This is a genomic window from Streptomyces mashuensis (genome assembly GCF_014654785.1).
GTDB lineage: Bacteria > Actinomycetota > Actinomycetes > Streptomycetales > Streptomycetaceae > Streptomyces > Streptomyces mashuensis.
Window position 1 is genome coordinate 56417 of record NZ_BNBD01000009.1, and the last position, 56777, is coordinate 113193.

Below are 56777 nucleotides of genomic sequence, written 5' to 3' on the forward strand. Positions count from 1 at the left end.
TAAGCCGGTCCTCTACGCCGAGGCGGGAATCCCCTACTACTGGCGGGTGGAGCGTGACTGCGACGACTTGCCCGAGGTGCATGAGTTCTGGCTTCACACCGGTTCGGGGCAGTATGTCTCGGCTCCTGAGCACCCGCGGCACAACGTGAAGCTCGAGACCGACCGTCCTTTTCCGATCAGCCTCGACCTGGATGCCCTTGTCGGTGAGTAGGGTTCCTGCATAAGTAATCCGTACGGATACCGTCCCCGCCCGTCAGGGCCCCGTCAACGCCCCGCGGCCGGCCACGGCCGCCCCGGCAGGATGGGCCCGCGGGGACGGCCGCTCCGGCCGGTTCCGCGGTGGCGCGTGAAGGGCCCGGTCGCATGGACACGGACGCGGTGCCGCGGAACGGGCCGGTCCTTCCCGGGCGGGCCGTCCCCGTTCCTCTCCCTCCATCCCCGCCCGTCCCCGTCCAAGATCCGCGAATGCCCGTGGTGAACAATGGCTTCGTGACCCGAGCCTCCCTGGACAAGCAGCCGCACGAAGTCGCCGCGATGTTCGACGACGTGGCGGAGAAGTACGACCTCACCAACGACGTCCTCTCGCTCGGCCAGGCCCGTGCGTGGCGCAAGGCCGTGGCCCGGGCCGTGGCGGCCCGGCCCGGGGAGAAGGTGCTGGACCTCGCGGCCGGTACGGGCACGTCCTCGCTGCCCTTCGCCGCCGACGGCGCGTACGTCGTCCCCTGCGACTTCTCCACCGGCATGCTGCGCGAGGGCAAGCGCCGCAACCCGTGGCTGCCGCTGACCGCCGGTGACGCCACCCGGCTGCCGTTCGCCGACGGCGTCTTCGACGCCGTCACCATCTCCTTCGGCCTGCGCAACGTCGTGCGCACCGAGGCCGCGCTGCGCGAGATGCTGCGCGTGACCCGGCCCGGCGGGCGCGTCGTGATCTGCGAGTTCAGCCGGCCGACGTGGGCGCCGTTCCGCACCGTCTACACCGAGTACCTGATGCGCGCCCTGCCGCCGGTCGCCCGCGCGGTCAGCAGCAACCCCGACGCGTACGTCTACCTCGCCGAGTCCATCCGCGCCTGGCCCGGCCAGCCCGAGCTCGCCGCGCTGCTCCAGGAGGCCGGCTGGTCGAAGGTGGCCTGGCGCAATCTGACCGGCGGTGTCGTCGCCCTGCACCGGGGGACCAAGCCCGCGGGGGAGTGACCACGGCGGAGTGAGTACGCGTACTCACGTTCGTACGTATTTCTGCTCGTGCGCTGAGCCGATTGTCATGGGCAGGCTGGTGGGCCTCGGTACGATCTTGATCCGGCCGAGACCCGTCCAGTACCGGAGCGCCCTATGCAGTCCCCCTGTCCCTCCTGCGGCGCAGCGTTCGTGCCGGGGGCACGCCTGTGCATGCAATGCGGCAGACAGCGACCGGAGACGGAAGGGGCACCGGGCGCCGCGCCGGGCGCGATACCCGCGGCGGGCCCCGCGCCCGCCCCGTTCGCGCCCCCGGCGGCTCCCCCCGCCGCGCCCCCCATGCCGGCCCCTGCTCCGGCCCCCATGCCGGCCACGCAGGCCATGCCGGTCGCCCCTCCGCTGCCGCCCGCCGCGCCCGCCACCGCCCCCGGCCTCCCGGCCATGCCCCCGCCGCCGGGCGCGCCGCCCGCGCCGGGATACGCCCCGGGGTACGCACCGCCCGGGTACGCGCCCGGCGCGCCGGTGCCCACCCCCGCCTCGCTCTTCTTCCGCCGTGTCGTCGCCGGCGACTGGCAGGGCGCGGCCAAGGCCGCGCTGTGGCCCCTCGGCCTCTTCCTCGTCCTCGCCCTGCTGCTGTCCCTGCCGTGGTCCGACGACTACGACGAGATCGGCCTCGGCGACTGGTCCGACCGCTTCCCCGTCGCCGTCGCCCTCCTGCTCCAGGGCCTCGGCGCCGGCCTCGACTTCGAGACGACCCGCGAGGGCGGCGGCCTGATCACCCTCCTTTTCAGCGGCCGCGGTTCGCTGTCGGTGCTGCCGCTGACCATCACCCTGCTGTGGGCCGGCGCGCTCGCCGTCGGCGCCCGCCGGCTGCGCCGGCAGCCGGGCCCGGTCACCGGCGGTACGGGTGCCGACGCCGTCGTCCGCATCGCGCTGCTCTGCGGCGCCGGCACGCTGCTGCTCGGCTTCCTCGGCGACCTCGACCTCCAGGTGGTCAAGGTCTCCCTCTCCCCCTTCCTCGCCGCGCTCTGCGCGGCCCTGCTCGCCGCCGCCGTCAGCGGTGCGGTGCTCTACCGCGAGGCGCTGTGCGCCCGCTGGGGCGCCGGCGCGCTGATGCTGACGAGGGCGTGGGGCACGGCCCTGCGCGCCCTCGGCATGATGACGGCGCTCTGCGCGCTCGTGGTGCTCATCGTCTTCGCCTGCTCGGACGACGCGGACGGCTCGTCCTTCCTCACCCTGCTCCCCCTCCTGGTCAACGCCGGCCTGGTCGCCCTCGGCGTGTCCTGGGGCGCGTCCTCCGAGGTGTCCACGACGAGCGGCGAGGGCCGCAGCACGTACGACAGCTTCGGCCTCGCCCGCCTCGGCGAGGAGGCCGGCGGCTGGGCCCAGGCCGGCGCGGTCGTCCTCGGCGTCGTCTGCGCGGTGCTGCTCGCGGTCACCATCGCCCGCCGCTCCGCCGACCGGCGCGAACAGGTGCTGTCCGGCCTTTTCTTCCTCGTCGTGCTCTGCCTGCTGGCCCTCGTGTCCGGCGTGGAATGGGAGATGACGGCCGGGACGTCGTTCTCCTACCGCACCCGCACCGTGACGACCTCGGCCGGCACGAACGCCGGCGAACTGCTCCTGTTCGGACTGCTGTGGACGGCCGGGGCGGTGGGCCTGGCGGTGCTGCTGGGACGTACGGGCCTCATGGGTGGCGGCCCCGGCGGGGGTGGCGCGGGCGGCGGCCACGTGCCCCCCATGCCGGGCTTCGCGCCGGGCGCAGCGCCCGGCACGACGGCTTCCGTGACGACGGCTTCCGGCGCGCTGCTGGGCGCCCCCGCGATGCCGCCGGCGCCCCCGGGTACGGCGGCCACGCGCACCCGTAAGCCCGCGGCCGCGCCCCTCGGCGGCCGGCGCCCCATGGCGTGGCTCGGCCTCGGCGCGGCGGTGCTGCTGGTCGGCGGTGCGGCGGTGGGCGGCGTGGTGCTGACCCACGGCGACAAGCACGACGAGTCGAAGGGCGACAAGGTCGTCACCGACCCCACCCCCGACGACATGCCGCCTCCCGGCCTCCCCACCCCGTCCACGTCCCCCTCGGCCACCCCCGAGCCGACCGCCCCGCCGACGACGGCGACGCCGGAGGCGTCCCCGAGCGCGGAGGACCCGGCGGTGCCGTTCGGCGACGAGGTCCCGGGCGACCCGGGCGCGGACGGCGACGGCACGACGGGCAGCCCCGAGCCGTCCGCGAGCGCCTCGCCGGAACGTACGCGCACGCCGGAGCCCAAGCCGTCGGGGACGGCGGACAAGCCGGAGAAGCTGCCGGCGGGGTACGAGATGAAGAGCGACCCGAAGGGGTTCAGGATCGCGGTGCCGGAGGGGTGGAAGCGTTCCCCCGGGGAGACGCAGGTCGACTACAAGCCGGCGAAGGGCAACGGGCTGCTGCGGATCGGTGTCCTGCCGAAGGCGAAGGACCGCTCGTACGACAACTTCCTCAAGCTGGAGGGTGGGAAGGACGGAGTGGCCAAGCGGAACGGCTACAAGCGCATCTCCCTGGAGAGGGCCACCATCCACGGCCGTCCCGGCGCCCGCTGGGAGTACACGTGGAAGGACGCCAGCGGCCGCACCCTCCACGCCATCGACGAGGCGTACGTCACCGAGTCCGGGACCGAGTACGCCGTGTACTTCCGCAGTACCGACGCCGACTGGAAGAAGGACCGCAAGACCTTCGACACCGCCGTCGCCCACGCGGAGTTCCGCTGACCGCCGGGGGCTCCCCCGAGGCACCGCCATAGACTGCGGGTGTCCGTACCTGCGAGCCTGGGAGCCCCCGCCGTGACCGAGTCCTCTGCCGAACACAGCGCCGAGCACAGCGCCGATGTGATCGTCGTCGGGGCGGGCCCGGCCGGGTCGACGGCCGCCTACCACCTGGCCAAGGCGGGGCTCGACGTCCTCCTGCTGGAGAAGACCGCCTTCCCGCGCGAGAAGGTGTGCGGCGACGGCCTGACGCCGCGTGCCGTGAAGCAGCTCGTGGCGATGGGCATCGACATCTCCGAGGAGGCCGGCTGGCTGCGCAACAAGGGTCTGCGCATCATCGGCGGCGGGGTGCGGCTCCAGCTGGACTGGCCCGACCTGGCCTCGTTCCCCGACTACGGTCTCGTGCGCAAGCGTGACGACTTCGACGAGCAGCTGGCGCGGCAGGCCGTGAAGGCCGGGGCCCGGCTGTACGAGCGCTGCAACGTGGGCGCGCCGGTCGTCGACGGCCGCACCGGGCACATCGTGGGCGTGGAGGCGCGGCTCGGCGAGGAGAAGCGGCCGGTGAGGTTCTCGGCGCCGCTCGTGGTGGCCGCCGACGGCAACTCGTCCCGGCTGTCGCTGGCCATGGGGCTGCACCGGCGCGAGGACCGGCCGATGGGCGTGGCGGTGCGCACGTACTTCACGTCGCCGCGGCACGACGACGACTACCTGGAGTCGTGGCTGGAGCTGTGGGACCGGCGCGGTCCGCAGGACCGGCTGCTGCCGGGCTACGGCTGGATCTTCGGCATGGGCGACGGCACGAGCAACGTCGGCCTGGGCGTGCTCAACACGTCCGACTCCTTCAAGGAGCTGGACTGGCGCGAGGTGCTCAAGGCGTGGTGCGCGTCGATGCCGGAGGACTGGGGCTACACGCCGGAGAACATGACGGGCCCGATCCGGGGTGCGGCGCTGCCGATGGCGTTCAACCGGCAGCCGCACTACACGCGCGGTCTGCTGCTGGTCGGTGACGCGGGCGGGCTGGTGAACCCGTTCAACGGCGAGGGCATCGCGTACGCGATGGAGTCGGGCCAGATCGCGGCCGAGGTGATCGTGCAGGCGCATGCCCGCGCCACGTACGCGCAGCGGGAGCTGGCGCTCCAGCGCTACCCGAAGATCCTCAAGGACACGTACGGCGGCTACTACACGCTGGGCCGGGCGTTCGTGAAGCTCATCGGCAATCCGAAGGTGATGCGGATCGCGACCGAGCGGGGTCTGACGCATCCGCTGCTGATGCGTTTCACGCTGAAGATGCTGGCGAACCTGACCGACCCGACCGGTGGGGACGCGATGGACCGCATCATCAACGGGCTGAGCCGGGTCGCGCCGCGCTCGTAAGGCGTCGGCGGGCGCAGGCAGCGCAGTCGTCAGCGGACGTCAGCGTTTGGGGCGAATTCACCCTTCCGTGTAGCTTTCCCGCCGTTTCGGTGTGTCGGCTGCACGGAAGTAACGAGGAGAGTCCGGTTCCGCTTGGGGCCGGAAGGGCTCCCTCGTGAAGGGATTGCGCTCTCATGGATCACACGAAGAGACGTTCCGTCCGTACGACAGCCCGGCGGGCGACGCGGCTGGCCACCGTGGCCGCGCTCGCCCTCCTCCCCTCCGTCGCGCTCGGCGCGACGCCGGCGCACGCCGTGACGTCCTGCCTGGTCAACGGCGTTGCGGTGACCGGCAATGTCAACGGCACGCCGTTCAACGACACGATCCGCTGCTCGGGGGTGGACCGTGACACGTTCGTGGACGGCCACGGCGGCGACGACGTGATCATCCTCGACGGGGTCGTCGAGGGCCGCGTGTTCGGCGGGGACGGCGCGGACCACATCATGGTCCGCAGCCCCGGCTACGTCGAGGGCAAGGTCAACGGCGGCCACGGGCCGGACCGTATCGACATCACCACCGTCCAGCCGCACGGCCGCGTCCAGGGCGCCGACGGCAACGACACCATCGACGTCCACTACAACCGGGGCATCGTCGACGCCGGCGACGGCTTCGACTTCTGCCTCGTCGAGCGCGGCCACCCGGCGCTCAACTGCCCCTGACCGGCCACCCGGTGGGAAGCGCCGCCCGCCGTGCGCATGCCCCCGCACGGCGGGCGGTCCGGGCCCTGCGCGAGCCGGTGTCAGAGGATGGAGTACACGGTGTGGATCACGCTGGAGGCGAGGGCGCTGAGGAAGACCACGGCGGAGCCCAGAAGCGAGCCGATGATGGGGAGCAGCATCCTGTATTCCTGTCGTACGAGCCGCTCATATGGCGGCCGGGTGCATGGTCAACGACCGTCCGCCTCCACCGGACACGCGGAAATCCCTTGTGCGGAGGTGACGTTGCGCGCTTACCGTGACGCGGTGACAACTCAGGTGATCGTGCTCAACGGCGGTTCCAGCGCGGGGAAGACGAGTCTTGCCCGCTGCCTGCAGGAGGAGGTGCTGCCCGGCCCGTGGCTCGTCCTGGGCGTGGACACGCTGATCGAGACGATGCCGGCGTGGATGGCGTCGGCGGACCCCGAACAGCAGCCCGGTGGTGGCCTCGTCCTGGGCAGCGACGGCGAGGTGACCGTCGGTCCCGCCTTCCGTGCGCTGGAGACGGCGTGGTACGAGGGCGTCGCCGCCATGGCGCGGGCCGGGGCGCGCATCGTCCTCGACGAGGTGCTCCTCGACGGCGGCGACGGCCAGGAACGGCTGCTCAAGGCCCTCGGCGGACTCGACGTGCTGTGGGTCGGCGTCCGCTGCGACGGCGAGGTGGCCGCGGCCCGGGAGGCCGCGCGCGGCGACCGGGTGCCGGGCATGGCGCTCCGGCAGGCCGGGGCCGTCCACCGGGGCATGCGATACGACGTCGAGGTCGACACGACGTACGCCGAGCCGCTCGCGTGCGCCCGTGCCGTCGCGGCGAGCATCGGATGAGGACTGGATCTGGATGAGAGCCCGGTGAGCCGATGACCCCCTACTCCCTGGCGTTCTTCCTGGACGTCGTCACGACCGGCACGGTGCTCGGCGCGGGCCCGGCGGACGGGCCCGGCCGCGTGAGCGACGCGCTGGGCGCGGACTTCGCCGAGAACTGCTTCGGCCGCACCGCCATGACGCGCGATTACGGCCTGCCGGAGTTCTACTGGACGCGCGAGTCGCCCGACGCCCCGTGGGAGGGGCACCACTTCACGGTGCAGGTGCACCGCCTCGCGTACGGCCGCCGCGGCGCGGCCGGCGCGGTGCTGCACGAGCGGTACGGGCGGTTCCCGCGCCGGCTGCCGTTCGAGAAGCTGGCGCGGATGCTGGAGCGGCGCGGCACGCCGCTGGTGGAGGTGGCCGAGGACCCGGCCAACGCGCCGTACTACCGCAGGTTCTGGCAGCCGCGGGCCGAGGTGGCGATCAGCGTGATCGGCCTACGGGAGACCGGCATCACGCCGTCGCACCTGCGGTCCGGCGACGTCTACAGCATCAGCGCGGGCGTCGGAGCCGCAGGCGTCAGCCTGCCGACCGGCTGATGCAGAACGGCTGGCCCGCCGGGTCGAGCAGCACCGTCCAGTGCTCGCCGCCCGGCTGGAAGTCGGGCTTGGTGGCGCCCAGTTCGAGCAGGTACGCCTCCGCGGCGGCCGGGTCGTCGAACGACAGGTCCAGGTGGAACGGCAGCTCCTCCGCCGGCCAGTCCGGGGCGCGGAACGTCTTCGCGGTGCAGAAGAAGTACGTCGTGTCGCCGACCGGCACGGGGAAGGCCACCTCGACGCCGCTCTCGTCGGCGTAGCCCTGACCCACCTCGGCGCCCACGGCCGCGGCGTAGAACTCGGCGAGCTTCCGGCCGTCCGGCGCCCAGAGGGCGGGCCCGCCGATCCTGCCGCGCGGGGTGGTGGTGCGAGGGGTGTTGTCGGCCATGAGGGTCCTCTCCCAGTGCGGTTCGGGGTGCGGGAGCGACCGTAACCGGCCTCTAGGCCAGAGGGTGTCCTATATGGAGGGCGTTCCTACGGCAGCAAGGGGGTCTGGCGGATGAACGACATCCCGTACCGGTTGCCGTTCCAGATGTCGGCGCCGGTGACGTACATGGCGTTCCACGAGTGCCAGTACAGGTAGTCGATGGCCTTGGGCTCCGCGCTCTGCGGGTACGGCGCCATGCGGACGCCGGCGAGCGGGTTGCGCTGCTGGTCCGTGCTCCACTGGTTGAAGTCGACGTCCCAGAAGGTGGCCGCCCAGCTCACGGAGCGGTCCAGGTCCTCCAGGGTGAACTGCACCTGCGGCCGGCCGTTCGCGAGGTACCGGAACACCTTCAGGTGCGCGTTCCGGCCGTCGATGTTGCCGGCGTACTCGGCCTTGTCGTACGGCTGGCCGAGCCAGTCGGTCCACCCGCGGAACCCCCGGCCGGCGGCGTACGGCGGCGCGGAGGAGGAGCGGTAGAACGAGAAGGGCCAGCCGGAGCCGCCCCAACTGCTCGTGCCCGAGAGGACGTCGGTGTTCCAGGTGTGGAGGAGCAGGCTGGGCCAGCTGAGGGTGGAGGGCCCGGTGAGGGTGATGCCGCGCACCTCGTGCGCGTCCTGCGGCACGTACTGGACGGTGCCGCTGTACGTCTCGCCGCGGTCCACCTCGGTGAAGGTGAGGAAGAGGGTGTAGTAGCTGCTGGGCGGCTGCTGCTGGACGACGATCCGCAGCGTGGCCCGGCGGCCGTCGTACGCCCCGCTCCACGTCCCCTGGAACGCGCGGACGTCCTGCAAGGAGGGGGCGGCCATGGCGGTGGGGGCGCCCAGGCCGAGCGTCGTACCGGCGGCGAGGGCGACGCCCGCGGCTCTCTTGAGGGCGGTGCGGCGCGAAAGGGGGCGTGGGGTCATGGGCTGCGCCATGGGAGTGCACCTCCGGTGCGGTCGTGGGGCGCGGCGGGGTGTGCAGGGGCGGCTTCCATCCTGGGCGGCGCGACGGCGGAGGCGTGCGCCGGAACAGGCCAAAAGCGTTGGCCGCGCCCACGGCCGAACCGTCATAATCCCGGAGGTTCGGGGACAGGGGGAGGAAAAAAGTTGGCCGATGTGTTCGAGTGCGTGCGGTGTGGTGGCGCGCTGACCGTGCCCCTGTCGCAGGTCGTGCTGCCGCTGTACGCCCGCCACTCGTACGGGAACGGTCCGGCCCTCCCCGTCCTCATGGAGCCGGGGACGTACGCCGTCGACCCCGAACCGTTCGGCCCGCCGTGGCGGCCCTGGAGCGAGGTCGGGCCGGAGGAGGCCGAGGCCCGGGGCGTGTACGCCCCGGTGAGCCGCCTCTCGTACGGGCCGGCCGGGGCGGTGGTCATCGCGCCGGGCGACGCCCGCGGCACCGTCCTCATCCCCGGGCGCAACGGGGGGTTCTGCTGCGGACTGACGGGGATGGACGGGCCGAACATGGCCTGCGAGCAGTGCGACCAGGAGGTGGCGACCCGCGTGGACGACTGCGCGCTGTGGCAGGCGGTGTGGTTCGAGCAGCACGCCGTGCGCCGGCGGCCGGCCGGCGGGGCCGCCTCGCCGGTGGCCGACTGGGAGACCCTCGCGGAGGAGCGGCGGAGCCTGCCGCCCGTCGAACCGGGGAAGTGGGGGGACTCCTGGGGGGACTCCTGGGACATACGGTGGGAGTGCGCGGCCGGTGCCGCGCTGGCCCACCTGCTGGTGGCCTCCGGCGGCGGCCCCGTGAGTCTGCCCGGCGGTCTCCTCACGACCATGTTCGGCCGCGCGCTCGACATGCTCCTCCCGCCCTCGCCCCGGGACGCGCCGGTGAAGGAGGCCGCGTTGGCCGGGCCTGGCCTGCCCGCGCCGGGACCGGCCGTCGGCATCGCGGTGGTGCCGCGGCATCCGCAGACGGGCGCGGCCTGGCAGCCGCCCGGCCGCGCCCTGCCGCTGGTGCCGTTGCCTGCCGAGGTGTGGATGCACCTGGCCTTCCGCAACGAACGGCGGCTGGTACCCGCGACGGGCCGCCTGCCGGAAGGGGTGCTCCGCGACGAGCAGCCGCTGCCGCCGCAGCCGACGGGGCTTTTCTGCCCGGACGGCAACGTATTCCGGCACACCCTGGCCCGGCTGCCCGCCGTACGCGAACCGTGGCTGCGCGCGATCCACGACCGCGTGCAGGAGCGGCCGTACGGGCCGCCCTTCTGACGGCTGACCGGTGAGCTGCTGACCCTGGCCTGCGAGTGAGGCCGGGGAGCACGGTTACGAACAGCTGCGGGTGTTCCCGAGGGCGTGAATCGCCCGCCAGGGGCCCACCGACAGCCGCATGCCCGTGATGCCGGGCCCCGCCGCCGGGGGGCCGGGCGGGGCCCAGGACGTGGTGAGGCAGGGACCCGAGGGCGTGGGGAGTTCGTCGGCCGGCTCCCAGTCGGCGTCGCCGCCCAGCGCGCCGGCCGCCGCGGTCAGCACGGCGTGCCGCTGCTGCGGGTCGTCCGCGTCCCTCCCCGTGCATTCGAGGACGAACGCGCAGAGGAGGGGCGCACCGTCGCGGCCCGAGGCCGGGTCGAGGGAGAACTCCGTGTCGACCGGCCGCACGGCGCCCGGCACGCGGACCGCCTCCTCGATCCGCGCGGCCCGCTCCCGTACGGCCTCCCGGGCTGCGCCGGGGGCGAGCCCCGTCACGTCGGCGTTGAGCACCACGTGCAGGTTCTCCATCGACTCCAAGCGGCGCATCAGGCGCAGTACGTCGTCGGGCTGGAAAGTCACGGTGGTTCTCGCAGGGGACGCAGGGGACGCAGGGGACGCGGTCGAGGGGTCGATTCTGCCGTGTCGTCCGTCCGGCCGCCTGCGTATTTCCGGCAGGAAGGTCGTCCTTCCTGCCCGATCCCGGGCAGGAATCTCGAAATTCGAGGCGTTCCCGGCCTAGTGTGATCGCCGGACGCCGTGCCATCGCCGGCCGGCGGGCGACAAGGGGGACACACGTATGCGTTCGCTTCCCGTCACCACCGAGGCCGTGGTCTTCGACTGCGACGGTCTGCTGGTCAACACCGAGGACTGCTGGTCCGTGGTGGAGGCCGCGATCTTCGCGGAGCACGGCCATCCGTTCGGGCCCGACCAGAAAGCCCTGGTCATCGGCCGTACCGTCGAGGACGCGGGGCAGGCCATGGCCGACCACTTCGGTCGGCCCGGAGCCGGTGCGGAGCTCGCCGCCGAACTCCTCGCGCGCGTCCGCAAGGAGCTGGCCCGGGGAGCCGCCGCGCTCCCCGGGGCGGTGGAGCTGGTGCGTGCCTGCCGGGCGCGCGTCCCCGTGGCCGTGGCCAGCAACAGCCCGCGCGAACTCCTCGACGCGGCACTGGAGGCGGGCGGCCTCACCGACCTCGTCACGTACTCGTTCGCGGCCGACGAGGTCCGTTCGCCGAAGCCCGCACCGGACCTCTACCTCACGGCCTGCGCGGCGCTGGGCGCCGCCCCGGAACGGTCCGTGGCCTTCGAGGACTCGGCGACGGGCGTCGCCGCGGCGCGGGCGGCCGGTCTCCGCGTGGCCGTCGTGCCGTCCCTGCCGGGGACGGACCTCGACCACGACTGGCTGGGCACGAGCCTGGCCGACCCGGAGCTGGCGGCCTGGGCCGCAGCGCTGAACCCGTAGCAGTGAGCTCGCGGCTCCGACCCCTGCGCTACGGCAGGATCTCCAGCTCCACGGAGCTCTGCGTGCTCCGGAGGCCGGAACCCAGGCACTCCGGGGGCAGTTGCCGGAAGTACGAGGTCACGGTCCGCCGTACGAAGTGACCCGCGCCGCGCCCCTCGGTGACCCGGCCCGACTGCACGACCGTCAGGCCGGTCGCGGCGCGGGCGGTGGTGCCGTCGATGACGATCACCGACCGGCCGCCGTCGGCGTAGCGCACGACCTCCGTGCCGGTCGCGTCGGACAGCGAGACGCAGGACGCCGACGGAGCGACGGCATCGAAGGAGCTCGTCGCGGGGGCGTTGCGGCCGGGGCCGTCGGTGCAGGAGTACCGCACGTCCGCGTGGATGCGGCTGTCCTGGGACCGGAGGGTGAGCGGGGGATCGTAGCTGCCGTGGGCGGTGCCGGAACAGGTGAGGGACCCGTCCCCGCCCGGGTGTGCCTGGCCGGCCGGCGCCCACAGCACCGACGACACCACCAGCGCCAGAGAACCCAGCGTCACTGCCGTACCGCGCCTGCTCACCACGTGTCCCTCCAGGACATCACACACGCACCACCATTGCGGTGCGTGCCTACCCCGGGGACGAACCGGCTGATCAGGCGCCCGAGGTGCGCCACCCGGGCACACCCGCCCCGGTGCGCCGTCGCGTACGCCCCTCCTCCCGGCGGGTTGCTTGGCGGCCGGGAGGAGCGGGGTAGGAACGCCGGACGAGCCTCGACCGAGCAGGAGGAGACCCGAGTGAACCGTGGGACTGCCGAAGCCGCCACCGTCGCCCGAGAGCGCGTGTTCGCGATGATGGACAGGGACGGGGACCACGTCGTCACGCGGCACGACTACCTCTCCCGCATCGACCGCACCGTCCTGGCCACGGGCCGCACGGAGGACGACCCGCTCGTCATCGCGGCCCGCACGGAAGGCGTCAGGGCCTGGTCCGCGATGGACGCGAACGGGGACGGGAAGCTGACGTTCGACGAGTACAACGCGTGGGTGGGCGCCGACAAGTTCGACCACGTCTGCCAGTTCGCACTCGGCGCCCTCTTCGACCTCGCCGACGCGGACGGCGACGGCGCCGTCGACAAAACGGAGTTCACGACCCTGCGCACGGCGCTGAACAACGCCCCCGACAACGCCGCGGCCGCGTTCGACGCGCTGGACACCGCGGGTAAGGGCCTGGTCGGCCGCGAGACGTACCTGGCGTCGATCCGCGCCTACATCGTCGGCGAGAGCTCGCCGATGGGGGAGGTCCTGTACTAGGCGGGTGCGGCCGGTGGTCGGGCGTAAAGTCGCGAGGAGATCGCCGCGCGAGGAGCCGTGCTCGTCCACGGCCCGGCCCCCATGACGGACCGCATGCGCGTCGCCCACGTCATGGACCCGGCGGGAAACCTCGTCGAACTCCAGCAGTGGCTGGCCCTGCGCGGCTGACCCACCGACGCCATGACGCCTGACCGCGAAGCACTCCGGGCCGGCTGGGCCCGCACCCGCGTCCACCTGGACGCCGCCCTCGTCCACCTGGCGAGCCTGCCGGACGCCGACCTTTCAGCGACGCGCGAGTTCCTGGCCCACAACGAGCTGGGGCTCGCCCTCGACTGCCTCGTCGACCTCGGCGACGACCTCGACCTGCCGCCCGCGTTCTGGCAGCACCTCGACCGCGCGGCGCACGAGATGGGGCTTCCCGTCAGCCGCGGAGAGCCGAGGCCGCGGGGCGCTGTTCGAGAGTGATGTCCACGCCGCGGGCGCGGTGGCGGTAGGCCGGGGTGAAGCCGGAGCGGCCGAGGGCCTCCTCCTGCGCCGCGGCCGTACGGGCTGCGGCCTCGCGCGCCCCGCCCGAGAGGTGGGTGCACGTGATGTGCCAGACGCGGTGCGCGTGGGTCAGGCGCCGTTCCAGCACGGCCGGGCCGGCGGGCAGGTTGTCGAGGGCGCCCAGCCCGGCGGCCGTCCGGGCCCTGCCCAGGTCGGGCCGGTGCATGAACGCCTCCTTGAAGGCGGTGGCCATCAGACCGCACCGGGCGCCGCTGAAGATGACCGCGTCACCGGGCGCATCGTGGATGCGCAGGGTCCTGATCACGTCGCGGGTGTCCCACGGGCGGCTGTCCTCCTGCCGGATCGCGACGTGGGACGCGGCGAGGGGCACGGCCACCAGGAGCGCCGGCAGCAGCCGTAGGCGCGGCGGGACGGTGGCGGCGGCCGCCGCGAGCAGCAGGGCGAGGGCCGGCAGGCAGAACAGCAGGTAGCGGTAGGCAAGGAGCGGGTGGCCGAGGGAGACGGCCATCAGCAGCAGCGGCGGCACGGCCAGCCAGGGCACGCCCACCGCGAGCGCCAGCGGCGGCGCCGTGCGCCGGCGGGCCACGAGGAGGACCAGGGCGGCGAGGGAAGTGAGGGTGAGCAGGAGTTTCAGCGCGGTGGGGAGGGTGTCCTGGCCGGGGGTGAGGAGCCAGGTGAAGTAGTTGAACGGGGTCCCGGCGGTGACCGGTGCGGCTTCCCCCACGGCGGAGCTCTGCGCCGAACCGACGACCAGCAGCGGAACGACGGCGACGACGCCTGCCGCCTGCGCCAGAAGCAGGCGTACGACGACGTGGCGCCCCGGGCGCCGGACGGCCACGGTGACCGCGTGGGCGGCCACGAGCAGGAGCCCCAACAGGTTGAACCAGCCCAGCAGGGCGAGCAGCACGGCATAGCAGGCCAGCCACCGCTTGCGGGCGCCGCCGGCCAGAACCTTCACGAAGGCGCCCGTGGCGAGCACCGCCACCGCCATGACGAAGGCGAACGAACGGGCTTCCTGCGCGTAGCGCGACGCGGTCGGCAGAACGGCGAGCAGCACCCCGGCACACACCCCGAGACGCGGCCCGCCGAGCATGCGCCCCAGCCACGTGAGGCCGCCGGCGGCGACCGCCACGGCCATCGCGGAGGGCACGCGGGTCGTGAACTCGTTGAGCCCGCCGCCGTTCAGTTGCCCGACCAGGTGCATGAGGACGTAGTGCAGACCGTGCACGGCATCGACCCGCCCCAGCAGGTCCATCATCTCCGGCCAGGACCGCCGCGCCACGTCGATGGTGACGACTTCGTCGGTCCAGGCGGAGGGGCGGGTGTTCCCCCACACCCCGAGGACGGACGCGAGGAGCGGCGGCAGCCATGCGGCCACGCGCATCCAGCGGATGCGGGGGCCGGTGGACGCGCCGGGCGTGGCAATGGGAGGGGAGGCAGCTGTCACAGTGATGCTTTCGTCGCTACGGGCCCCCGTCTTTGCCGCATTATGGGAAATGCGGGTGGTAATGCGCAAAGGGTGCGGCCCGCCGAGCGGCTATGGCGTCCGCCCGGGCGAAGTCCGCGGCCTGGGCGTCAGCGGACGTTCAGCAGGTTCGGCGGCCGGTTGAAGAGGTCGTAGGCGGCACCTGGCACTCCGTCCGTGTCCGGAACGGTCCTCGCACCGACCGCCTCGACGAAGGCGCGGACCACAGGGTCGGGGACCTCTGACGGCCAGGCGAGCACGACTCGGCTCGGCGGGTAGCCGGTCAGCGGGACGAAGGCGATGCCCTCGGTTCGGTGGCGGTGGGTCGCACCGGCGGGGAGGATGCCGACGGCACCCTGCCACACGATGGCATGCAGGCACTCCGGCACCGTGCGGACCACCGGCCCCGAGCCGGTGCCCGCGGACCGTTCCGCCGCCTCGCCGCTGTCGGCCTCGCCGAGCCAGTACCGCCGCCAGGCGGCATCGGCGTCCTCGGGCAGGCGGATCCACGGTCGGCCCAGCAGGTCGCCGACCCGCAGACGGGGCCGCCGCGCCACGGGGTCGTCCGCCGGAACTGCTGCGACCAGCGGCTCGGTCTCCAGCAGCCGGACCGTGAGGCCCGCGGTGTCGAACGGGAGCCGAGTCAGAGCGACGTCGACCCGACCGGACCGCAGCCCCGCCGTCGGGTCGCTGATATCCGCCTCGCGCAGCCGTACTTGCGCGTCGGGATGGGTACGCCGGAAGGCCGCGGCCGCGCGGGGGCCGAAGTCGAGACCGGCTCCGGCAACGGTGCCCACCACGACGGTGCGCCGCCGGCCCGTCTCCCGTACCCGTTCCCGCGCCCGCTCCGCCGCGTCGAGTACCGCCCTTGCCTCGCCCAGCAGCACCGAACCGGCCTCAGTGAGCCGTACGCCCTGCGCGGACCGCTGGAACAACGGACAGCCGAGCTCGTTCTCGAGCTCACGTATGCGCTGACTGAGCGGGGGCTGCGACATGTGCAGCCGCGCAGCCGCGCGACCGAAGTGCAACTCCTCGGCCACGGCGACGAAATACCGCAGGCGGCGAAGATCCATACCGTGGACCATATCGAGACGGTCCGAGGACCACCGAAACAGTCTTGGACGGCCTTGCGGGTGCGCTGGTGAGCTGGTCCCGGCGCGATCGAACGGTTCTCGCCCGACCCCTGCTCATCAACGGAGGCACTCGCATGCACCAGCACAGCCACGGCTACGCCGAGCCGTCCGACCTGCAACGCGCCCGGCAGGTCGGCCGCCTCGCTCCCGAGGAGTTCGCCGCCTGGCAGTCCTTCCAGGAGGTCGTCGACCGCGGAAACGGCTCCGTGCCACGCAAGTACCGTGAACTCGTCGCGATCGCCGTGGCACTGACCACCCAGTGCTCGTACTGCCTCGACGTGCACACCGCCCAGGCGCGCCGCCACGGCGTCACCGCCGAGGAACTCGCAGAGGTCGTCTTCGTTGCCGGAGCGGTGCGTGCCGGCGGGGCGCTGGCTCATGGCCTGCAGGCGATGAAGCTCTACGACGGACACTCGGCCACGTCGTCACGCTCGTAGGCCGCCATGCCACGCACCGCCGCCTCTGGCCGGCGGGATCGGTGGCCGCGACCCGTCGGCGGAGGTCCAGGCGTGTGCCCGGCGTCAGCCCGCCGCCGCGCGGGCGAAGCGCGTGGCCGTGCGGGCGAAGCGCGCGGCCTGGAGGTGACGCGTCAGCGCGCGGAGGGCGGCGGGGCGGGTGGTGATGACGACGGTGGGGTCGTCGCTCTCGCGTAGCGCGGCGGATGGCCCGGTGGCCGCCACCTCAAGGCGGTTCGCCGCATCGGCTCCGGGGCGGCTGGACTTTTGCCACCGTGTCACGGCGCCTCCTTTGGCCGTGGGGCTGGGCCCCGGCGTCAACCCTTCGCCGCGCGGATGAAGACCTCGCCCTGGATGCGGCGCGTCAGTGCGCGGAGGGCGGCGGGGCGCGTGGTTATGACCGTGGTGGGGTCGTCGCTTTCGCGGACGGCAATGGCACCGCCCTCGTCCCTCAGCTCGACGCAGCTGTTGTCCTGTCCCCCGCCAGAGAACGATGACTTCTGCCAGTCACTGGACATGGTCGTGGCCACACCCCTCACATTTCTTGCACGGCACGATGGAGGAACTCCCGTGATTCCGTCTCGCTCAGTGCCGATGACACCAAGACGTCGAACATCGACCTGTACATGGACAGCAGAGCGTCGGCCGACACGAATGTGCCTCGGAAGGCGTTGTCCATCTGCACAGTGTCGAGCTCTGGCACAGGCCCCTCCGCATAGAGCATGGACTGCACCGTGCCGATCAGATTGTCCATGTCGAACGGGATGACGCGCAGCGTCACGGTCGGCCACTCAGCAACGTCCGACAGGAACCGCAGTTGGCGTTGCTGGACTGCTCGGCTGCCGTATCGCATGCGTAGCGCTGCCTCGTGCACGATCGCCACCGTCTCGGGCGGCTGCTCACGCTCATAAATCCACCGACGGCGCACACGATGCTCGACGCGAGCGTTCAGCTGCTCGTCGGGCAACGACGGAATCGAACCGCCGAACAAGGCCCGCGCGTACTCCTCCGTCTGGAAGATCCCCGGCACGTAAGTCGTCTGGAACAGTCGGAGGGCCCGCGCATGGTGTTCGAGCTCGGAAATGTCCAAGAAGCCCGGCGAGAGGATTCCGCGGTACTCGTCCCACCAGTGCTGCCCGCGGTGTTCGCGCGTCATCGCGCACAGCGCGTCGATCAGCGCCTCGTTGCCGCACTTGTACATCGATGCCAAGCGGCGGACCCGGTCCTCGCTCACGCCCCATCGCCCCGCCTCGATGTGGCTGATCTGTGCCGCGCCGCCGCCCAGCATCGCGCCCGCTTCGCGGGCGGACATGCCGGCCGCCTCGCGCAGCTTGCGCAACTCCGTGCCCAGCCGCGCCTGCCGCGCGGTCGGGTTGCTTCTCGGCGGCATCGATCGCCCCTCCACTTCGTGCTCCGAGTCTCGCGCGCCACCTTCCCACAGGTCCACCCGCTGTCACCGAATCGTGTCACAGCGTTGCGCCGGTACAGCGTTGTGCCCTACGGTCCTGGCCACGCCGCAACGTCGCTCAGGAAGAGCCGAAGTGCAGCCCCGCAACGCGTAGTTGATCCCCGGGGCCGGGCCACGGATGGTCGGGGTGCGGTGGAACTCACCGGAACCGCGATGGGAGATCGCCCCATGCGTACCACCGTCCTCAACCTCCCCATCCGCCACGGGCATTACGTACTCGACGCGCCCGCGCACGCCACAACGCCCCGCCTCGCGCGCCAGTTCGTCGCCGAGACGCTTGTAGCCGCCGGGCGGGACGCCCTCGTCCCCGACGCCCGCGTCTGCGTGTCCGACGTCGTCACCAACGTCGTGCAGCACGCCCGCGTCGACACCCTCGCCGTCGAAGTCACCGTCCGCCCCGGCCGCGCCGTCGTCGCCGTGCGCGACGGCGACCCGTACCGGCGGCCGTACCGCCGCCACGCCGCGCCCGGCGACGAGCGCGGCCGCGGCTTGCAGCTCGTGGGCGCGCTGTCGTATGCCTGTGGCGTGAGCCTCGTGTGGGACGGGCTCCACGTCGTCGGGAAACGCGTCTGGTTCGAGCTGCGTGAGCGGTACGTGCTCGCTCACCTCCCCTGCCCCCGGTTCACCCCATCGTGTCGGCAATGTGCTGTTTGCGCCCCCGTGTCCCCAGGGCAGGAACCCTCTACGGAATGACCCGCTCCGCATGCGTGCGCCGGGTCGTGAACGTACGCACGAAGGGACCGGGGCTGTGCCGTCGTACGAGTCGTACGAGAAGAGACGGGCCCGCCGGGCCGCCCGCAAAAAGGCTTGGCGCGCCGCGCGGTTCGCCGCGACCGCCGCCGTGCTCGCGCTGCCCGCCGCCGCGCTGGCGACCGACTCCGCGGAAGCCGCATCCTCCTGCACCGTGAACGGACAACCCGTCTCCGGCAGCGACATCCGCGGTACCGAGGGCAACGACACGATCACCTGTGCCGCCGGCGTCACCGCGGACACCGTCGTGGACGCGCTCGGCGGCGACGACACCGTCGTCGTCGGCGGTCAGGTCGCGGGCCGCGTCCGCGGCGGCGACGGGAACGACCGGATCATCCTCGACGAGGGCTCCACGCTCACCGGCGACATCGACGGTCAGGCCGGCACGGACACCCTCGACCTCAAGGGCCCCGTCTCCGGCGCCGTCCGCGGCGGACAGGGCGACGACACCATCCACCTCTTCCCGCACGCGCGCGTCGAGTCCGGCGGCGACATCCGCGGCGCGCTCGGCGCCGACACGATCACCGCGGACGACGACGTCGACGTCCTCGGCCTCGTCGAGGGCAACGACCAGGACGACACCGTCGACATCAAGGGCACCGTCGGCCCCGGCGGTCGCGTCCACGGCGACGCGGGCGACGACGACCTGCACGCCCGTCTCAACAACGGCACCGTCGACGGAGGCGACGGCAACGACCGCTGCGTCGTCGACGACGGTGCCCTGCCCATCAACTGCGAACGGCCCGCCCGCCCGCTCGGCTAGCCACGCGCACCGGCCGATCGTTCGTACGCCCGATTTCGACCCGGACCGAAGGGGTTTGCCCGCGGAGGCGACGCGGCGCACACTCCCGGTACCGGCACAGGGGGGTCCGGGTGCCCGGGACCACGGGGGTGGGCACCCGGACGCAACAATGCCGAAGGGCCGCCGTCCTGCGGGGGGAACGGCGGCCCTTCTTCACGAACTTCACGGACTCCGCGAACGATCCGTGTGCGGCGTGCGCGCGTCAGAGGACGCGGACGGCACCCGTGGGCGGGGAGTAGCTCATGTCGCGCTCCACGACGCCGACGCCCGGGTTCTGCGCGCCGATGAACTTGCCACCGCCGATGTAGACGGCCACGTGGTACGCGCTGCCCGCGGGGCCCCAGTAGAGGATGTCGCCCGGCTGCAGGTTGCCCAGCCCGACCTGGGTACCGGCCGTCGACTGGTCCTGCGAGACGCGCGGCAGGTCGATGCCGATCTGCTTGTACGCGGCCATCACCAGACCGGAGCAGTCGTACGCGGAGGGGCCCGTGGCGCCCATGACGTAGCTGGCGTGCGACCCGTTAGGCCCGTCGGCCTTCGACTTGAGGAACGAGATCAGCGCGGCGACGCTCCCCGTGGCGGCGGGCGTGCTGGTCTCGTCGGCGGCAGCGGCCTTCGTGCCCAGCGTCGTCCGCGCGCCGCCGCGCGAGGCGCGCGTCTGCTCGGCGTCGCGCTTCTGCTGCGCCTCCGCCTCCTTGCGCTCGGCCTCGGCCTTGCGGTCCGCCTCGTCCTTGGCCTTCTTCGCGTCGGCCGTGGCGTTGCCCGTGGCCTCGTCCACCTGGGCGCGGACCTGGTAGTCCACGGCGGTCTGCTGCGTGGCGACCGCGCTCTGCGCGATGGAGGTGGTCAGGGCCGCGTTGAACGCGGGCATCTCCTGGGTGGCCTCGGCCGGCTTGTCGACGGCGGTGGAGGCCGAAGCGGTGCCGGCCACGGCCAGAGTGCTGAGGACGCCACCGGCCACACCCGTACGGATGACCCACGACTGGGTCGCGGTCTTACGGGGCTTGCGGTGGCTGGTTATGTGCGCGTTCGGGGACATGGGACAAGGGACTACCAGTACGCGTGTGCCAAGTTCAAGAAGAGTGACGTGCGACACAATTGGCCCGTACCAACCGGCATTTCGGGCCTTTTGATCACGGGAGGGTCACGGTCCGGATGCGGCCGGGATGCGCGATCATGCGCCTCAGCACGGCTTTTGGGTCCTGGCGCAGGCGAGCGGACGTCATATCACCCGGAGAGTGCGGCCGTCGAGCCTACCCGTGAAATCCGGCCTCAGTACCGCGCGTAACGTGGCGGAACTCACGTCACCGGTGTTTCGGGGTGTGTCCCTCCGGTTCCGCCTTCGAGCCCCCGCGCCGGCCGTCGGTCCGGTCGCCGGTTCGGTCCCCTCGAACCCCGGTCGCACCCGGTCGTCCCCGGCCGCCGCCCCGTCTCCCATCGGCCGCGCTTCTCTATCAGTTGGGCCGCCATAAAACAAATTTGCCCGCCCCACCCTCCTCTTGATAATGCGTCACCCCCTCCCACCAGCGCTTCCGCACCCGAATGTCACCTCTGGTGATCACTCAACCGCTTCGCGTATGAAGATCACCGCTCATCCGACTTGATGATCGTTCGTCAGGTGGTGGAGATCACAAACGCGACCCCGTACGCCGTGTCGCAGATCACAGAGCGACGGGCATAGGATGCAATCGACCCGGGCTTGTGAACTGCCTCACATGCCGACGATCTTCCTGACGGTCTCCGGGTCCGGTCAGCCAGCAGTCAGCGTCGACAGACTGGAAGGAGCGAGGAGCGGTGAACGCCTACGCGCCCATCCTCGTACTGGGAGCCCTCGGGGCGGGCTTCGCGATCTTCTCCGTGGTCATGGCGTCGATCGTCGGGCCCAAGCGGTACAACCGCGCCAAGCTCGAGGCCTACGAGTGCGGCATCGAGCCCACCCCGCATCCGGCCGGCGGCGGTCGCTTCCCCATCAAGTACTACCTGACGGCGATGCTCTTCATCGTCTTCGACATCGAGATCGTCTTCCTCTATCCCTGGGCGGTCACCTTCGACTCCCTGGGGCTCTTCGGGCTCGTCGAGATGCTCCTCTTCGTGCTCACCGTCTTCGTCGCCTACGCCTACGTCTGGCGCCGCGGCGGCCTGGAATGGGACTAGGGGGTTCCGGTCATGGGACTCGAGGAAAAGCTGCCCAGCGGGTTTCTGCTGACCACCGTCGAACAGGCCGCGGGGTGGGTGCGCAAGGCGTCCGTCTTCCCCGCGACCTTCGGCCTGGCCTGCTGCGCGATCGAGATGATGACCACCGGTGCCGGGCGTTACGACATGGCGCGCTTCGGCATGGAGGTCTTCCGCGGCTCGCCCCGCCAGGCCGACCTCATGATCGTGGCCGGCCGGGTGAGCCAGAAGATGGCGCCGGTGCTGCGCCAGGTCTACGACCAGATGCCCAACCCCAAGTGGGTGATCTCCATGGGCGTCTGCGCCTCCACCGGCGGGATGTTCAACAACTACGCGATCGTCCAGGGCGTGGACCACATCGTCCCGGTCGACATCTACCTGCCCGGCTGCCCGCCCCGCCCCGAGATGCTGCTCGACGCGATCCTCAAGCTGCACCGCAAGATCCAGGGCGAGAAGCTCGGCGCCCACCGCGTGGCGGCCGAGCGCGAGGCGGAGGAGGCGGCCCTCAAGGCCCTGCCGCTGATCGAGATGAAGGGGCTGCTGCGATGAGCGAGCCCGGCACGGGACCCGAGGAGCCGGGGCGCGGCAAGGCCACCCCCGAGCCCACCACCCCCGCCTCGAAGCAGGCGAACGGCATCAACCCCGACCAGGAGAGCGACGCCCAGCGCCTCCCGGGCCAGCGGCTCGACCACGGCGAGGTCATCGGCGTCCGGCGCGGCATGTTCGGCGCCAACAACGGCGGCGACACCACCGGCTACGGCCGCCTCGTCCGGACCGTACGGCTGCCCGGCGCGGCCACCCGCCCGTACGGGGGGTGGTTCGACGAGGTCGCCGACGAGCTGGAGGGCGCCCTGGCGGAACAGGGGCTGCTGCCGGAGAACGCGATCGAGAAGACCGTCGTCGACCGCGGCGAGCTCACCTTCCACATCGCCCGCGAGCACCTGCCGCGCGTCGCCCGCACCCTGCGCGACGACCCCGCGCTCCGCTTCGAGCTGTGCACCGGCGTGAGCGGCGCGCACTACCCCGGCGACAAGGGCCGCGAGCTGCACGCCGTCTACCACCTGCGCTCGATCACCCACAACCGGCTGATCCGGCTGGAGGTGAGCGCGCCCGACAGCGACCCGCACATCCCGTCGGTCACGGACGTCTACCCGACGAACGACTGGCACGAGCGCGAGACGTACGACTTCTTCGGGCTGGTCTTCGACGGCCACCCCGCGCTCACGCGGATCATGATGCCGGACGACTGGCAGGGCCACCCGCAGCGCAAGGACTACCCCCTGGGCGGCATCCCCGTCGAGTACAAGGGCGCGCAGATCCCGGCCCCGGACCAGCGGAGGTCGTACAGCTGATGTCCACATCCACCGGGCCCCACGAGACCGGCCCCCACGAGACCGACCCCCGGCAGACCACCGAGGGCACGGTCTACACCGTCACCGGCGGCGACTGGGACGAGGTCGTCTCCGCCGCGAAGCAGGCCGACGACGAGCGCATCGTCGTCAACATGGGTCCCCAGCACCCCTCCACGCACGGCGTGCTCCGGCTCATCCTGGAGATCGACGGCGAGACCGTCACCGAGGCCCGCTGCGGCATCGGCTACCTGCACACCGGCATCGAGAAGAACCTCGAGTTCCGGAACTGGACGCAGGGCACCACGTTCGTCACGCGCATGGACTACCTGACGCCGTTCTTCAACGAGACGGCGTACTGCCTGGGCGTGGAGAAGCTGCTGGGCATCGAGGCCGACGTGCCCACCCGGGCCTCGGTGATCCGCGTGATGCTGATGGAGCTCAACCGCATCTCCTCGCACCTGGTGGCCATCGCCACCGGCGGCATGGAGCTGGGCGCGACCACCATCATGATCTACGGGTTCCGGGACCGGGAGATGGTGCTCGACGTCTTCGAGCTGATCACCGGCCTGCGGATGAACCACGCCTACGTCCGGCCCGGCGGCCTCGCGCAGGACCTGCCGCCCGGCGCCGTGGACCAGGTCCGCGAGTTCGTGAAGAAGATGCGCCGGAACCTGCCCGAGTACGACAAGCTCGCCACCGGCAACCCCATCTTCAAGGGCCGCATGCAGGACGTCGGGTACCTCGACCTCACCGGCTGCATGGCGCTCGGCATCACCGGGCCGATCCTGCGCTCCACGGGCCTGCCGCACGACCTGCGCAAGGCGCAGCCCTACTGCGGCTACGAGACGTACGACTTCGAGGTGCCGACCGCCGACACCTGCGACGCGTACGGGCGGTTCCTGATCCGGCTGGACGAGATGCGGCAGTCGCTGCGGATCATCGAGCAGTGCCTGGACCGGCTCCAGCCGGGCCCCGTCATGGTCGCCGACCGCAAGATCGCCTGGCCCGCGCAGCTCGCGCTCGGGCCGGACGGCCTCGGCAACTCGCTCGACCACATCAAGAACATCATGGGCACCTCCATGGAGGCCCTGATCCACCACTTCAAGCTGGTGACGGAGGGCTTCCGGGTGCCCCCGGGGCAGGCGTACACGGCCGTGGAGTCGCCCAAGGGCGAGCTCGGCGTGCACATGGTCAGCGACGGCGGCACCCGCCCGTACCGGGTCCACTTCCGCGACCCGTCCTTCACCAACCTCCAGGCCGTGGCGGCGATGTGCGAGGGCGGCATGGTCGCCGACGTCATCGTGGCCGTCGCGTCCATCGATCCTGTGATGGGAGGCGTTGACAGGTGAGCGAGGTGCAGCTGGGGATGCCCCAGCTTCCCGCGCCCGACTTTCCCCCCGAGGTCCGGGCCCGGCTGGAGGCGGAGGGCCGGGAGGTGATCGCCCGGTACCCCGACAGCCGCAGCGCCCTGCTGCCCCTGCTGCACCTGGTGCAGGCCGAGGAGGGCTGGGTGAGCCGCACCGGCGTACGGTTCTGCGCCGAGCTGCTGGGCCTGACCACCGCCGAGGTCACCGCCGTGTCGACCTTCTACACGATGTACCGGCGCCGGCCCGGCGGCGACTACCAGGTCGGGGTGTGCACCAACACGCTGTGCGCCGTGCTCGGCGGCGACGCGATCTTCGCCGAGCTCCAGGAGCACCTCGGCGTCGGCAACGGGGAGACGACCGACGACGGCGCGGTGACGCTGGAGCACATCGAGTGCAACGCGGCCTGCGACTACGCGCCCGTGGTGATGGTGAACTGGGAGTTCTTCGACAACCAGACGCCGGAGAGCGCCAAGCGGCTCGTCGACGACCTGCGCGCCGGCCGGCCCGTGCAGCCCACCCGCGGCGCGCCCCTGTGCACGTACCGCGAGACGGCCCGCATCCTGGCCGGCTTCCCCGACGAGCGCCCCGGCGCCACGGAGGCGGGCGGCAGCGCCGGGCCCGCCTCGCTCGCCGGGCTGCGGATCGCCAAGGGCGAGACCGGGCCCGCGCGCGTCGGCCCGCCCCGGGGCGCGCCCCCGCTCGGCGAGCGCCCCCCGGAGCACGCCAGCTCCCACGACGCGCCCCAGCAGACGTCCGCCTCGGACCCCGACCACCCCAGTGGACCGGTCACCGAGGAGGGGGAGGGATGACGGTGGCACAGGAAACGCCCCAGCCCCACACCAGCCCGGAGAAGCTCCTCGCACCCGTGCTGAGCGCCTTCTGGGACGAGCCGCGCTCGTGGACGCTGGAGACCTATCTGCGGCACGACGGCTACCAGGGCGCGCGCCGCGCCCTGGGGATGAGCCCCGACGACGTGATCGCGTACGTCAAGGACTCGGGGCTGCGCGGCCGCGGCGGCGCCGGCTTCCCCACCGGCATGAAGTGGCAGTTCATCCCGCAGGGCGACGGCAAGCCGCACTACCTCGTCGTCAACGCCGACGAGTCCGAACCGGGCACCTGCAAGGACATCCCCCTCCTCTTCGCCAACCCGCACGCCCTCCTGGAAGGCATGATCATCGCCTGCTGGGCGATCCGCTCCAGCCGGGCCTTCATCTACCTGCGCGGCGAGACCGTGCCCGTGCTGCGCCGCCTCCAGGCGGCCGTCCGCGAGGCGTACGCGGCGGGCTACTTCGGCCGCGACGTCCTGGGCAGCGGCATGGACCTGGACGTCACCGTGCACGCGGGCGCCGGCGCGTACATCTGCGGCGAGGAGACCGCCCTGCTCGACTCGCTGGAGGGCCGCCGCGGCCAGCCCCGGCTGCGGCCCCCCTTCCCCGCGGTCGCCGGCCTCTACGCGTGCCCCACCGTCGTGAACAACGTCGAGTCCATCGCGTCGGTTCCCGCCATCATGCTCCGCGGAAAGGAGTGGTTCCGCTCGATGGGCAGCGAGAAGTCGCCCGGCTTCACGCTGTACTCGCTCAGCGGCCACGTCGCCTCGCCCGGCCAGTACGAGGGCCCGCTCGGCCTCACGCTGCGCCAGCTGCTCGGCATGAGCGGCGGCATGCGCCCGGGGCACCGGCTCAAGTTCTGGACGCCCGGCGGCTCGTCGACCCCGCTGCTCACCGAGGAGCACCTGGACGTGCCGCTGGACTACGAGGCGGTGGGCGCGGCCGGCTCGATGCTCGGCACCAAGGCGCTCCAGTGCTTCGACGAGACGACGTGCGTGGTGCGGGCGGTGACCCGCTGGACGGAGTTCTACGCGCACGAGTCGTGCGGCAAGTGCACGCCCTGCCGCGAAGGCACGTACTGGCTGGTGCAGTTGCTGCGCGACATCGAGGCCGGCAAGGGCCGCATGGCCGACCTCGACAAGATCGCGGACATTGCCGACAACATCAACGGCAAGTCGTTCTGCGCCCTGGGCGACGGCGCGGCCAGCCCCATCTTCTCCTCGCTCAAGTACTTCCGCGCCGAGTACGAGCAGCACGTCAAGGGCAAGGGCTGCCCCTTCGACCCGGCGAAGTCCACGGTGTGGGCCGACGACCCGCACCCCACGCACCGTTCCCACCTGGGGGTGAACGCATGACCGTCACCACCTCCGCCCCCTCGGCCGGAGGGGACGCGGCCCTCCCGCCGGAGGACCTGGTCTCCGTCACCATCGACGGCATCCAGGTCTCCGTGCCCAAGGGCACCCTGGTCATCCGCGCGGCCGAGCTGCTCGGCATCGAGATCCCGCGGTTCTGCGACCACCCGCTGCTGGCGCCGGTGGGCGCCTGCCGGCAGTGCATCGTGGAGGTCGAGGGCCAGCGCAAGCCGATGGCCTCCTGCACGATCACCTGCACCGACGGCATGGTCGTGAAGACCCAGCTGACCTCGCCGGTGGCGGAGAAGGCGCAGCGCGGCGTGATGGAGCTGCTGCTGATCAACCATCCGCTGGACTGCCCGGTGTGCGACAAGGGCGGCGAGTGCCCGCTGCAGAACCAGGCGATGAGCGCCGGGCAGGCCGAGTCGCGGTTCGAGGGCCGGAAGCGGACGTACGAGAAGCCGGTGGCGATCTCGCCGCAGGTGCTGCTGGACCGGGAGCGGTGCGTGCTGTGCGCGCGCTGCACGCGCTTCTCGAACGAGATCGCGGGCGACCCGATGATCGAGCTGCTGGAGCGCGGGGCGCTGGAGCAGGTGGGCACGGGCGAGGGCGACCCGTTCCGGTCGTACTTCTCCGGGAACACCATCCAGATCTGCCCGGTGGGCGCGCTGACCTCGGCGGCGTACCGGTTCCGCGCGCGCCCGTTCGACCTGGTGTCGTCGCCGTCGGTGTGCGAGCACTGCGCGGGCGGCTGTGCGACACGTACGGACCACCGGCGCGGCAAGGTGATGCGGCGGCTGGCGGCGGAGGACCCCGAGGTCAACGAGGAGTGGCTGTGCGACAAGGGCCGCTTCGCGTTCCGCTACGCGCAGCGGCCGGAGCGGCTGACGACGCCGCTGGTGCGCGGCGCGGACGGCGTGCTCGCCCCGGCGAGCTGGCCCGAGGCGCTGGAGGCCGCGGCGCGCGGGCTGGCGGCGGCGCGGGGCCGGGCCGGGGTGCTCACGGGCGGCCGGCTGACGGTGGAGGACGCGTACGCGTACGCGAAGTTCGCGCGGGTCGCCCTGGAGACGCACGACGTGGACTTCCGGGCCCGGGTGCACAGCGGTGAGGAGGCCGACTTCCTCGCCGCGCACGTCGCGGGCCGGGGCGTGGACCTGGACGGTACGGGTGTGACGTACGCGGCGCTGGAGAAGGCGCCGGCGGTGCTGCTGGTGGCGCTGGAGGCCGAGGAGGAGGCGCCCGGTGTCTTCCTGCGGTTGCGCAAGGCGTGGCGGCGCCACGGGCAGCGCACCTTCGCGCTGGCCACGCACGCCACGCGCGGTCTGCTGAAGGCGGGCGGCACGCTGCTGCCGGCGGCGCCGGGCACCGAGCCGGAGTGGCTGCGGGCGCTGGCGGGCGGGTCGGGGCTGGACCCGGACGGCCGGGCGGCGGCCGAGGCGCTGCGGGCCGGGGGCGCGGTGATCCTGGCCGGTGAGCGGCTGGCGGGCGTGCCGGGCGGGCTGACGGCGGCGCTGGAGGCGGCGCGTGCGACCGGCGCGCGCCTGGTGTGGCTGCCGCGCCGGGCGGGCGAGCGGGGCGCGCTGGAGGCCGGTGCGCTGCCGGGCCTGTTGCCGGGCGGGCGGCCGACGACGGACCCGCGGGCGCGCGAGGAGACGGCGGCCGTGTGGGGTGTGCCGGAGCTGCCGCGCAGCCCGGGGCGGGACGCCGGGCAGATCGTGGCGGCGGCGGTCACGGGCGAGTTGGGTGCGCTGCTGGTGGGGGGCGTGGAGGTCGCCGACCTGCCCGATCCGGCGCGGGCCCGGGAGGCGCTGGACGCGGTCGGGTTCCTGGTGAGCCTGGAGCAGCGGCCGAGCGAGGTGACGGACCGGGCGGACGTGGTGCTGCCGGTGGCGGCGGTCGCCGAGAAGGCGGGCACGTTCCTCGACTGGGAGGGGCGGGCGCGGCTGTTCGAGGCGGCGCTCAAGCCGGACCAGATGGCGCGTACGTCCGTGCCGGGCGACCTGCGGGTGCTGCACATGCTGGCCGATGCGATGGACGTGCCGCTGGGCCTGCCGGACGTGCCGGCGGCCCGCGCGGAGCTGGCCCGGCTGGGCCCGTGGCGTGGCGAGCGGCCGGCGCCGCCGGACGAGCCGGCCCGGGCGCTGCCGCGGCCCGAGCCGGGCGAGGCGGTGCTGGCCGGGCACCGGATGCTGCTGGACCGGGGCCGGTTGCAGGACGGCGACGACGCGCTGGCCGCCACCCGGCCCGAGCCGGTGGCGCGGCTGTCGGCGGCGACGGCGGCCGAGGCCGGCGTGGCGGACGGGCAGGTGCTGCGGGTGTCGGGGCCGGCGGGGTCGGTGCGGCTGCCGCTGCGGGTGACGCCCATGCCGGACCGGGTGGTGTGGCTGCCGCTGAACTCGGTGGGCGGCGGTGCGCTCTCCGACCTGGGGGCGCGCCCGGGTGAACCCGTACGGATCGGTGCGGACAACGGCGACGGGGCCGGGGCGCCCTTCGGGGAGGTGCTGTCGTGACCGCGAGCGTGCCGCTGCGGCTGCTGGCCGCCGAGGACCTGTCGATGTTCGGCCGGGACCCGTGGTGGCTGGTGGTGCTGAAGGCCGTCTTCTGCTTCGCGTTCCTGATGGTGACGGTGTTGTTCTCCATCGTCTGGGAGCGCAAGGTCGTGGCCTGGATGCAGCTGCGCATCGGCCCCAACCGGCACGGCCCGTGGGGGATGTTGCAGTCGCTGGCCGACGGCGTGAAGCTGATGCTCAAGGAGGACGTGATCGTCCGCCGCGCCGACAAGGTGGTCTACCTGCTGGCGCCGGTGGTCGCGGCGATCCCGGCGTTCATGGCCGTCGCGGTGATCCCCTTCGGCCCGTCGGGCGGCGAGGTGTCCGTCTTCGGGCACCGCACGGCGATGCAGCTGACCGACCTGCCGATCGCGGTGCTGTACATCCTCGCGGTGGCGTCGGTGGGCATCTACGGCATCGTGCTGGCCGGCTGGTCGTCCGGGTCGACGTACCCGCTGCTGGGCGGGTTGCGGTCGTGCGCGCAGATGATCTCGTACGAGATCGCGATGGGCGCCGCGTTCGCGTCGGTGTTCCTCTACTCCGGCTCGATGTCGACGTCCGCGATCGTCGAGGCGCAGCACGACCGGTGGTACGTGCTGCTGCTGCCGGTGTCCTTCCTCGTGTACATCGCGACGATGGTGGGGGAGACCAACCGGGCGCCGTTCGACATGCCGGAGTCCGAGGGCGACCTCGTCGGCGGCTTCAACACCGAGTACTCGTCGATCAAGTTCGCGATGTTCATGCTCGCCGAGTACGTGAACATGGTGACGGTCTCGTCGGTCGCCACCACCCTCTTCCTGGGCGGCTGGCGGGCTCCCTACCCGGTGTCGGCGTTCTGGGAGGGCGCGAACCACGGCTGGTGGCCGCTGCTCTGGTTCGTGATCAAGGTGCAGCTGCTGCTGTTCTTCTTCATCTGGCTGCGCGGCACGCTGCCGCGGGTGCGCTACGACCAGCTGATGAAGCTGGGCTGGAAGGTGCTCATCCCCGTCTCGCTGGCCTGGCTGATGCTCGTGGCCACGGTGCGGGCGCTGCGCAACGAGCACTACGACTTCCAGCACATCGTGCTGTACGTGGGCGGCGGGGTGCTGGGCGTCCTGCTGCTGTCGCTGCTCGCCGACGTCTTCCGGGCCCGCGCGGAGAAGGACACCGGGGAGGAGGCCGCCGGGGAGGCGGAGTCCGCGCCGGACGAGGAGGCGGCCTTCGACCCGATGGCGGGCGGCCACCCCGTGCCGCCGCTGCCCGGCCAGACCGTGCCGCCCGTGCCGCGCCGCCGGCCCCGGGGCGAGGGGCACCTCATTGTCAGTGGCGGGGTGGACACTGTGCGTGACGAAAAGGAGGCCCGCGGTGACTGACTTCCAGAATCCCGTGGCCGGCTTCGGCGTGACCTTCAAGGCCATGTTCAAGAAGCGGCTCACCGAGCAGTACCCCGAGTACAAGAAGCCCACCGCGCCGCGATTCCACGGCCGTCACCAGCTCAACCGGCACCCGGACGGCCTGGAGAAGTGCATCGGCTGCGAGCTGTGCGCCTGGGCCTGCCCGGCCGACGCCATCTACGTGGAGGGCGCCGACAACACCGACGAGGAGCGCTACTCGCCGGGTGAGCGGTACGGCCGCGTCTACCAGATCAACTATCTGCGCTGCATCCTGTGCGGCCTGTGCGTCGAGGCGTGCCCCACCCGGGCGCTGACGATGACGAACGAGTACGAACTGGCCGACTCCAGCCGCGAATCGCTGATCTACACCAAGGAACAGCTGCTCGCCGGCCTGGAGGAGGGCATGGTCGACACGCCGCACGCCATTTACCCCGGCATGACCGAACAGGACTACTACCGCGGCCTGGTGACGCACGCCGCGCCCGGCACCGAGCGGCAGGTCGCGGTCTCCAAGGGCGAGAAGCCCGAGCCCGACGGCGAGGAGGTGCAGGCATGACCTCCACGGGCGAGGCGGTGCAGTTCTGGGTGCTGGCGGTGGTCGCCGTGCTCGGCGCGCTGGCCACCGTGCTGATGCGGAAGGCCGTGCACAGCGCGCTGTCGCTGGCCGGCACGATGATCGTGCTGGCCGTGTTCTACCTGGCCAACGGCGCGTACTTCCTGGGCATCGTGCAGATCGTCGTCTACACCGGCGCGGTCATGATGCTGTTCCTGTTCGTGGTGATGCTGGTGGGCGTCACCGCCGCCGACTCCCTCAAGGAGACCATCCGCGGGCAGCGGCTGCTGGCGGGGCTGTGCGTGCTGGGCTTCGGCGTGCTGCTGGGCGCGGGCATCGCCAACGCCTCGCTGCACCGGTTCGACGGCCTCGGCCAGGCCAACGCGGGCGGCAACGTGCAGGGCCTGGCCGCGCTGATCTTCACCAAGTACGTGTTCGCGTTCGAGATCACCGGCGCCCTGCTCATCACCGCGGCCGTGGGCGCGATGGTCCTCACGCACCGGGAGCGCACCGAGCGCGCCGCCACCCAGCGCGAGCTCGCGGAGGCGCGCGTGCGCGGCGGCAAGCAGCTGCCGCCGCTCCCCGCGCCCGGCGTGTACGCCCGGCACAACGCGGTGGACGTCCCGGCGCTGCTGCCCGACGGCACGCCCGCCGAGCTCAGCGTCAACCAGACGCTGCGCGCCCGCGGCCAGGTGCGGGACGTGTCCGCCGAGGCGCTGGCGGACCTGGCGGCGCTGGAGCAGCGGTCGGAGGACCGGCTGGAGCGGAAGGGGAAGAAGAGGTGAACCCGGTCAACTACCTCTATCTGGCGGCCCTGTTGTTCACCATCGGTGCCGCCGGCGTGCTCATCAGGCGGAACGCGATCGTCGTCTTCATGTGCGTCGAGCTGATGCTGAACGCCTGCAACCTGGCGTTCGTCACCTTCGCACGGATGCACGGCAACCTCGACGGCCAGATCATCGCGTTCTTCACGATGGTCGTCGCCGCCGCCGAGGTCGTCATCGGGCTCGCCATCATCCTGACGATCTTCCGCTCCCGCCACTCGGCCTCGGTCGACGACGCCAGCCTGCTGAAGCTGTAAGGGGACACACGGTGGAGAACCTCATCGGACTGCTCGTCCTGGTGCCCCTGCTGGGCGCCGGCGTGCTGCTCTGCGGCGGGCGGCGGCTGGACCGCGCCGGCCACTGGATCGGCACGCTGGTCGCCGCCCTGTCCTTCGTCATCGGCGCCGTCCTCTTCGCCGGGCTGCTCGGCCGCGCCGCCGACGACCGCGAGCTGGACGTGACGGTCTTCAGCTGGGTGCCCGTCGGCGGTTTCCACGCCGACGCCGGCTTCCAACTGGACCAGTTGTCCGTGACGTTCGTGCTGCTCATCACCGGCGTCGGCTCGCTCATCCACCTCTACTCGGTGGGCTACATGGCCCACGACGAGCGCCGCCGCCGCTTCTTCGGCTACCTCAACCTCTTCCTCGCGGCGATGCTGCTGCTGGTCCTCGCCGACAACTACCTGCTGCTGTACGTCGGCTGGGAGGGCGTGGGCCTCGCCTCGTACCTGCTGATCGGCTTCTGGCAGCACAAGCCCAGCGCGGCCACCGCCGCGAAGAAGGCGTTCCTCGTCAACCGTGTGGGTGACGTGGGGCTGTCGATCGCCGTGATGCTGATGTTCACCACCTTCGGCACCTTCGCCTTCGGCCCCGTGCTGGACCACGCCGACCGGGCCGGCGAGGGCCGGCTCACCGCCATCGGGCTGATGCTGCTGCTGGCCGCCTGCGGCAAGTCGGCCCAGGTGCCGCTGCAGAGCTGGCTCGGCGACGCCATGGAGGGCCCCACGCCCGTCTCGGCGCTCATCCACGCCGCCACGATGGTGACCGCCGGCGTCTACCTGATCACCCGCTCCGCCGCGATCTTCGACGCCGCGCCCGTCGCACAGGCGGCCGTGGTGGCCGTCGGCGCGGTCACGCTGCTCTTCGGTGCGATCGTCGGTTGCGCCAAGGACGACATCAAGAAGGCGCTGGCCGGCTCGACCATGTCGCAGATCGGCTACATGGTCCTGGCCGCCGGACTCGGCCCCCTCGGCTACGTCTTCGCCATCATGCACCTCGTCACGCACGGCTTCTTCAAGGCCGGCCTGTTCCTCGGCGCCGGCTCGGTGATGCACGGCATGAACGACGAGGTCGACATGCGGCGCTACGGCGGCCTGCGGAAGTACATGCCGGTGACGTTCGTGACCTTCGGCCTCGGCTACCTGGCCATCATCGGGTTCCCCGGCCTGTCCGGCTTCTTCTCCAAGGACAAGATCATCGAGGCGGCGTTCGCCAAGGGCGGCACCGAGGGCTGGATCCTCGGCGGCGCCGCGCTGCTGGGTGCCGCCATCACCGCGTACTACATGACCCGCGTGATGGTGCTGACCTTCTTCGGCGAGGAACGGTGGCGGCCCGCCCCGTCGCCCGACGAGCCCAGCGCCGAGCCCGCCGCGGCCGCCCACGAGGGCGCCATGCCGCACCCGCACGAGTCGCCCAAGGTCATGACCATCCCCATGATCGTGCTCGCGGCCGGATCGGTCCTCGCCGGCGGGCTGTTCAGCATCGACGACGCGTTCGTGCGCTGGCTCTCGCCCGTCACCGGCCACGAGGAGGGCAACTCCCCGGTCGGCGCCCTCACCGTCACCGCCGCCACCATGGTGGTGATGGTCCTCGGCGTCGCCCTGGCCTGGTTCCAGTACGGGCGGCGGCCCGTCCCGGTCACCCCGCCGCGCGGCAGCCTCCTCACCCGCGCCGCCCGCCGCGACCTGCTCCAGGACGACATCAACCACATCGTGCTGGTGCGCGGCGGCGACCACCTCGTACGCGGCCTCGCCCGCGTCGACCACGGCCTGGTCGACGGCGCGGTGAACGGCACGGCCGCCGCCGTCGGCGGCGCCTCCGCCCGGCTGCGCCGGCTGCAGAACGGCTTCGCGCGGTCGTACGCGGTCTCGATGTTCGGCGGTACGGCGGTGCTCATCGCCGCGACCCTGCTGATGAGGGCGGTCTAGTCATGTCATTTCCCCTGCTCACGGCGACGGCCGCGGTGCCCGCGCTGGGCGCGGTGGCCACCGCCGCCGTGCCCGCCGCCCGCCGCGCCGCCGCCCGGTGGCTGGCCCTGGGCTTCTCCCTGGCCACGCTCGTCCTGGCGGCCGTCCAGCTGGCGCGCTTCGACACGGCGTCGAAGACGCCCTTCCAGTTCACCGAGTCGCACGCCTGGATCGCCGACTTCGGCGTCCGCTACGAACTGGGCGTCGACGGCATCGCGGTGGTGCTCATCGGCCTGACGGCGCTGCTCGTGCCGTTCGTCGTGCTGGCCGGCTGGCACGACGCCGACCCCCTGGAGACCAGCTCCCGGCGGTGGCGGCCCACCCAGGGCTTCTTCGCGCTGATCCTGCTGGTCGAGGCGATGGTGGTGATCGCCTTCGAGGCCACCGACGTCTTCGTCTTCTACATCTTCTTCGAGGCCATGCTCGTCCCGATGTACTTCCTCATCGGGGGCTTCGGGGACCGGGCCGGTCCGCACACGGAGGCCGAGGCGGCGGGCCGGCGGTCGCACGCCGCCGTGAAGTTCCTGCTCTACAACCTCGTCGGCGGACTGATCATGCTGGCCGCCGTCATCGGGCTGTACGCGGTCACCGCCCACCAGCTCGGCGAGGGCACCTTCTCCCTCACCCGCATCGTCGAGGCCCGCGCCGCGGGCAGGCTCGACATCGCGACCACCACCGAACGCGCCCTGTTCCTCGGCTTCTTCTTCGCCTTCGCCGTCAAGGCGCCGCTGTGGCCGCTGCACACCTGGCTGCCCGGCGCCATGACCGAGACCACCGCGCCCGTCGCCGTCCTCATCACCGCCGTGGTCGACAAGGTCGGCACCTTCGCCATGCTGCGCTTCTGCCTCCAGCTCTTCCCGGACGCCTCGCGGTGGGCCACCCCCGTCGTGCTGGGCCTCGCCCTGGTCAGCATCCTCTACGGGGCGCTGCTCGCGGTCGCGCAGAAGGACATCAAGCGGCTGATCGCCTACGCGTCGATCTCCCACTTCGGCTTCATCGTCCTGGGCATCTTCGCGATGACCACCCAGGGTCAGTCCGGCGCCACCCTGTACATGGTCAACCACGGCATCTCCACGGCCGCGTTGATGCTGGTCGCCGGGTTCCTCATCGCCCGGCGCGGCTCGCGGCTCATCGAGGACTACGGCGGCGTGCAGAAGGTCGCGCCCGTCCTCGCCGGCACGTTCCTCGTCGGCGGCCTGGCCACGCTGTCGCTGCCGGGCCTGGCGCCGTTCGTCTCCGAGTTCCTCGTCCTGGTCGGCACGTTCAGCCGGCACCCGGTGCTCGGTGCCGTCGCCACGGTGGGCATCGTGCTCGCCGCGCTCTACGTACTGGTGCTCTACCAGCGCACCATGACCGGCCCGGTGGCCGAGCCGGTGCGGGGCATGCCCGACCTGCGCGCCCGCGAACTGGTCGTCGTGACCCCGCTGGTCGTGCTGCTGCTGGTCCTCGGTATCTACCCCAAGCCCGTGACGGACGTCCTCGACCCGGCCGTGCAGCACACGATGTCGCAGGTCCACAAGGGCGACCCGGCGCCCGACGTCCGCGTGAGCGATGCCCGTGTGAAGGATGCCCGTGTGAACGATGTGGAGGCCGCGAAGTGAGTCCCGCAGCACCCGGAGCCGTCGTCCACAGCCTGTGGACGACGGCGGCGGCCGAGGCCCCCGTGAAGATCCCCGGCCCGGTGATCGAGTATGCCGAGCTGGCGCCCGTGCTCATCGTCCTGGGCACCGCCCTCGTCGGCGTCCTGGTCGAGGCGTTCCTGCCGCGCCGCCTCCGCCACCCCGCGCAGGCGCTGCTCGCCGCGGTCGGCCTGGCGGCCGCCTTCGCCGCCGTGGTGGCGCTCGCCGCCGGCGGCTACGCGAACGGCAAGGCGCACCCCGCCGCCATGGGCGCCGTCGCCGTGGACGGCCCGGCGCTGTTCCTCCAGGGCACGATCCTGCTCACCGGCCTGGTCGCCGTCCTCACCTTCGCCGAGCGCCGCCTGGACCCGGCCGCGCACGGCCGCCCCGTCGACTCCTTCGCCGCCCAGGCCGCCGCCGTGCCGGGCGGGGAGGCCGAGCAGAAGGCGGTCCGGGCGGGCCTGACGACCACCGAGGTCTTCCCCGTCCTGCTCTTCGCCGTCGGCGGCATGCTGGTCTTCCCCGCCGCCAACGACCTGCTGACGCTGTTCGTGGCGCTGGAGGTGTTCTCGCTCCCGCTGTACGTGCTGTGCGCGCTGGCCCGCCGGCAGCGGCTGCTGTCGCAGGAGGCCGCCGTCAAGTACTTCCTGCTGGGCGCCTTCTCCTCCGCCATCCTGCTGTTCGGCGTGGCCCTGCTGTACGGCTACGCGGGCACGGTCACGTACTCCGGCATCGCCGACGTCGTCGGCGGCACCCCCCGCACCGTCACGCCGGCGCTCGCGGCCACCATGGGCAACGACGCGCTGCTGCTCATCGGCGGCGCGATGGTGCTGATGGGGCTGCTGTTCAAGGTGGGTGCGGTGCCGTTCCACATGTGGACGCCCGACGTCTACCAGGGCGCGCCCACGCCCGTCACCGGCTTCATGGCCGCCGCCACCAAGGTCGCCGCCTTCGGGGCGCTGCTGCGGCTGCTGTACGTGGTGCTGCCGGGGCTGCGGTGGGACTGGCGGCCGGTGATGTGGGGCGTGGCCATCGTGACGATGCTGATCGGCGCGGTGGTCGCGGTGACGCAGACGGACGTCAAGCGGCTGCTGGCCTACTCGTCCATCGCGCACGCGGGCTTCATCCTGGCCGGTGTCGTGGCCACCTCGCCCGCCGGGGTGTCCTCGGTGCTCTTCTACCTGGGCGCCTACTCGTTCGTCACGCTGGGCGCGTTCGCCGTGGTGACGCTGGTGCGGGACGCGGGCGGCGAGGCCACGCAGCTGAGCAAGTGGGCGGGGCTGGGCCGCCGTTCGCCGCTGGTGGCGGCGGTCTTCGCGGTGTTCCTGCTGGCCTTCGCGGGCATCCCGCTGACCAGCGGCTTCGCGGGGAAGTTCGCGGTGTTCAAGGCGGCGGCGCAGGGCGGGGCGGCGCCGCTGGTGATCGTGGGTGTGCTGGCGTCGGCGATCGCCGCGTTCTTCTACATCCGGGTGATCGTGCTGATGTTCTTCAACGAGCCCCGGCCGGAGGGCCCGACGGTGGCGGTGCCGAGCCCGCTGACGTCCACGGCGATCGCGGTGGGCCTGGTGGTGACGGTGGTGCTGGGCGTGGCGCCGCAGTACTTCCTCGACCTGGCCGGGCACGCGGGCGTGTTCGTGCGCTGACCCCCAGCGGAAACGCGCCGCGGCCCGGCACCCCGTACGTCAGGGGTGCCGGGCCGCGGCGCGTGCGCCGTACGGGCCTGCGGGCCTCAGTGGCCGGGCTTGGGCAGGCCCGGGAGGTCGGTCGGCAGGTTGCTGGGGAGGGCGCTGGGCAGCGCCGTCGGCAGCTGGCCGGCGTCGGCCTTCTTGACGAAGGTCTCCCTGTCGCCGCCCTCCCAGAAGACGACCATCGAGGTGGCGTCCGACTTCTCGATCAGGCCCATCGTGCGCTTGGTGCTGCCGTCGGGGCACTTGAGGTCGATCGACTTGCCGCGGACCGTGCCGGTGCACAGGTGCTTGCCGCCGTCCGAGACCAGCGTGGCGGTGCCGGCCGAGAGCGACAAGCCCACGAGGCCGTCGGCGGTCTGCGCCGCATACCCGCCGTCCGTGGCGCCGGCCGCGCCGGAGCCGCCCTGCGTGGGCGCGGCGGTCGCCGAGGGCGCGGGCGGCGGCGTGGCGTCGCCCTTGTTCTTCTTGTCGTCGCTCCCGCTGGAACAACCGGTCATCAGCACAGCGGCGACGAGCGCCGCCCCCGTGATCTGCGCTGCCTTGCGCACCTGCATCTCCTCCTGGTGTTGCCTGCGGTTGAGCAGGGGCACGACAAGTTAGCAGGAGCCCCCGCCGGCCCCCGTCCGTCCGGTCCCGTCCGTCCGCTCCCGTCCGTCCGCTCCCGTCCGCCCTCGTCAGCCCACGGGCGGCAGGACGCGGCCGGTGACCTCGCCCAGGCCGATCCGGGCCCCGTCCGGCCCCGGCGCCCACGCGGTGATCGTCACCTCGTCGCCGTCGGCCAGCCAGGGGCCCTTGCCCTGCGTGAGTTCCAGCAGGCAGCCCAGCTGGTCCGGCTCGGGGCCGCTGACGGTGCCGGAGGCGTACAGGTCGCCGGTGCGCAGCGAGGCGCCGTTGACGGTCATGTGCGCCATCTGCTGGGCGGCCGTCCAGTACATGGCGGAGAACGGCGGCCGGGACACCGTCTCGCCGTTGATCGTCACCTCCAGCCGCAGGTCGATGCCGCCCGGCTCGCTGCCCGCGTCGTCCAGGTAGGGCAGCAGCGGGTGGCTGCGCTCCGGCGGCGCCGTGCGCGCGTGGTCGAACGCGTCCAGCGGCGTGATCCAGGCGGAGACGGACGTGGCGAAGGACTTGCCGAGGAACGGGCCCAGCGGCACGTACTCCCAGCCCTGGATGTCGCGCGCCGACCAGTCGTTGACCAGGCAGACGCCGAAGACGTGCTCGCGGAAGTCCGCCAGCGGCACGGGCGTGCCGGTGCGCGAGGGGGTGCCGACGACGAAGCCGACCTCGGCCTCCAGGTCCAGCCGCTGCGAGGGGCCGAAGGTGGGCAGCGCGTCGGCGGGCGCCTTGCGCTGGCCGCTGGGGCGCACGACGTCGGTGCCGGAGAGCACGACGGTGCCGGCGCGGCCGTGGTACCCGATGGGCAGGTGCTTCCAGTTGGGCGTGAGGGCCTCGCCGTTCGGCCGGAAGATGCGGCCGGCGTTGGTGGCGTGGTACTCGCTGGCGTAGAAGTCGACGTAGTCGGCGACCTCGAACGGCAGGTGCAGCGTCACCTCGTCCAGCGGGTGGAAGTACGGGCCCTCCAGCCAGGCCGGGATCTCCGACCGTACGGCCTGCCACACCGCGCGCCCGGCGGCCATGAGGGGGTTGAGCGACGGCCGGTCCAGCAGGCCGGCGTACGCGGAGCCGTGCGCGGCGGCTGCCGCCGCGGCGTCGAGCACGTACGCGCCGTAGCGCACGCCCACGCGCGGGCGGCCGGGCTCGTCGGAGGTGGTGAAGACGCCGTAGGGGAGGGTGTGGGCGCCGAAGGGATCGCCTTCGGGAAGCTCACGGGGGCTGTGCTGGGCCATGCGCTGCCTCGCCTTCTTCCGTGTGGCGCCGGGCGGTGCGGCCGGGCGCCGTGGACCGGACCACACATTACGTGGTCACCGCAAGAGGAGGCCGCCGAAGGACAGGTGTCCGATCGCTGGCTAAAGGGAGGGCAATGTCCGGCAATTCCTTGATGGAGCATGCGATTCCGAAGTAGCGTCCTAAGTCGGGTCACACACAGTGGGGGGCCGCTGAGGCTGGGTGGCCGAGGGGGGTGCTGGTGGCGAGCAGGAGCCCGCTCGTGGCGGCGGACCGGTCCGTACCCGGGCTGATTGTCAAGATCGGTGACTATCCCCTGCACCACGGCGGCGTCGGGGCGATCCGCAGCCTGGGCCGCCTGGGCGTGCCGATGTACGCCATCACCGAGGACAGATGGACCCCCGCCGCCCTGTCGCGCTACCTGCGCTCCTGCTTCGTCTGGCCGACCACCGGCACCGAGCGGCCGGAGGAGCTGGTCGAGGGGCTGCTGCGGATCGGGCGGCGCATCGGCCGGCCCTCGGTCCTCGTCCCGACCGACGAGGAGGCCGCGGTGCTGATCGCCGAGCACGCCGCCGAGCTGCGGGGCGCGTTCCTCTTCCCGCCGGTCGAGCCGGCGCTGCCCCGCCGGCTGGCCAGCAAGCAGGGGCTGCACGAGCTCTGCGCCGAGCACGGCGTGCCGTCGCCCGCCACCCTGTTCCCGGCCTCGTACGAGGAGATCGAGAAGTACGCCGCGACGGCCGCCTTCCCCCTGGTCGCCAAGAACCGCGAGGCGTTCGAGCGGCGCCGGCACCCCGCCGTGCACGGCACCACGCGCATCGGCGGCCCGCGCGAGCTGCTGGAGCTGGCGCGCGACTGGGGGCCGGTGCCCGGGGTGATCCTCCAGGAGTACCTGCCGCGGGAGGAGGCCGAGGACTGGATCGTGCACGCCTACTTCGACGCCGAGAGCACGCCGCTGGCGATGTTCACCGGCGTCAAGGTGCGGTCCTGGCCGCCGCACGCGGGCATGACGGCGCACGCCTACATCGTCGACAACCCGGAACTGGCCACCATGGCCGCGCAGTTCATCAAGCAGATCGGCTTCTGCGGGATCATCGACCTGGACTGGCGCTACGACCGCCGCGACGGCCGCTACAAGCTGCTGGACTTCAACCCCCGGATGGGCGCCCAGTTCCGCATGTTCGAGAACGAGGCCGGCATCGACGTCGTCCGCGCCCAGCACCTGGACCTGACCGGGCGGCCGGTCCCGGAGGCCGAGCAGCTCACCGGACGCCGCTTCGTCGTGGAGAACATCGACCTGCCCGCGCTCGCCGCCTACCGGCGCAGCGGCTACACCACCCCGCACGCCCCCGCGCGGGCCACCGGCACCGAGCTGGCCTGGGCCGCGCGCGACGACATGAAGCCGTTCTTCACCATGCTCGCCCGTTTCGTCCGGCCGGGCCTGCGACACCTGTGGCAGCTGTGGCGTTCCCGGCGTCGCGCCGCTGCCGCCGCCGGCTGACCCGGCCCGTTCACACCACCCACCAGTCACCGCGCCGAGCACTGCCCTTGGAGGGGACTCGTGACACTGCCCGTAGCCGTCATCGGGGCCGGTCCGTACGGCCTGTCGACCGCCGCCCACCTGAAGGCGCGCGCCGTGCCCACGCGCGTCTTCGGCTCGCCCATGGTGAGCTGGACCGACCACATGCCCGCCGGCATGCTGCTGAAGTCCACCCCGTCCGCCTCGGACATCGACGCCCCGCAGCCCGGCCACACCCTCCTCGACTACTGCCTGGACGTGGGCGAACGGCGGTACGAGTCGGACTGGGACGCCATCCCCGTCGAGACCTTCGCCGGCTACGGCCTGTGGTTCCAGCGGCGGCTGGTCTCCGGCCTGGAGCGCGAGCGCGTGGTCTCCGTCGAGCACCGCGGCGCCGGCGGGGGCTTCGAGCTCAAGCTCGACTCCGGCGAGCAGTTCGCCGCGCGGGCCGTCGTCGTCGCCACCGGCCTCACCGGCCTCTCCCGGCTCCCCGCCGAGCTCGCCGCCGCCGTACCGGGCGGCCCCTCGCCGGCCGGGCCCGTCTCCCACAGCTCCCAGCACCGCGACCTGTCGGCCTTCGCCGGCCGCGACGTGGTGATCATCGGCGCCGGCCAGTCGGCCCTGGAGACCGCCGTGCTGCTGGCCGAGGCGGGCGCCGCCACCGTACGGGTCGTGGCCCGGCGCCGCGGCGCCGTCCGCTTCGGCGCGGCCCCCGACGAGCAGCCGCCGTACAAGCCGGACACCCCCTTCGGGCGCGCCTGGTCGCTGTACGCCTTCTCCTACCACGCCGACCGCTTCCGGCACCTGCCCGCGCCCACCCGCCAGTACCTGGTCCGCCGGGTGCTGGGGCCGCTCGGCGCCTGGTGGCTGCGCGAGCGCTTCGTCGGCCGGGTGCAGGTCACCGAGGGCAAGCGCGTCGTGGCCGCCCGGGTCGAGTCCGGGCAGCCGGTGCTGACCCTCGCCGGCGAGGGGCGCGGCACGGAGAGCGAGCTGCGCGCCGACCATGTGATCGCCGCCACCGGCTACCGGGTGGACGTCGCGGCCATGGACTTCCTCGGCCCCGGCCTGCGCACCCGGCTCGCCGTCAGCGCCGGCGGGCCCCGGCTCGGCCCGGGCTACCAGTCCTCGGTGCCGGGGCTGTTCTTCACCGGGCTGCCCGCCGCGGCCAGCTTCGGGCCCGTGATGCGGTTCGTGTGCGGGACGGAGTACGCCTCGCCCCGGCTGGCGCGCACGGTGGCCGCCCTGTAGCGGCCGGAAGGGAGCGCGGCAGCGCCGTTTTCGCGTCATCGGACGCCGGACGGGCCGGAACCGGCCCGTCCGGCGTTTGTGCTCGTCGGGACGGTGCAGGAAGCTCCCGAGGAAGGCCCGGAGAAAGGGAAGGCGCCCACGGTGATCGACAGCCGACCGGATACGCTGACTTTTGGTGAAGACAGCGACACATCGACAATCCCCGTGTTCGCAGGCAGACAGGAGTACCCCTCGTGACCGTCGTCGGGCCATTCGGGCTGAGCGTGCGGGACCAGGCTCTTGAAGCCGACGTCCAGGCCGGGTTGGCCGCCGTCGAGGAGGGGCTCCTCGAGGCGACCAAGAGTGATGTGCCCTTCATCACCGAGGCCGCGCAGCACCTCGTCCAGGCCGGGGGCAAGCGGTTCCGCCCGCTCCTGGTGATGCTCGCCGCCCAGTTCGGCGACCCCCACGCGCCGGGCATCGTGCCCTCCGCCGTGGTGGTCGAGCTCACCCACCTGGCGACGCTCTACCACGACGACGTCATGGACGAGGCCACGGTGCGCCGCGGCGTGCCCAGCGCCAACACCCGCTGGGGCAACTCCGTGGCGGTCCTCACCGGCGACTTCCTCTTCGCCCGCGCCTCCCGGATACTCGCCGACCTGGGCCCGGAGGCCGTCCGCATCCAGTCCGAGGCGTTCGAGCGCCTGGTCACCGGCCAGATCCTGGAGACCGCCGGCCCGCGCGACGGCCGCGACCCCGTCGACCACTACCTCGACGTCCTGGCCGGCAAGACCGGCTCGCTCATCGCCGTCTCCGGCCGCTACGGCGCCATGATGTCCGGCGCCGACGAGCACGTCGTGGAGATCCTCACCCACTACGGCGAGCGGCTCGGCATCGCCTTCCAGCTCGCCGACGACGTGCTGGACATCGCCAGCGACTCGCACGAGTCCGGCAAGACCCCCGGCACCGACCTGCGCGAGGGCATCGCCACCCTGCCCGTGCTGCACGTGCGCGCCCGCGCCGCGGCCACCGGCGCGCCGGAGGACCTCGAGCTCTGCGCGATGCTCGACGGCGACCTCGCCGACGACGCCCTGCACGCCGAGGTGCTGCGCCGGCTGCGCGCCCACCCCGCGCTGGAGCAGGCCCGGCGGGACACCGTGCGGTACGCCCAGGAGGCCCGCGCGACGCTGGCCCCGCTGCCCGACTGCCCCGCGAAGAGGGCCCTGGAGGAGCTCTGCGACGCGGTGGTGCACCGGGCGGGCTGACCCCCGGCCGGTCCCTCTTCGGCAGGGTGGCTCCGCCCGGCGGCGGGCCGTCCCCTACGGGCCGTCATACCGGAGGCGTACGCCGACTTGATCCCGTCGGCTGACGACTCCGCCGGGCCGCTGCGGTGGAATGGAATGCGTCAGGTCCGGGGAACGACCCCCGAATTCCCGGGGGAATCCCCCGACTCGCATGCCGGCACCGCGCGGTCGGGCCACAATGAGCCCAGGTGTGGGCGAGTGCACGACGCGAAGACCGCCGCCGAAGACGGAGGTAGAGCACATGGCACGGATCCACCAGCCGAACCCGGGCGCCGAGGGCGCCGAGGGCGCCGAGGGCGCTGCGGGCACGGACGCCCCCGGCAGGGGCACCGGGCGCCGCAAGGCCGTCCGGTACGCGGTGCCGGTCGCGGTGGCCGGCGTCGCGGCGGCCACCATAGGCATCGGGTCGGCGCTCGCCAAGTCCGCCGACCCGGACCTGCCGCGGATCAGCGCCCAGGACCTCGTCGCGAAGATGGCGGCGTCCGACACCCAGCGCATATCCGGCTCGGTCAAGATCAGCACGGATCTGGGCCTGCCGTCGATGCCGTCCGGCTTCTCCCTGGAGGGCATGGGCGAGGGCAAGTCCGGCGGCAAGGGTGACAAGGGCGCCAAGGGCGACGGCTCCGCCGCCTCGCCCGAGAGCAAGCTGACCGAGCTGGTCTCCGGCACGCACACGCTGCGCGTGGCCGCCGACGGCCCCGACCGCCAGCGCCTTTCGGTCGTCGAGCGCGCCGCCGAGTACACCGTCGTGCACAACGGCGCCGACGTCTGGGCGTACGACAGCGCCTCCAACACCGTCCACCACTCGCGGAACGCCGAGCACGCGGCGGGCCGGCAGCAGGCCGAGCCCCGCGACCTGAGCAAGGCCACCCCGCAGCAGCTCGCCAAGCAGGCCCTGGACGCGGCCGGCAAGACCACCGACGTCTCCGTCGACGGCACGGCCAAGGTCGCCGGCCGCGACGCCTACCAGCTGGTGATCAAGCCCAAGCAGCAGGAGTCGACGGTCGGTGCGGTGCGCATCGCCGTGGACGCCAAGACCGGCGTGCCGCTGAAGTTCACCCTGTCCGCCAAGAGCGGCGGCAAGGCCGTCGTGGACGCCGGCTTCACGTCGGTGGACTTCGGCAAGCCCGCCGCCGGCGCCTTCACCTTCACGCCGCCCAAGGGCGCCAAGGTCACCGAGGGGGAGCCCGGCGGGCCCGCCCGGGACGGCCACGGCAAGGACGGCCACGGCAAGGACGGCGACCAGCCGCTCGGCAAGGGCCTGGGCGCGCTGGGCCTGCCCGGCGGCGGCACGGACTCCTCCGGCACCCGGGTGACGGGCGAGGGCTGGGCCTCGATCGTCGAGCTCAAGGGCGCGGACCCGGCCAAGAGCGCGAAGGGCGCGAAGGCCGGGGAGAAGAAGGGCGCGAACGACAAGAACGCCGAGGCGGTCCTCGACAGCTTCGGCAGCAAGGTCAGCGGCGACTTCGGCACCGGCCGGCTGTTCTCCACGCGCATCGTCAATGCCCTGATGACCGACGACGGGCGGGTCCTCGTCGGTGCCGTCAGCAAGGACGCGCTGGTCAAGGCCGCGAACGCCGCTCACAGCGGCAAGTGACCGGGGCCGCGCGGGGGCCCGGGGAGGGCGGGGGAGAGATGACGGCGGAGGAGCCGGCGATCGCCACGCAGGCGCTCACCAAGCGCTACCGGGGCGGCCGGCTCGCCGTGGACCGGCTCGACCTCCTCGTCCCGCGCGGCAGTGTCTTCGGGTTCCTCGGCCCCAACGGCTCCGGCAAGACCACCACCATCCGGATGCTCATGGGGCTGATCGAGCCCACCTCCGGCGTCGCCCGGGTCCTGGGCGAGGAGATGCCGCGGTCCGGCCGGCGGGTGCTGTCCCGGGTGGGGGCCCTCATCGAGGGCCCCGCCCCGTACGGCTTCCTGTCCGGCCGGGACAACCTGGCCCGGTACGACGCCGCCGACCCCACCGCCGACCCGCGCACCCGCGCGGCGCGCGTGGCCGCCGCCCTGGACCGGGTGGGGCTGACCGCCGCGGCCGGCAAGAAGGCCCGCGCCTACTCGCTGGGCATGAAGCAGCGCCTGGGGCTGGCCGCGGCCCTGTTGCGGCCGCGGGAGCTGCTCGTGCTGGACGAGCCCACCAACGGCCTCGACCCGCAGGGCATGCGCGAGATCCGGGCCCTGGTGCGGGACCTGGCGGCCGGCGGCACCACCGTCTTCCTCTCCTCCCACCTCCTCGACGAGATCGAGCAGGTGTGCACGCACGTCGCGGTGATGGCCCAGGGCCGGCTGCTCGTCCAGGGCACGGTGACCGAGCTGGCCTCGTCCGTGCGCGCCCGGCTGGGCGTCACCACCCCCGACACGGCCGACGCCGTACGGATCCTGAAGGAGCACGGCGTGACCGACCTCGCCGTCCGGGACGACCGCGTCAGCGGCGAGCTGCCGCCCGCCGCCCTCGTGGACCCGGCCGACCTCAACGCCGCCCTCGTCCGCGCCGGCGTCCGCGTCCGGGCCTTCGGCACGGAACGTGCCTCGCTGGAGGACGCCTTCGTGGCCCTCACCGGGGAGGGCTTCGATGTGGCGGGCTGAGTCCGTGCCCGGGGCCGCCGCGGGGTCCGCCGCCCAGTCCCGGCCCGCGGTGCCCGGGTGGCATCTGTCGCTGCTGCGGAACGAGATCCTCACGGTGTTCCGGCGCTGGCGCACGCTCGCGCTGCTGGGCGTACTCGCCGCCGTCCCCGTGCTCGTCGGCGTCGCCGTGAAGGTGGAGACGGGCGACGGCGGGCCGGGCGGCCACGGCGACGGGGGCCCGGCCTTCATCGCCCAGGTCACCGGCAACGGCCTCTTCCTCGTCTTCACGTCCCTGGCCGCGACCCTGCCGTTCTTCCTGCCCATGGCGGTCGGTGTGGTCGCCGGCGACTCCGTCGCGGGCGAGGCGGGCGCGGGCACGCTGCGCTATCTGCTCGTCGCCCCGGCCGGGCGCACCCGCCTGCTGCTGGTGAAGTACGCCTCGGTGCTGGTGTTCTGCCTGGCCGCCACGCTCGTCGTGGCGCTGTCCGCGCTCACGGTGGGGGCGCTGCTCTTCCCGCTGGGCGAGGTCACGCTGATCAGCGGGACGACGGTGTCGCTGGGGGAGGGGCTGCTGCGGGCGCTGCTCATCGCGCTGGTGGTGGCGGCCTCGCTGGCGGGCGTGGCGGCGCTGGGCCTGTTCGTCTCCACGCTGACGGGCAGTGGGATCGCGGCCATGGCCACCACGGTGGGCCTGCTGATCACGGTGCAGATCATGGACCAGTTCCCGCAGCTGGACGCCGTGCGGCCGTACTTCTTCCCGCACTACTGGATGGCCTTCGCGGACCTCCTGCGCGACCCCGTCACCACCGAGCAGCTCTGGCGCGACCTGGGCCTCCAGGGCCTCTACGTGGCCGTGTTCGGCTCGGCGGCCTGGGCGCGCTTCACCACGCGCGACGTCACGGCGTAGGCCCGTACGGGGCGGGTCGTACGGGGCGGGTCGTACGGCGTGGGCCCGCGCCGCCGCTGCGGCGCGGGCCCACCCTGTGGGGGGCGGCGGTCAGAAGGTGAGCTTCCAGCCGGCGAGCCGGCCCTCGTCCTGCGCGGCCACGTCCTGCACCCGCAGCTTCCAGGTGCCGTTGGCGGTCTCCGCCGACGCGTCGACCGTGTACGTCTCCACGACGTCCGCCGCCGAGTCGCCGGAGTCGGCGGGCTTCAGCCGGTACGTCCGGCCGCTCGGCCCGACCAGGTCGATCACCAGGTCGCCGCGGTAGCTGTGCCGGATCTCGACGCCCGCCTTGAGCGTGGCGGGGGCGTTGCCCGGCCGCCCGGTGACGGTGATCGGCGACTCCACGGCCGCGCCGGCGTCCGGGATGTCCAGCGGGGTGCGGTTCTCGAAGCTGGTGCCGGCCGGGGGCGTGGTGCCGCCGGAGCTCAGCGTCCACACGGCGTACGCGATCGCGTCGCTGTTGGTGTCGAGCGCGGTGTCGTTGATGTTCGCCGACGTGTCGCACGCCGAGTGGTAGCAGCGGTCGAACGCCTGCCCGGCCGTGCCGCCCCACTTCTGCGCCTGGGCCGCCGTCTTGCTGTACTCGGCGCCGCTGAACAGACCGCCCACCGGGACGCCCGCGTCCTTGAACGGCGCGTGGTCGGAGCGGCCGTCGCCCTCGGTCTCCGGCTCGGTGGCGATCTTGCGGGCGGCGTAGAAGTCCTTGAAGACCTGCTCGGCCTTCGGGTCGTCGTCGTAGACGAAGTAGCCGGGGTTGGGCGAGCCGATCATGTCGAAGTTCAGATAGGCGTCGATCTTCGAGCGCTCGGCGGCCGGCAGCTTGTTCACGTAGTTCCGGGACCCGACCATCCCGAGCTCCTCGGCTCCCCACCAGGCGAACCGCAGGTGCTTGTCGGGCTTGTAGCCCTCACGGGCGACGGTGAGCGCGACCTCGAGGATGCCGGCGGAGCCGGAGCCGTTGTCGTTGATGCCGGGGCCGCGGGTGACGGAGTCCAGGTGCGAGCCGGCGAAGACGACGTGGTCGGCGGAGCCGCCCGGCCAGTCGGCGATCAGGTTGTAGCCGGTGACGCCGCTGGACGTGAACTGCTGGACGGTGGTGGTGTAGCCGGCCGCGTCCAGCTTGCCCTTCACGTAGTCGAGCGAGGCCTTGTAGCCGCTGCGGCCGTGGGCGCGGTTGCCGCCGTTGGCGTTGGCGATGGACTGCAATTGCGCGAGATGCGCCTTGACATTGGCCACGGATATGTCCGGGGCGGCCGCACGTGCCGTGCCCGTCCGTCCGGCGAGCGCGGTGGTGGGAGCCGCGGTCGCCGGGGCGGAGGTCAGGGCCAGCAGTGCGGCGGTGACGGTCGCGCCGCCCGCCAGCAGGGTCGTGGTGGCGCGTGGTCTGCGTGTTCTGCGGGTGGTGGGGGTGGTGCGGGGCAGCGTTGGTCCGTGGAGTACGGGCATGGGGGGCTCCAACTCTGTTTGACGTGAGCATGATGCTCGGGAGCCCCTGGAACCCCGTCAAGGGCGGCTTTCGGACACCGCGCACCGGTATCCGGATATCGGGCGCACGTCGAGGACCCCGCGCCCGCCGCCCGGGCCCGCCCCGTCCACCCCGCGTCAGCGCGTGGAGGCCGCCGCCCCGGCGCCGTCCGCCGCGCCGGTCCCGGTGTCCGCCGGGCCGCTCTCCGTGCCCGCCGCCGCCGGCCCGGACGCAGCCGCCACGGCCTTCGCCCGCGCCTCGCGCAGCCGCGCCCGGCCCCTGCGGGCCGCCGCCAGCCCGTCCCAGGTCAGCAGCGCCAGCGCCAGCCAGACGAGCGCGAAGCCCGCCCACCGCTCCGCCGGCATCTCCTCGTGGAACACGGCGATGCCCAGCACGAAACCGAAGACCGGCGCCAGGTACTGGAGCATGCCCAGCACCGACAGCGGCAGCCGCACCGCCGCCGCGCCGAACGAGATCAGCGGCAGCGCGGTGATCGCACCCGTGCCCACGAGCAGCAGGGCGTGGCCCGTGCCCTCCGAGGCGAACGTCGACCGGCCCTGGCCGCCCAGGAAGAACAGCATCGCGAGCGCCGGCAGGAACTGCACGGCCGTCTCGGTGGCCATCGACTCCAGGCCGCCCAGCCCCACCTTCTTCTTGATCAGGCCGTACGCGGCGAAGGTGGCGGCCAGGCCCAGCGCGATCCACGGCGGCTTGCCGTAACCCACCGTCAGCACGACGACGGCCGCCACGCCCACGGCCACCGCCGCCCACTGCACCGGCCGCAGCCGCTCGCGCAGCACGAGCACGCCGAGGACGATGGTCACCAGCGGGTTGATGAAGTACCCCAGGGCCGTCTCGACGACGTGCCCGGAGTTCACGCCCCAGATGTAGATGCCCCAGTTCGTCGAGATGAGCACCGCGCCCAGCGAGGCCAGCGCCAGCCGCCGGGGCTCCCGCAGCAGCGGGCGTATCCACGCCCAGCGGCGCGTCACGGCCAGGACGACGGCGACGGCGGCCAGGGACCACACCATGCGGTGCGCGAGGATCTCCAGCGCCCCGGCCGGCTCCAGCAGCGGCCAGTACAGCGGGAAGAGGCCCCAGATGCCGTAGGCGAGGACCCCGCACAGCAGGCCGGTGCGGTGTTCACTGCGTGATGGCTGAGACGGCAGCACGGTATCCCCTCCCAGGGTGTGAAAACGGCGACGACCCAGCGACGTTAGACCGTCCGGCCCGGTGCTGTCATGTGCGTACCGCATGACGGTCATGGCCCCCCGGTCCGGCGGGCTTCCGGCAGCCCCCGGGCACGCCGGAGGCCGGGTGCCCGGTCTCCGGGACACCCGGCCTCCGGCCGGCGGTGACGGGGGCTACCCCACCACCGTCCAGGTGTCGTTGCCCGCGAGCAGCGTCGCCAGGTCGCCCTTGCCGCGCTGCTCCACGGCGGTGTCCAGCTGCTCCGCCATCAGCGTGTCGTACACCGGGCGCTGCACGTCGCGGAAGACGCCGATGGGGGTGTGGTGCAGCGTCGTCGGGTCCGCCAGCCGGGACAGGGCGAACGCCGTCGTCGGCGAGGCGGCGTGCGCGTCGTGCACCAGCACGTCCGCCTCGTTCTCCGGCGTCACCTCCACCACGTGCAGGTCACCGGTGGCCCGGTCGCGGACCACGCCCTTGGCGCCGTCCGCGCCGAACCGCACCGGCTCGCCGTGCTGGAGCCGGATCACGGCCTCCTGCGCCTGCTGCTTGTCCTTGACGACGTCGAACGCGCCGTCGTTGAAGATGTTGCAGTTCTGGTAGATCTCCACCAGCGCCGTGCCCGGGTGGGCCGCCGCCGCGCGCAGCACCTCCGTCAGGTGCTTGCGGTCCGAGTCGACCGTGCGGGCCACGAACGTCGCCTCGGCGCCCAGCGCCAGCGACACCGGGTTGAAGGGCGCGTCGAGGGAGCCCATCGGCGTCGACTTGGTGATCTTCCCGACCTCGGAGGTGGGGCTGTACTGGCCCTTCGTCAGCCCGTAGATCCGGTTGTTGAACAGCAGGATCTTGAGGTTGACGTTCCGTCGCAGCGCGTGGATGAGGTGGTTGCCGCCGATGGACAGCGCGTCGCCGTCACCGGTGACCACCCACACCGACAGGTCCCGCCGCGAGGTGGCCAGGCCCGTGGCGATGGCCGGGGCGCGGCCGTGGATGGAGTGCATCCCGTAGGTGTTCATGTAGTACGGGAAGCGGGAGGAGCAGCCGATGCCGGAGACGAAGACGACGTTCTCCCGGGCCAGGCCGAGCTCGGGCATGAAGCCCTGCACGGCGGCGAGGATCGCGTAGTCGCCGCACCCGGGGCACCAGCGCACCTCCTGGTCGGACTTGAAGTCCTTCATCGACTGCTGCCCCGTGGCCCGGGGGACGAGCGCCAGCGCCTCGGGGGTCTTCCCCGCCGTCGTCTCAGCCATCGATGGCCTCCTTGAGCACATCAGCGAGCTGCTCGGCCTTGAACGGCATGCCGCTGACCTGGGTGTGGGAGCGGATGTCGATCAGGTACTTCGCCCGCAGCAGGGTCGCGAGCTGGCCGAGGTTCATCTCCGGTACGACCACCTTCTCGAAACGGCCCAGCACCTCGCCCAGGTTCCGCGGGAACGGGTTGAGGTGCCGCAGGTGCGCCTGGGCGACCTTGCCGCCGGCCGCGCGGACCCGCCGCACGGCGGCCGTGACGGGCCCGTACGTCGAGCCCCAGCCCAGCACCAGCAGCCCGGCGTCGCCCGACGGGTCGTCCACCGCCACGTCGGGCACCTCGACGCCGTCGACCTTGGCCTGCCGGGTGCGGACCATGAAGTCGTGGTTGGCCGGGTCGTACGAGATGTTGCCCGTGCCGTCCTGCTTCTCGATGCCGCCGATGCGGTGCTCCAGACCGGGCGTGCCCGGCAGGGCCCACGGGCGGGCCAGCGTGTGCGGGTCGCGCTTGTAGGGCCAGAACACCTCGGTGCCGTCGGCCAGCGTGTGGTTGGGCGACGTCGCGAAGTGCACCCGCAGGTCGGGCAGTTCGTCCGGCTCGGGGATGCGCCAGGGCTCCGAGCCGTTGGCGAGGTAGCCGTCGGACAGCAGGAAGACCGGGGTGCGGTAGGTGAGCGCGATCCGGGCCGCGTCCAGTGCCGCGTCGAAGCAGTCGGCCGGGGTGCGCGGCGCCACGACGGGCACCGGCGCCTCGCCGTTGCGCCCGTACATCGCCTGCAACAGGTCGGCCTGCTCGGTCTTGGTGGGCAGGCCCGTGGACGGGCCGCCGCGCTGGATGTCCACGATCAGCAGTGGCAGTTCCAGCGACACGGCCAGGCCGATGGTCTCCGACTTCAGCGCCACACCGGGCCCCGAGGTGGTGGTGACGGCCAGCGACCCGCCGAACGCCGCGCCCAGCGCCGCGCCGATGCCGGCGATCTCGTCCTCGGCCTGGAAGGTGCGCACGCCGAAGTTCTTGTGCTTCGACAGCTCGTGCAGGATGTCGGAGGCCGGCGTGATCGGGTACGAGCCGAGGTACAGCGGCAGGTCCGCCTGGCGGGCGGCGGCGATCAGGCCGTACGACAGGGCGAGGTTGCCGGAGATGTTGCGGTAGGTGCCCGGCGGGAACGCGGAGGTGGCGGGCGCCACCTCGTAGGAGACGGCGAAGTCCTCCGTCGTCTCGCCGAAGTTCCAGCCGGCCCGGAAGGCCACCACGTTCGCCTCGGCGATCTCCGGCTTCTTCGCGAACTTCTGCCGCAGGAACGCCTCGGTGCTCTCGGTCGGCCGGTGGTACATCCACGACAGCAGGCCCAGCGCGAACATGTTCTTGCTGCGCTCGGCCTCCTTGCGGGACAGGCCGAAGTCCTTCAGCGCCTCGATCGTCAGCGTCGTCAGCGGCACCGGGTGGACGCGGAACGCCTCCAGCGTGCCGTCCTCCAGGGGGCTGGTGTCCCAGCCCACCTTGGCCATGGGCCGCTTGGCGAACTCGTCCGTGTTGACGATGATCTCCGCGCCCGGCGGCAGGTCGCCCAGGTTGGCCTTGAGCGCCGCGGGGTTCATCGCGACCAGCACGTCCGGCCGGTCGCCCGGCGTGAGGATGTCGTGGTCGGCGAAGTGCAGCTGGAAGGAGGACACGCCGGGCAGCGTCCCGGCGGGGGCGCGGATCTCGGCGGGGAAGTTGGGGAGGGTCGACAGGTCGTTGCCGAACGACGCCGTCTCGGACGTGAAGCGGTCCCCGGTGAGCTGCATCCCGTCGCCGGAGTCGCCCGCGAACCGGATGATCACCCGGTCGAGCCGGCGGACCTCCTTGGCGGGCGGTTGGGCGGGCGGATCGGCGGGTGCGGCCTGCTCGGCCGGGCTGCTGACCTGGCTGGTCACTGCTTCGGACCTCCCTCGTGGCGGCGCCGCGCCTTTGGTGGCGCCCACCGGCGTTCCCACGGCCATCGTACGTTCTGGCGATCTCGTCTCGGGGGGAAGTGTCGCCCCGCGCTCTGATGCCGCGCTGACGGCGCCGGCCCGGCCCGCGGAGCGCTCCCCCTTCCGACGGTAGGCCCCTACGACCGGAGGTAGGTGAGGACGGCGAGCACCCGCCGGTGATCCGCGTCACTCGGCGACAGCCCCAGCTTCAGGAAGATGTTGCTGACGTGCTTCTCCACCGCGCCGTCGCTGACCACCAGGGCGCGGGCGATGGCGGAGTTCGTCCGGCCCTCGGCCATCAGGCCCAGCACCTCCCGCTCACGGGGCGTCAGCGCGGCCACCACGTCCTGCTTGCGGCTGCGGCCCAGCAGCTGGGCGACGACCTCGGGGTCCAGGGCGGTGCCGCCCCGGGCCACCCGCACCACCGCGTCGACGAACTCGCGCACCTCGGCCACCCGGTCCTTCAGCAGGTAGCCCACGCCGCGCGTGTTGCCGGCCAGCAGCTCGGTCGCGTACTGCTCCTCCACATACTGCGACAGCACCAGCACGCCCAGGCCGGGGTGGTCGCGGCGCAGCCGCACCGCGGCCCGTACGCCCTCGTCGGTGTGCGTGGGCGGCATCCGCACGTCGGCGACCACCACGTCCGGCAGCTCGCCGCCGTCGGCCAGCTCGCCGACGGTCTTCACCAGCGCGTCCGCGTCGCCCACCCCGGCGACCACGTCGTGGCCGAGGTCGGTCAGCAGCCGGGTGAGGCCCTCCCGCAGCAGTACCGAGTCCTCGGCGATGACGACCCGCACCCTGTCCTCCACGATCACGACCCACGGCCCCCTGCGCGCTGGTACGTACGCCACCGGTACGTACGGAAAACGGTGAACCGCACCAGCATTGCAGCAACCGGCACCGGGGCGGGGCGCCCCGGTGCCGGTGCCGTCCCCCGGGGGACGGGTGGTTCAGGGGCGCCAGGGCAGCTCCGCGGTGACCACGGTGGGGCCGCCGGGGACCGAGTCGACGTCGAGCACGCCGTCGACGGCACGCAGCCGGTCGGTCAGGCCCGCCAGGCCACCGCCCGGGCGTATGAGCGCCCCGCCGCGGCCGTCGTCGGCCACCCGCAGCATCAGCCGGTTGCCCGAGCGCCACACGTCGACGCTCGCCGTGGTGGCGCCGCTGTGCTTGCTGATGTTCTCCAGCAGCTCGGAGACGGTGAAGTAGGCGATGCCCTCTATGGCGGACGCGGGGCGGGACGGCAGGCCGCCGACCTCGGTGGTCACCGGCACGCTGCAGCGCGCGGCCAGCGCGGAGAGGGCGGGGCCGAGGCCGCGGTCGGTGAGGATGGCGGGGTGGATGCCGCGGGCGAGGTCGCGGAGCTCCTGGAGGACGCGCTTCACCTCGCCGTGGGCGTGCTCCACCATCACCACGGCGCTCGGGGGATCGGCCAGCGCCGTCTCCTTGGCCATGTCCAGGCCGACGGCGAGGTGGGCGAGGCGGGCCTGGGCACCGTCGTGCAGCTTGCGCTCGATGCGGCGCAGGTCGGCGGCGGCGGTGTCCTCGGCCACGCCGCGGTCCTCCTCCAGCTCCCACACCCGCTCGGCCAGCCGCGACGGACCCAGCAGCCCGGAGACCAGCAGCCGGTTCACCTGGGTGAGCGACCGCAGGATCCACGGCGAGGCCATCACCACGGCGAAGCCGAGGGCACAGGTGAAGCCGATCTCGTAGGGCGTGTCCAGGTAGAAGGAGCGGCCGTGCGAGTCGCCCCAGATCTGCATGCCGGGGCGGTGCGCGAACCGCGGCAGCGTCCACTGCCACACGGGGTACGTGAACAGCGCCCAGCCGACCGACCACAGTGTGACCGCCGTGACGAAGGTGAGCACGGCCCAGGGGAAGCACACCAGCGCGTACACCAGGTGCCGCCACGAGGTGCCGTCCTTCAGCAGCGCCCCCACCCAGGCCATGAGCCCGGTGCTGCGGCTGCGGCGGGCCCGCAGCCGGAGGGGCTCGGGCGCGGCCACGTCCTGGCCGAGCAGCGCGCGGGCCCGGGCCCGCTCCAGGACGCCCATGCCGCGCGCACCGGCGAGGGTGAAGGCCAGCAGCGGCACCCCTATGAAGGTGACCAGCAGGCCGGCGGAGGTGGCGGTCAGGGTGATGGCGATGCAGAACAGCGCCGTCGCGATCGGGAAGCCGGTGAGGGCGTAGAGGAGCTCGCCCCAGGTGCGGCCCTCCAGCGGCGCGCGCAGCACGGCGGGCACGCGGTGGGGCCGGTGCGCCGCGGCGGTGGCCGTGGCGTCGGGTCCGTGGTCGATGGCCGTATTCACGTCGTCCTCGTCGTCCTCGTCGGCTTCGGTGGTCGTGGTTCCAGGTGGTGCCCGGTGTTTTCCGGTGTGCTTCCAGACTCGCGTGCGGGGCCGCGCGGAACCATGCGGCGGGTCGGTGTCCTGGGGGTGGGGCTGTCCCCACCCCCGGGCCGGGGGCGGGCCGCCGAGGGCAGGTCAGGCCGGGCCGGGGCGCGGTGCGGTGCGGTCGCGCCAGGGCACCTCCGCGGTGATCACCGTGGGGCCGCCGGGCGGCGAGTCGACGGCGAACCGCCCGTCGACCGAGCGCAGCCGCTCGGCCAGGCCCGCCAGCCCGCTGCCGCCGCCGGTACGGGCGCCGCCCCGGCCGTCGTCGGTCACCCGCAGCGTCAGCCGGTGCCGCGAGCGCGCGACCTCCACGGTCGCCGTGGAGGCGCCGCTGTGCTTGCTGACGTTCTGCAGCAGCTCGGAGACGGTGAAGTAGGCGATGCCCTCCACCGCCGGCGCGGGCCGCTCGGCCAGGTCCACCTGGACCCGTACGGGCACGGTGCAACGCCCGGCGACCGACGAGAGGGCGGGGCCGAGACCGCGGTCGGTGAGGATGGCGGGGTGGATGCCGCGGGCCAGGTCGCGGAGCTCCTGAAGGGCCAGCTTCACCTCGCCGTGGGCCTCGTCGACCATCGCCGCGGCGGCCTCCGGGTCCTTCAGCAGCTTCTCCTTGGCCAGGCCGAGCCCCATCGCGAGCGCCACGAGCCGGGCCTGGGCGCCGTCGTGCAGATCGCGCTCGATGCGGCGCAGGTCCGCGGCGGCCGTGTCCACGACCACGCCGCGGTCCTCCTCCAGCTCCGCGATGCGCCGCTCCAGCTCGCTGGAGGGCGACAGCAGGCCGCGCACCGTCGCCCGGTCGACGTACGCCAGGCCACGCGCTATGTGGCCCAGCACCGGCCAGGCCACGAAGAACGAGACCGCGACGATGGCGAACGTGAGAAGAGCCCATGGCAGTCGTGTGAAGCCGTAGAGCGCCGTCCGCCACGCCACCGGGTCCTTCAGCGCCGGCCACAGCCAGCCGAAGAACCCCGGCCGGCGCAGCTGCCGCGGTGGCAGGCTCGGCTCCTCGATCCGCACCCCCAGCAGCCACCGGGCCCGCGCCCGCTCGGCCCGGCCCAGCAGCCGCGTGCCCGACAGGCCCACCGCCAGCAGCGGCAGGCCGACGACCGTCACCGACAGTGCGGCGCCCATGGCCAGCCAGACGGCGACGTAGAGGAAGCCGGCCAGCCCCACGGGGAGGTTCAGCAGGAGGTACGCGACCTCCTTCCAGGTGGTCGCGTCGTAGGCGAGGCGGGCGGGCGGCAGCCGCTCCTCGCAGTCCTGTGCCCCGCTGGGTGTACGGGTGGTACTGACGGTCATGCGGCAAGCCTGCCGGGTGAGGGCGGAGCCCCGCCATGGGGGCCGTGGGCGGACCCGGGGTGGGGTTGTCCCCACCCCCCGGTGGGGGCCCCGGGCCGGCCGGGCCCCGGACGGGGCGGCCCGTACCGGACGCGGCAGGGCCTAGACTCGCGTGCGTACAGATCGTCGAACAAACAGGACAGGGAGCGAGGGGCGGACGTGCCGGAAGCGACGGTGCGCACCAGCGGCGCCGATGTCCAGCTCGCGGCGGACTACTTCCACGGCTACGCCGTGGTGGGTCTGCTCGCGGTGGTCGGCGTGGTCTTCGTCGGCGTGGCCTTCACGGCCGGCCGGCTGCTGCGCCCGGTGGTGCCCACGCCCGAGAAGCTGCTCACGTACGAGTGCGGCGTGGACCCCGTCGGCGAGGGCTGGGCGCACACCCAGGTGCGCTACTACGTCTACGCCTTCCTCTACGTGATCTTCGCGGTGGACTCGGTCTTCCTGTTCCCGTGGGCGACGGTGTTCGCCGCCCCCGGCTTCGGCGGGACGACGCTGGTGGAGATGTTCGTCTTCCTCGGCTTCCTCGCCGTGG

The 56777-nt window shown here is 72.8% G+C and carries 54 protein-coding genes and 1 pseudogene (2 of these 55 running past the window's edge); 36 read left to right on the plus strand and 19 right to left on the minus strand.

Translation table 11 applies throughout. The features are described 5' to 3' along the window. The 7 genes from IE305_RS21030 to IE305_RS21060 form a co-directional block, all read left to right on the plus strand. Positions 1-211, plus strand: the final stretch of a protein-coding gene (locus IE305_RS21030) for a Uma2 family endonuclease (protein WP_190131242.1). Its footprint begins 395 nt before the window's first position; 211 of the gene's 606 nt are visible here — the last part of the coding sequence; its start codon lies beyond the left edge, outside the window; it ends in the stop codon at positions 209-211. 278 nt (positions 212-489) lie between these two features. Next, a complete protein-coding gene (locus IE305_RS21035; RefSeq protein ID WP_190131243.1) occupies positions 490-1191 on the plus strand; it encodes a demethylmenaquinone methyltransferase in 702 nt (233 codons plus the stop codon). Positions 1192-1533: 342 nt separating this feature from the next. Beyond that, positions 1534-3909: a serine/threonine kinase C-terminal domain-containing protein gene (locus IE305_RS21040; RefSeq protein WP_190131244.1), complete on the plus strand. Its 2376-nt coding sequence runs from the start codon at positions 1534-1536 to the stop codon at positions 3907-3909. 72 nt (positions 3910-3981) lie between these two features. Continuing rightward, a complete protein-coding gene (locus IE305_RS21045; RefSeq protein ID WP_190131245.1) occupies positions 3982-5277 on the plus strand; it encodes a geranylgeranyl reductase family protein in 1296 nt (431 codons plus the stop codon). 173 nt (positions 5278-5450) lie between these two features. Next, complete coding sequence (locus tag IE305_RS21050; protein WP_229891295.1) at positions 5451-5975, plus strand: hypothetical protein; 525 nt, start codon at positions 5451-5453, stop codon at positions 5973-5975. A 303-nt stretch (positions 5976-6278) separates the two neighbouring features. Beyond that, a complete protein-coding gene (locus IE305_RS21055) occupies positions 6279-6833 on the plus strand; it encodes a chloramphenicol phosphotransferase CPT family protein (protein WP_229891297.1) in 555 nt (184 codons plus the stop codon). A 32-nt stretch (positions 6834-6865) separates the two neighbouring features. After that, positions 6866-7411: a hypothetical protein gene (locus tag IE305_RS21060; protein ID WP_190131246.1), complete on the plus strand. Its 546-nt coding sequence runs from the start codon at positions 6866-6868 to the stop codon at positions 7409-7411. Here IE305_RS21060 and IE305_RS21065 read toward each other — a convergent pair. Both IE305_RS21065 and IE305_RS21070 read right to left on the minus strand, forming a co-directional pair. After that, a complete protein-coding gene (locus IE305_RS21065) occupies positions 7392-7796 on the minus strand; it encodes a VOC family protein (protein ID WP_190131247.1) in 405 nt (134 codons plus the stop codon). The two genes, IE305_RS21060 and IE305_RS21065, sit on opposite strands and share 20 nt — an antisense overlap. Positions 7797-7882: 86 nt before the next feature. Next, positions 7883-8752, minus strand: a complete 870-nt coding sequence (locus IE305_RS21070) for a hypothetical protein (protein ID WP_190131248.1) — start codon at positions 8750-8752, stop codon at positions 7883-7885. A gap of 180 nt (positions 8753-8932) precedes the next feature. Between IE305_RS21070 and IE305_RS21075 the strand changes: the two genes are divergently transcribed. Then, positions 8933-10024: a hypothetical protein gene (locus IE305_RS21075; protein ID WP_308440269.1), complete on the plus strand. Its 1092-nt coding sequence runs from the start codon at positions 8933-8935 to the stop codon at positions 10022-10024. A gap of 54 nt (positions 10025-10078) precedes the next feature. On the opposite strand, the gene IE305_RS21080 is transcribed toward IE305_RS21075, so the two are convergent. After that, a complete protein-coding gene (locus IE305_RS21080; protein WP_190131250.1) occupies positions 10079-10582 on the minus strand; it encodes a hypothetical protein in 504 nt (167 codons plus the stop codon). Positions 10583-10799: 217 nt separating this feature from the next. Between IE305_RS21080 and IE305_RS21085 the strand changes: the two genes are divergently transcribed. Continuing rightward, entirely contained in the window at positions 10800-11462 is a 663-nt protein-coding gene (locus IE305_RS21085; RefSeq protein WP_190131251.1) for an HAD family hydrolase, read from the plus strand. A gap of 28 nt (positions 11463-11490) precedes the next feature. On the opposite strand, the gene IE305_RS21090 is transcribed toward IE305_RS21085, so the two are convergent. Continuing rightward, the gene (locus tag IE305_RS21090; RefSeq protein ID WP_190131252.1) at positions 11491-12024 is read right to left on the minus strand and encodes a hypothetical protein; all 534 of its coding nucleotides are present in this window, start codon (positions 12022-12024) and stop codon (positions 11491-11493) included. Between the two features lie 213 nt (positions 12025-12237). Here IE305_RS21090 and IE305_RS21095 point away from each other — a divergent pair, with 213 nt between their 5' ends. The 3 genes and pseudogenes from IE305_RS21095 (at position 12238) to IE305_RS21105 (ending at position 13218) form a co-directional block, all read left to right on the plus strand. Further along, on the plus strand, positions 12238-12753 hold the full coding sequence (locus tag IE305_RS21095; protein ID WP_229891298.1) for an EF-hand domain-containing protein: 516 nt from the start codon (positions 12238-12240) through the stop codon (positions 12751-12753). A 33-nt stretch (positions 12754-12786) separates the two neighbouring features. Beyond that, positions 12787-12921: pseudogene (locus tag IE305_RS21100) on the plus strand (VOC family protein); the annotation flags it as partial. Positions 12922-12933: 12 nt separating this feature from the next. Then, entirely contained in the window at positions 12934-13218 is a 285-nt protein-coding gene (locus IE305_RS21105) for a MafI family immunity protein (protein ID WP_190131253.1), read from the plus strand. Here the strand turns inward: IE305_RS21105 and IE305_RS21110 are convergent. Beyond that, the gene (locus IE305_RS21110; protein WP_229891300.1) at positions 13175-14707 is read right to left on the minus strand and encodes a glycosyltransferase family 39 protein; all 1533 of its coding nucleotides are present in this window, start codon (positions 14705-14707) and stop codon (positions 13175-13177) included. The genes IE305_RS21105 and IE305_RS21110 overlap by 44 nt on opposite strands. A 128-nt stretch (positions 14708-14835) precedes the next feature. Continuing rightward, positions 14836-15798 (minus strand): LysR family transcriptional regulator, encoded by a 963-nt coding sequence (locus tag IE305_RS21115; RefSeq protein ID WP_190131254.1) that lies wholly within the window; start codon positions 15796-15798, stop codon positions 14836-14838. A gap of 134 nt (positions 15799-15932) precedes the next feature. Here IE305_RS21115 and IE305_RS21120 point away from each other — a divergent pair, with 134 nt between their 5' ends. After that, complete coding sequence (locus IE305_RS21120) at positions 15933-16295, plus strand: carboxymuconolactone decarboxylase family protein (RefSeq protein ID WP_190131255.1); 363 nt, start codon at positions 15933-15935, stop codon at positions 16293-16295. 84 nt (positions 16296-16379) lie between these two features. On the opposite strand, the gene IE305_RS21125 is transcribed toward IE305_RS21120, so the two are convergent. From IE305_RS21125 to IE305_RS21135, 3 genes are read right to left on the minus strand one after another with little or no spacing between them, the layout of a single operon-like run. After that, positions 16380-16595: a DUF397 domain-containing protein gene (locus IE305_RS21125; protein ID WP_190131256.1), complete on the minus strand. Its 216-nt coding sequence runs from the start codon at positions 16593-16595 to the stop codon at positions 16380-16382. A gap of 35 nt (positions 16596-16630) precedes the next feature. Beyond that, positions 16631-16843 (minus strand): DUF397 domain-containing protein, encoded by a 213-nt coding sequence (locus IE305_RS21130; protein WP_308440263.1) that lies wholly within the window; start codon positions 16841-16843, stop codon positions 16631-16633. A gap of 5 nt (positions 16844-16848) precedes the next feature. Further along, positions 16849-17703: a helix-turn-helix domain-containing protein gene (locus IE305_RS21135; protein ID WP_190131257.1), complete on the minus strand. Its 855-nt coding sequence runs from the start codon at positions 17701-17703 to the stop codon at positions 16849-16851. A 246-nt stretch (positions 17704-17949) separates the two neighbouring features. Between IE305_RS21135 and IE305_RS21140 the strand changes: the two genes are divergently transcribed. Both IE305_RS21140 and IE305_RS21145 read left to right on the plus strand, forming a co-directional pair. Further along, on the plus strand, positions 17950-18474 hold the full coding sequence (locus IE305_RS21140; RefSeq protein ID WP_190131258.1) for an ATP-binding protein: 525 nt from the start codon (positions 17950-17952) through the stop codon (positions 18472-18474). A gap of 55 nt (positions 18475-18529) precedes the next feature. Next, positions 18530-19294, plus strand: a complete 765-nt coding sequence (locus IE305_RS21145; RefSeq protein WP_190131259.1) for a hypothetical protein — start codon at positions 18530-18532, stop codon at positions 19292-19294. Positions 19295-19535: 241 nt separating this feature from the next. Here the strand turns inward: IE305_RS21145 and IE305_RS21150 are convergent, their stop codons facing one another. Next, positions 19536-20372 carry a C40 family peptidase gene (locus tag IE305_RS21150; protein ID WP_190131260.1) on the minus strand — a complete coding sequence of 279 codons (837 nt, stop codon included), beginning with the start codon at positions 20370-20372 and terminating at the stop codon, positions 19536-19538. Positions 20373-21127: 755 nt separating this feature from the next. Between IE305_RS21150 and IE305_RS21155 the strand changes: the two genes are divergently transcribed. The 14 genes from IE305_RS21155 to nuoN are packed head-to-tail and all read left to right on the plus strand — an operon-like array spanning position 21128 to position 37209. After that, positions 21128-21487, plus strand: a complete 360-nt coding sequence (locus IE305_RS21155; RefSeq protein ID WP_190066302.1) for an NADH-quinone oxidoreductase subunit A — start codon at positions 21128-21130, stop codon at positions 21485-21487. A gap of 12 nt (positions 21488-21499) precedes the next feature. Continuing rightward, positions 21500-22054, plus strand: a complete 555-nt coding sequence (locus IE305_RS21160) for a NuoB/complex I 20 kDa subunit family protein (protein ID WP_190131261.1) — start codon at positions 21500-21502, stop codon at positions 22052-22054. Then, entirely contained in the window at positions 22051-22857 is an 807-nt protein-coding gene (locus IE305_RS21165) for an NADH-quinone oxidoreductase subunit C (protein ID WP_190131262.1), read from the plus strand. The genes IE305_RS21160 and IE305_RS21165 overlap by 4 nt, the downstream gene beginning before the upstream one ends. Further along, a complete protein-coding gene (locus tag IE305_RS21170; RefSeq protein ID WP_190131263.1) occupies positions 22857-24206 on the plus strand; it encodes an NADH-quinone oxidoreductase subunit D in 1350 nt (449 codons plus the stop codon). The genes IE305_RS21165 and IE305_RS21170 overlap by 1 nt, the downstream gene beginning before the upstream one ends. A 17-nt stretch (positions 24207-24223) precedes the next feature. Further along, complete coding sequence (nuoE, locus tag IE305_RS21175; RefSeq protein WP_190131264.1) at positions 24224-25033, plus strand: NADH-quinone oxidoreductase subunit NuoE; 810 nt, start codon at positions 24224-24226, stop codon at positions 25031-25033. Continuing rightward, positions 25030-26406: an NADH-quinone oxidoreductase subunit NuoF gene (nuoF, locus tag IE305_RS21180; RefSeq protein ID WP_190131265.1), complete on the plus strand. Its 1377-nt coding sequence runs from the start codon at positions 25030-25032 to the stop codon at positions 26404-26406. Before nuoE ends, nuoF begins: the two co-directional genes overlap by 4 nt. Continuing rightward, positions 26403-28913: an NADH-quinone oxidoreductase subunit G gene (locus tag IE305_RS21185; protein WP_190131266.1), complete on the plus strand. Its 2511-nt coding sequence runs from the start codon at positions 26403-26405 to the stop codon at positions 28911-28913. Before nuoF ends, IE305_RS21185 begins: the two co-directional genes overlap by 4 nt. 44 nt (positions 28914-28957) lie before the next feature. Beyond that, positions 28958-30304, plus strand: coding sequence for an NADH-quinone oxidoreductase subunit NuoH (gene nuoH / locus IE305_RS21190; protein WP_190131431.1), 1347 nt, complete (start codon positions 28958-28960; stop codon positions 30302-30304). Then, a complete protein-coding gene (nuoI, locus tag IE305_RS21195) occupies positions 30297-30881 on the plus strand; it encodes an NADH-quinone oxidoreductase subunit NuoI (RefSeq protein WP_190131267.1) in 585 nt (194 codons plus the stop codon). Before nuoH ends, nuoI begins: the two co-directional genes overlap by 8 nt. Then, positions 30878-31663 (plus strand): NADH-quinone oxidoreductase subunit J, encoded by a 786-nt coding sequence (locus IE305_RS21200; protein WP_190131268.1) that lies wholly within the window; start codon positions 30878-30880, stop codon positions 31661-31663. The genes nuoI and IE305_RS21200 overlap by 4 nt, the downstream gene beginning before the upstream one ends. Next, on the plus strand, positions 31660-31959 hold the full coding sequence (gene nuoK / locus IE305_RS21205; RefSeq protein ID WP_190131269.1) for an NADH-quinone oxidoreductase subunit NuoK: 300 nt from the start codon (positions 31660-31662) through the stop codon (positions 31957-31959). Before IE305_RS21200 ends, nuoK begins: the two co-directional genes overlap by 4 nt. 11 nt (positions 31960-31970) lie before the next feature. Continuing rightward, complete coding sequence (gene nuoL / locus IE305_RS21210) at positions 31971-33908, plus strand: NADH-quinone oxidoreductase subunit L (protein WP_190131270.1); 1938 nt, start codon at positions 31971-31973, stop codon at positions 33906-33908. A 2-nt stretch (positions 33909-33910) separates the two neighbouring features. Beyond that, complete coding sequence (locus IE305_RS21215; RefSeq protein WP_190131271.1) at positions 33911-35548, plus strand: NADH-quinone oxidoreductase subunit M; 1638 nt, start codon at positions 33911-33913, stop codon at positions 35546-35548. After that, positions 35545-37209, plus strand: coding sequence for an NADH-quinone oxidoreductase subunit NuoN (gene nuoN / locus IE305_RS21220; protein ID WP_190131272.1), 1665 nt, complete (start codon positions 35545-35547; stop codon positions 37207-37209). Before IE305_RS21215 ends, nuoN begins: the two co-directional genes overlap by 4 nt. A gap of 86 nt (positions 37210-37295) precedes the next feature. Here the strand turns inward: nuoN and IE305_RS21225 are convergent, their stop codons facing one another. Both IE305_RS21225 and fahA read right to left on the minus strand, forming a co-directional pair. Next, positions 37296-37802, minus strand: a complete 507-nt coding sequence (locus tag IE305_RS21225; protein WP_190131273.1) for a hypothetical protein — start codon at positions 37800-37802, stop codon at positions 37296-37298. 126 nt (positions 37803-37928) lie between these two features. Beyond that, complete coding sequence (gene fahA / locus IE305_RS21230; RefSeq protein ID WP_190131274.1) at positions 37929-39101, minus strand: fumarylacetoacetase; 1173 nt, start codon at positions 39099-39101, stop codon at positions 37929-37931. Between the two features lie 239 nt (positions 39102-39340). On the opposite strand from fahA, the gene IE305_RS21235 reads away from it, so the two are divergent. From IE305_RS21235 to IE305_RS21260, 6 genes are all read left to right on the plus strand, one after another. Further along, positions 39341-40597, plus strand: a complete 1257-nt coding sequence (locus tag IE305_RS21235; protein ID WP_190131275.1) for a carboxylate--amine ligase — start codon at positions 39341-39343, stop codon at positions 40595-40597. A 60-nt stretch (positions 40598-40657) separates the two neighbouring features. Then, positions 40658-41863 (plus strand): NAD(P)-binding domain-containing protein, encoded by a 1206-nt coding sequence (locus IE305_RS21240; RefSeq protein ID WP_190131276.1) that lies wholly within the window; start codon positions 40658-40660, stop codon positions 41861-41863. A gap of 233 nt (positions 41864-42096) precedes the next feature. Further along, positions 42097-43107 (plus strand): polyprenyl synthetase family protein, encoded by a 1011-nt coding sequence (locus tag IE305_RS21245; protein ID WP_190131277.1) that lies wholly within the window; start codon positions 42097-42099, stop codon positions 43105-43107. Positions 43108-43387: 280 nt separating this feature from the next. Then, a complete protein-coding gene (locus tag IE305_RS21250; protein ID WP_190131278.1) occupies positions 43388-44743 on the plus strand; it encodes a LolA family protein in 1356 nt (451 codons plus the stop codon). A gap of 38 nt (positions 44744-44781) precedes the next feature. Next, a complete protein-coding gene (locus IE305_RS21255; RefSeq protein WP_190131279.1) occupies positions 44782-45732 on the plus strand; it encodes an ABC transporter ATP-binding protein in 951 nt (316 codons plus the stop codon). Beyond that, positions 45719-46618, plus strand: a complete 900-nt coding sequence (locus IE305_RS21260) for an ABC transporter permease (RefSeq protein ID WP_190131280.1) — start codon at positions 45719-45721, stop codon at positions 46616-46618. Before IE305_RS21255 ends, IE305_RS21260 begins: the two co-directional genes overlap by 14 nt. Before the next feature lie 90 nt (positions 46619-46708). Here IE305_RS21260 and IE305_RS21265 read toward each other — a convergent pair whose 3' ends face one another. From IE305_RS21265 to IE305_RS21295, 7 genes are all read right to left on the minus strand, one after another. After that, on the minus strand, positions 46709-48103 hold the full coding sequence (locus IE305_RS21265) for a M28 family metallopeptidase (RefSeq protein ID WP_229891304.1): 1395 nt from the start codon (positions 48101-48103) through the stop codon (positions 46709-46711). A gap of 156 nt (positions 48104-48259) precedes the next feature. Next, positions 48260-49291, minus strand: a complete 1032-nt coding sequence (gene rarD, locus IE305_RS21270; RefSeq protein ID WP_229891327.1) for an EamA family transporter RarD — start codon at positions 49289-49291, stop codon at positions 48260-48262. Positions 49292-49486: 195 nt separating this feature from the next. Then, positions 49487-50560, minus strand: a complete 1074-nt coding sequence (locus tag IE305_RS21275) for a 2-oxoacid:ferredoxin oxidoreductase subunit beta (RefSeq protein WP_190131282.1) — start codon at positions 50558-50560, stop codon at positions 49487-49489. After that, the gene (locus tag IE305_RS21280; protein WP_190131283.1) at positions 50553-52475 is read right to left on the minus strand and encodes a 2-oxoacid:acceptor oxidoreductase subunit alpha; all 1923 of its coding nucleotides are present in this window, start codon (positions 52473-52475) and stop codon (positions 50553-50555) included. The genes IE305_RS21275 and IE305_RS21280 overlap by 8 nt, the downstream gene beginning before the upstream one ends. Before the next feature lie 176 nt (positions 52476-52651). Continuing rightward, positions 52652-53311 carry a response regulator transcription factor gene (locus tag IE305_RS21285; protein ID WP_190131433.1) on the minus strand — a complete coding sequence of 220 codons (660 nt, stop codon included), beginning with the start codon at positions 53309-53311 and terminating at the stop codon, positions 52652-52654. Positions 53312-53464: 153 nt separating this feature from the next. Next, positions 53465-54823 (minus strand): sensor histidine kinase, encoded by a 1359-nt coding sequence (locus IE305_RS21290; protein ID WP_190131284.1) that lies wholly within the window; start codon positions 54821-54823, stop codon positions 53465-53467. A 174-nt stretch (positions 54824-54997) separates the two neighbouring features. After that, positions 54998-56206, minus strand: coding sequence for a sensor histidine kinase (locus IE305_RS21295; protein WP_190131285.1), 1209 nt, complete (start codon positions 56204-56206; stop codon positions 54998-55000). Between the two features lie 198 nt (positions 56207-56404). Between IE305_RS21295 and IE305_RS21300 the strand changes: the two genes are divergently transcribed. Then, positions 56405-56777, plus strand: the 5' portion of a protein-coding gene (locus tag IE305_RS21300) for an NADH-quinone oxidoreductase subunit A (RefSeq protein WP_190131286.1). 44 nt of this gene lie beyond the right edge of the window; only the first 373 of its 417 coding nucleotides appear in the window; its start codon is at positions 56405-56407; its stop codon lies off the right edge, out of view.

Excerpts from the sequence above, each read along its gene's own strand:
- IE305_RS21040 (WP_190131244.1), top strand. The coding sequence starts at position 1,534 with ATGCCGGCCACGCAGGCCATGCCGGTCGCCCCTCCGCTGCCGCCCGCC.
- IE305_RS21050 (WP_229891295.1), top strand. The coding sequence starts at position 5,451 with ATGGATCACACGAAGAGACGTTCCGTCCGTACGACAGCCCGGCGGGCG.
- IE305_RS21060 (WP_190131246.1), top strand. The coding sequence starts at position 6,866 with ATGACCCCCTACTCCCTGGCGTTCTTCCTGGACGTCGTCACGACCGGC.
- IE305_RS21065 (WP_190131247.1), bottom strand. The coding sequence starts at position 7,796 with ATGGCCGACAACACCCCTCGCACCACCACCCCGCGCGGCAGGATCGGC.
- IE305_RS21070 (WP_190131248.1), bottom strand. The coding sequence starts at position 8,752 with ATGGCGCAGCCCATGACCCCACGCCCCCTTTCGCGCCGCACCGCCCTC.
- IE305_RS21085 (WP_190131251.1), top strand. The coding sequence starts at position 10,800 with ATGCGTTCGCTTCCCGTCACCACCGAGGCCGTGGTCTTCGACTGCGAC.
- IE305_RS21105 (WP_190131253.1), top strand. The coding sequence starts at position 12,934 with ATGACGCCTGACCGCGAAGCACTCCGGGCCGGCTGGGCCCGCACCCGC.
- IE305_RS21115 (WP_190131254.1), bottom strand. The coding sequence starts at position 15,798 with ATGGATCTTCGCCGCCTGCGGTATTTCGTCGCCGTGGCCGAGGAGTTG.
- IE305_RS21120 (WP_190131255.1), top strand. The coding sequence starts at position 15,933 with ATGCACCAGCACAGCCACGGCTACGCCGAGCCGTCCGACCTGCAACGC.
- IE305_RS21135 (WP_190131257.1), bottom strand. The coding sequence starts at position 17,703 with ATGCCGCCGAGAAGCAACCCGACCGCGCGGCAGGCGCGGCTGGGCACG.
- IE305_RS21140 (WP_190131258.1), top strand. The coding sequence starts at position 17,950 with ATGCGTACCACCGTCCTCAACCTCCCCATCCGCCACGGGCATTACGTA.
- IE305_RS21150 (WP_190131260.1), bottom strand. The coding sequence starts at position 20,372 with ATGTCCCCGAACGCGCACATAACCAGCCACCGCAAGCCCCGTAAGACC.
- IE305_RS21160 (WP_190131261.1), top strand. The coding sequence starts at position 21,500 with ATGGGACTCGAGGAAAAGCTGCCCAGCGGGTTTCTGCTGACCACCGTC.
- IE305_RS21165 (WP_190131262.1), top strand. The coding sequence starts at position 22,051 with ATGAGCGAGCCCGGCACGGGACCCGAGGAGCCGGGGCGCGGCAAGGCC.
- IE305_RS21170 (WP_190131263.1), top strand. The coding sequence starts at position 22,857 with ATGTCCACATCCACCGGGCCCCACGAGACCGGCCCCCACGAGACCGAC.
- nuoE (WP_190131264.1), top strand. The coding sequence starts at position 24,224 with ATGCCCCAGCTTCCCGCGCCCGACTTTCCCCCCGAGGTCCGGGCCCGG.
- nuoF (WP_190131265.1), top strand. The coding sequence starts at position 25,030 with ATGACGGTGGCACAGGAAACGCCCCAGCCCCACACCAGCCCGGAGAAG.
- IE305_RS21185 (WP_190131266.1), top strand. The coding sequence starts at position 26,403 with ATGACCGTCACCACCTCCGCCCCCTCGGCCGGAGGGGACGCGGCCCTC.
- nuoH (WP_190131431.1), top strand. The coding sequence starts at position 28,958 with ATGTTCGGCCGGGACCCGTGGTGGCTGGTGGTGCTGAAGGCCGTCTTC.
- IE305_RS21200 (WP_190131268.1), top strand. The coding sequence starts at position 30,878 with ATGACCTCCACGGGCGAGGCGGTGCAGTTCTGGGTGCTGGCGGTGGTC.
- IE305_RS21215 (WP_190131271.1), top strand. The coding sequence starts at position 33,911 with ATGTCATTTCCCCTGCTCACGGCGACGGCCGCGGTGCCCGCGCTGGGC.
- fahA (WP_190131274.1), bottom strand. The coding sequence starts at position 39,101 with ATGGCCCAGCACAGCCCCCGTGAGCTTCCCGAAGGCGATCCCTTCGGC.
- IE305_RS21250 (WP_190131278.1), top strand. The coding sequence starts at position 43,388 with ATGGCACGGATCCACCAGCCGAACCCGGGCGCCGAGGGCGCCGAGGGC.
- IE305_RS21255 (WP_190131279.1), top strand. The coding sequence starts at position 44,782 with ATGACGGCGGAGGAGCCGGCGATCGCCACGCAGGCGCTCACCAAGCGC.
- IE305_RS21260 (WP_190131280.1), top strand. The coding sequence starts at position 45,719 with ATGTGGCGGGCTGAGTCCGTGCCCGGGGCCGCCGCGGGGTCCGCCGCC.
- IE305_RS21265 (WP_229891304.1), bottom strand. The coding sequence starts at position 48,103 with ATGCCCGTACTCCACGGACCAACGCTGCCCCGCACCACCCCCACCACC.
- IE305_RS21275 (WP_190131282.1), bottom strand. The coding sequence starts at position 50,560 with ATGGCTGAGACGACGGCGGGGAAGACCCCCGAGGCGCTGGCGCTCGTC.
- IE305_RS21295 (WP_190131285.1), bottom strand. The coding sequence starts at position 56,206 with ATGACCGTCAGTACCACCCGTACACCCAGCGGGGCACAGGACTGCGAG.